The sequence below is a fragment of the Methanocaldococcus sp. FS406-22 genome, from assembly GCF_000025525.1.
GTDB lineage: Archaea > AGJL01 > Methanococci > Methanococcales > Methanocaldococcaceae > Methanocaldococcus.
Window position 1 is genome coordinate 805,286 of the sequence record NC_013887.1, and the last position, 57,671, is coordinate 862,956.

Below are 57,671 nucleotides of genomic sequence, written 5' to 3' on the forward strand. Positions count from 1 at the left end.
GTTCTTTAAGTAAATCATTTTTTAAGTTAGAATCATCACTTATTTCCTTTTCTTCTTTAAATTCTTCAGTAAATGCTTTCTTTTCTTTCTTCAATTCAGTTGAGATAAATTCTTCAAAAACCATAATTATCACCAAGTATGTCCAAGTTAATGGAGAGCTGTATAATCATCATACTCATTAATCTATTATAGGTTATCATTTATATACGTATGTTATAATAAAAATTCTTATATTTAAATTTTGTGTCTAACTACTTAGGTCTTCATATATATTTTTAACACTCTCCGCACATTTTTTCCAAGAAAATTTTTTTGAAAACTCTTTTCCATTTTTCCCCAAAGTTTTTCTTAGTTCTTCATTATTTATTAACTCTAAGATTTTTTCTTTTAAATCATTTGGGTTATTTTTCTCAGCCAATAACCCATTATATCCATCAATAACAATCTCTTCCAATCCTCCAACCTTCGTGGCTATTACTGGCTTAGAGCATGCCATTCCTTCAACAGCCACCATTCCAAAGCCCTCACTAACTGATGGAACTACTAAAAAGCTACATTTTCTCATAAATGAGGCAGTTTCATTAAAACTTTTTCTCCCTAAGAGTTCAATATGGCTTAGATTATTTTTAACAATAAAGTTCTCTATTTTTTTATATAACTTCCCATCCCCTATGAGTTTAAAATTAAAATCTACATCTTTTACTGCTTCTATTAAAATATCAACCCCCTTTTGTGGAACAAAAGCTCCAACAAACAATCCAAAGTTGTAATCTCCTTCATTATATAGAATTTCTTTATTTACTCCGTTGTATATAACAACAGCCCTATTTTTTAAATTTTCGTCTAATTGGTTTTTTATATATCTGCTTACACATATTATCCTATCGGAATTAATTGTGGCATATTTAAAGAAGTATCTTCCTTTTAAAGAGTTTTTTAATATTAAAGCGTCACTTCCGTGGAGTGTTAATACATGTGGAATAGACAGCTTATTTTTCAACAAAGCCCCAACACATCCCTGTGGAAACGCATAATGGGAATGAATCAAATCAATACCCTCTCTTTTAATAATATCTTTTCCTATTTTATAGGCATTTATTAGATAACTAATCCCCCTAAATTTTTTTAGGTGAGGGACGTTATGAATAATTACATTTTTATATTCGTTTTCTTCATAATCATCATAAGTTAGTATATGAAACTCAACATCTTTTAGATGTTTAACCAAATTTTCTACATGTAATGTGATTCCTCCAATATGAGGATGATATATAGTTGGCATTAAAACTTTCATAACTATCACGTGATAGCATGAGATTTGAGGAATTTAAATATCTTAGGAAGGGAGTTATTGTTGGATTGTTAATAATGTTGTTATATATACTTTGGCCATTTATTGATGTTTTAGCTTATTCCTGTGCCTTTGCATATATGGCTTTACCAATATATAATTTATTAAGAAAAAAGTTTAATAAAACTATATCAGCAGGTTTAGCAATTAGCATATACATCGTTCCAATTATGGTAATCACAATATATACCATACTCACGTTCATGGAAATTATACTATCATTTAATACCAAATCTATAGAGCCATATATAAATGAAATTCTCTCCATATATAATTCTTTTATGTTAGAAAGAATTATTGACAATGGACAATTCCTTACGAAGTATATTGATGAATTTGTAAAATATCTGATTAACCAAGTTTCTGGAAAGATTGTTGATATTGGCTATTTAATAATTAAGGCGATTATGGTTTTATTCTTAACATTCTACTTTTTGAGAGATGGGGATAAAGTTAAAAATTTAATAATTTCATTTGTGCCTGATGAATATAAAGAAAAGATGAGAATTTATTTAAGTTATCTTCATGACTCCTATAAAAATTTGTTTATAAGCTGTGTTTCGCTTTCTATAATTATAACCATCCTATCATACATTGGATATCTCATCGTTGCTGTGCCGTATGCAGAGTTATTTGCAATAATAACTGGAATATTTGCCCTGCTACCAATATTAGGGGGATGGATGGTGTATATCTCAATAGCCATATATTTCTTTCTAATGCATGACTATACTAAGGCAGTTTTTATGTTTATTTATGGAGAGCTCTTCCTTTCTATAGCACCGGATTTTGTTATAAGACCTTATTTAGTCAAAAAAGAAGTGGATATTCACCCAGTTCTTGTAGTCATTGCATTTTTAATGGCTCCTCTCTCATTAGGACTTAGTGGATTTGCTATAGGTCCATTGGTTGTTGGAGCTTTAAACGCATTTTATTTAGCAAAATACAGGGATAAAAAAATCTAAAAAGAGGTAGAATATGGAAAAGAAAAAGATAGTAGTAACTGCAGGAACATTTGATATTCTTCACCCCGGACATTATGAGATATTAAAATTTGCTAAGAGTTTGGGAGATGAGTTAATAGTCATTGTTGCAAGAGACGAAACTGTAAAGAAATTAAAAGGCAGAAAACCAATAATCCCTGAAGAACAGAGAAGAGAAATGGTTGAAGCGTTAAAACCAGTTGACAAAGCAGTGTTGGGAAGTTTAAAAAATAAATTAGAGCCAATACTAAAGTTGAAGCCAGACATCATTGTTCTCGGTCCTGACCAAACGACATTTGATGAGGAAACATTAAAACAAGAACTTGCTAAATATAATTTATATCCTGAGATTGTTAGATTTAGAGGATATAAAAAATGCCCATTTCATAGTTCTTTTGATATAGTAAAAGAGATAATTAGGAGATTTTGCAGTAAAGAAATTAAAATTTAAATAACTCTTTTTATATGACCTTTCGCAAGAATGACGGCTCTTCGCCCTAAAGGGCGAAGTTTCGGGAGAGCAGAGCCTAAGCTCACCCTCCCTGGCTCCGCCAAAGCCACTACCCCTATCCCTTACGGGACTTGGGGCTACCCTTTCCCAACATACATCCCCAGCGGTGGGATTTTCGAGACTGAAGTTTCTGCTTCAGGTAGCGAAATCTTTGATTTCGCCTGAATCCCACCCATAATAACGTGGACTGGGGACAATAGTTAGATTCTAATTTCGAATATATAAAAATTATGCTTGCTCCACCACCCTCTAATTCATCACTGCCCTAAAAGGTTGTGCTTTCTTAGCGAAGATTATTAATGGTAAAAATTTTTATTGAATAAAGATGCCCTGTTAATTTCTTATCCTATCACGATTTTCTTATAAGATAAACTATCTTCAAAAAAATAAAAAATTTTATATATTATTCGTTTAAAATTTTCTTATGTTCATAATTTGAGGTGATATAATGAAAAAGGTTTATATGTTAGTGGCTCTGCTGGTCTCATCTTTAGTGCTATTGGCTGGATGTGTCCAAAACGAAACTTCAGAAGTCCCAACTTTGACAGTTGCATATTTGCCAACAGACCACCATGCAGCACTATTTGTTGCATGTGACAACCCAGATTTGTTTAAAGATAAGTATGGAATATACTTAAAAGCAGTTAAAGATAAAGAGGAATATGAGCTGTATAAAGGAGATAAAAAAATAGCAAATGTAAAGCTTGTGTTAATTAGTACTGGTGGAGCAGATATAATGAATTTGATGAGTCAGGGGAAAGTTGATGTAGCTTTAGTTGGAATTCCACCAGTAATATTCTATATTGATAAAGGGACTGACGCCAAGATTATAATGAACTTGCATACAGAGGGGTCTGCAGTAGTTGTTAGAAAGGATATTCCAGCAAACAACTGGAAAGAGTTTATTAATTGGATAAAAGAACAGCATAAAGAAGGAAAACAAGTTAAGATAGGATATCCACTGCCAACTTCAATTCAATATGTTATGATTAGAGATGCTTTAAAAGCTGAGAACATAACATATACTGAAGACTCTAACGATAAGAGTGCTATGGTTCTATTAATAAACTGCAAAGGGCAAAAGACAATGCCTCAAATGTTAGCTCAAAAGCAGTTAGATGCAGTTATTGCATGGGAACCAACACCTGAAATCATAAAGAGTGAAAATATTGGAAAAGTTATTATTTATAGTGGTGATTTACCAAGTGCTACAGGAGGAAAATGGACAGACCACCCATGCTGTTGTTTAGCCGCATCTGAAAATGCTTTAAAGAATAAGAGAGAAGCAGTTATAACATTTGCAAAACTCTTAAAAGATGCAACAGATGAAATCAACAAAAATAAAGAATTGGCTGTTAAATCATCAGTTAAATGGCTTGGAACTGATGAAGCAATTGAGAAAGATTCAATTGAACATATAAAGTTTGATTATAGATTAGAACCAATAATACCTCAAGTTATAAAATTCGTTGAAGCTATGAAACTCCAAGGATTAATAAATGGAAAGTTAAAAGATGTGTCATCAGAAGACGCTAAGAACTTAATATTTGACTTACAAACATATAATGAGATAATAAAGAATTAACTCTTTCTGCTTTTTCTATTTTTTAATTTTGATGATATATTCTTGTTAAAATTAAAATTTAAAATAGAGTTTTTTCTATTTTTGATTATTTTTGTGGTTTCTTATTTTAGTGCAAATATTTATGCACATCATAATATTTTATTGCCCTGGAGTTATAAATATTTTCATAGAAATTTATAAATATGCCTATTTGTTATTTTGATATCAATCTGTATATTAATCTTGGGATGACTTATTTTCAGTCATATAACAAAATATATGAAATTTTAGTTTTAAATGTCTGTTGTATTGATATAATGGGTGTTATTATGCAAGTATGTATTATTGGAGCTGGATTGTCAGGGTCTGTATTGTATAGACTACTTTCAGAACATGGTTTTTACATAAATATTTATGACCATGTATTAGTTAGAGGTTGCAAAAGTATGAATTTTATATTCTCCAGTAAAAATGAGATTTTAACAGTAAAAAAGGTTTTAAGAACGGTGAATATAGATATTAAAGATTATATAATTAAAGAGATGAAGGAGGTAAATATTGGTGGAGATAACTATTACTCCAACAAAAAAATTTATATTATAAATAAATCCAAACTAATTGAAGATTTAGTGCCAAGAACCGTGGTTACGAATAGGGAATTTAATCCTGTTATAAGGAGATATACAACAAAAGTTATTGATACAGGAGTTATAGTGAGAGAATTTGGCACTGAGGCTGAAACTAAATTTTATGATTTGGTTGTCGATGCTTCTGGATGTGCTAAAGTACTTCAATTAGGTAGTGTGTATGATAAATACAAAAATGATATTAAAACATGTCAATTCTTAATAGCCTGTGAAAATGAGGAATCTTCAGAAGAGTTAGATAAATTGTTTATTGATGAAATAAAAATACATAAAGGAAAACCAATGATTGGTTATACTTGGACAACCCCTATAGATAACGGACTATATCATGTTGGATGTGCCTATTATAAAAATGACCATACACTATGGACATACTTAACAAAATACACCAAAAAAATGTTTAATAGTGATTATGTTAGAGTTTGTGGATGTACATCAAAAATAAATGGAAATTTAATTTCTAAGAGTTTTATAGGAGGAGTGTATGAAAAGAGGTGTGTCGCAGGTGTAGGGGAAAGTATAGGCTTAACAACACCCTTAGGTCATGGAAATATTTATGCAATCACATCTGCCTACATCTTATCAAGATTTATAAGTAAATACGACTTAGATGAAGCTGTGTTAAAATATAAAGACTACATACCAAAAAAATTTGCTGAATTAGATAAAGAAAAGAAAGCTGTGAGAAATTTTAATGTGTTAAGGGTTACAAAATTACTAAAGGATTACTATAATATACCAGTTCATGAATCTATTAAAATTATCCTTAAATCTCTCTACTAATTGGGTGATATTATGGCATTAAAGCTATTAAAAGAAGAGAATGGACTTTCTCCAATGCTAAGGGAGTTTAGGTCTTTGGTAGATAAGGATATAGAGAGAGTTGCATTTGTTGGTTCTATTGGAGTTTGTCAGCCTTTTGCTGAATTATTTGGCTATGCGATAAGAGATAAAGAATGTTACTTTATTCCGGATGGAAACTTAGATAAGGTTAAAAAACTTGTTATTAAAGATGTAGGCATGCAGATGGAAGATTTTAAAAGCTTAGATAAAGTAGATGCCGTTGTTTTGTTTGGTGGTTTAGCAATGCCAAAGTATGGAGTTGAGATAGATAAAATCAAAGAATTAATAAAAAAACTATCTCCTAAAAAAGTTATTGGAGTTTGTTTTATGAGCATTTTCCAAAAGGCTGGATGGGATAAAGAAATTGATTTTGACTACCTAATAGATGGCTTTATTAAAATAAATATTTATGGCAGAGATTAAGAAGGTGAAAATTTGACGAAAAAAGTGGGGATTGTAGATACGACATTTGCGAGAGTGGATATGGCCTCTGCAGCTATAAAAAAGTTAAAAGAGCTTTCTCCAAACATTAAAATCATCAGAAGGACTGTCCCTGGAATAAAGGATTTACCTGTAGCGTGTAAAAAGCTATTAGAAGAAGAGGGCTGTGACATAGTTATGGCTTTAGGAATGCCAGGAAAGGCAGAGAAAGATAAGGTTTGTGCTCATGAAGCGTCTCTTGGCTTAATGTTAGCCCAATTAATGACAAATAAGCATATAATTGAAGTATTTGTCCATGAGGACGAGGCAAAGGATGATAAAGAGTTGGATTGGTTGGCTAAAAGAAGGGCTGAAGAACATGCTGAAAATGTCTATTATTTATTATTTAAACCAGAGTATTTAACAAAAATGGCTGGTAAAGGATTGAGACAGGGCTTTGAAGATGCCGGGCCTGCAAGAGAGTAATTAGTTGATTCTCCAATCGATACCTAAGAGTTCAGAATATCTATCCAAAACTCTTCTTATATACTCATTCACATCTCCATTTTCAAGCTTTTTGACCCATTCTTCATTACCAAACTCTTTTGCTAAGGCAATAATTAAATCCCTAACTCTTTCACTTTCAACTTTTGGTGGATATCCAAGCTTTTTATTATAATTGCAGATATCTCTGTAGAGTCTTATTGAATCTTCAACAACATTTTCTATACCTAAAAATTCTTTAGCTAAATCATTTAATACTGGCTTTAACCACTTTCTATGGAATCTACAGATTCCGAGATTTTCTATTGGCAACTCTAACTTTATACTCTCTACAACCAACTCAGCTAACCTCTCTGGCCCATTAAACTCCGGTTTGTAGTAGGTTAAGTACCTCCCCTGAATCACAAACGGCATAAAAAACCCCGGAGTCCAATAGAGATTTGGTCCAATTTCTCCCCAATCACCAAATGGAACATAGACGGCAAGGTCATTAAAATTCTTGCCAATCTTATTAACTCTACTCTTAAATCTCTCATTCAGTATTTTTGATGCCTTCCTTTTACCCAAGGATAAAATTTTATATATCTCATTTGAATTCTCTACCAAGTTATGCATAAATTTTATAGCTTGTTCAGTATTATGCTTGGATATCTCTTTAATCTCTTCATCATCTCCTTCTATAACCCTTTTATAGTCAAATATTGGCTTTTTTATATTTAGCTCCTCCTCTTTCAACAAGCCAACATCTAATAGCTCAAAAACCCAGGCAGTCAAATTACCTATCTCTATTGCATCAAATCCAAGTGCATCTGCTGTTTTAACAACCCTATCTGCCTCATACAAATCAAAAATTCCCAATAAAGTTCCATTTGATGCATACGGTTCATAATCAACTTTGTTTTTATTTCTATACTTTTTGCATAAAACAGGGCATGGCTCTCCACAGTTTACCCATTTTTTTGGCTCTATTGTTTCTTTATTAAAAGTTTCAAGATAAAATTTAAGTATCTTATCTAAAATCTTTTTTCTATCCTCTATATCAATATATGGCATTCTCCAATTAAATATTGGAACTTTCTCTTTATACAAAAGCCAGTTGTTTCCAAACGTTCCTCCAGTTTTTGTATCTTCATCATATCTATACTTTTTTGTGTGTTCTAAAACAACCTTACTCATTGGTTTTTTATAATAATTTTCAATAATTTTCTTAGCTTTCTCTTTTTCCTCTTTATCTTCTTTCTCATCTCCAAAGAATGCTATGCCCATTATATTGTGAGCTCTATAAAGAACAGAACCTCCTCCCCCTCTTGCTGCCCAATCTTCTGAGCCTTCAACAAATTTGCCATTTCTAACTGTTTGAGAGAAAAGTCCCCCCATATTTGTTCTCTTTGCAGCTTCACCAACAACTACACTCCTCAAATTTTTATCTTTGTAGAGTTCAAGGATATAGTTACTAACTTCATATACCGTCTTAAGATTTTCTTTAACTTCAATAAAATCTATTCTTAGCTGTCCTTCATTCTCAATAACCAATATAGATGGCTTCTCACACTTTCCAATGATTGCTACATTATTTAACCCAGTACTTTTGAATTGATAGCCAGCCCCTCCCATGGATGAGAAATAAAAACCATCCCAAAGAGGAGATCTAAAGGAAAATATCAACCTATGCCCCCCTATAACTGGCAAAACTCCTCTACCAAAACAAAAAACGTTTTTTTCATCATAGATGTCATACTTCCAAGTTTCAAATTTATTATGCCAGTAAAGTCCCCAAGTTATTGGTAAAATAGTTTTCTCAATGATTTCAAACTTCTTTGTTGAAGCATTTATTAGAACATTTTTCATAGTATCAAACCCTCGATTTTATGATTTATTTTTATTTTTGGATTCTTAGTATTTTATAGGTTTTGTTAATTAAAAGTGATAAACACAATATTTAAATAAGAAATTAGTTATCTTTACTTTTGGAAAACTATTAAGGAAGGTGAAAAGGCATGATAAAAAAATTAATAGCAATCTCAATATTTTCAATATTAGTAATAGCGGGGACTGCCCTATGTGGATGTATGGAACAGCAAAAGGTTGAAGAAAAAGCTGGAGAAGAAACTAAACCTCAAACTCAATCACAAGAGAAAATAGTTTTAAAGATATTCCATGCTGGAAGTTTATCTGTTCCATTTGCAGAGTATGAAAAGATGTTTGAAAAAGAGCATCCAAACATTGATGTTGAAAGAGAGCCAGCTGGAAGTGTTCTCTGTGTAAGAAAAGTAATAGATTTAGGAGAAAGAGCAGATGTCTTAGCTTTAGCAGATTATTCCCTAATTCCTCAGATGATGATGCCTAAGTATGCTAATTGGTATGTTATGTTTGCAAGGAATGAGATTGTTTTAGCTTATACAAATGAGAGTAAATACAGCAATGAAATAAACTCAAAAAACTGGTATAAGATATTAGAAAGACCTGACGTTAAAATAGGTTTTTCAAATCCTAACGATGATCCATGCGGTTATAGAACCCAAATGGTCCTACAGTTGGCAGAACTCTACTACAAAGACCCAACAATCTATGATGAGCTGGTTTTAAAGCATTCAAACATAAAAGTTGAAGAGAATAATGGGACTTATTTAATATTAGTACCTAAGGATTTAGAAGTAGATACAAATAAATTGTTTGTTAGAAGTAAAGAGACAGACTTATTGGCTCCATTAGAGGCTGGAGCATTTGACTACCTATTTATCTACAAGAGTGTTGCAAATCAACACCACTTAAAGTATATTGAACTTCCAAAGGAAATTAATTTAGGATACTACGAATATGCTGACACTTACAAAAAAGTAGCTTTAAAAATTATAGCAAAGAATAAAACAATAACTGCAAAACCGATTGTTTATGGTATGACAGTTCCAACAAATGCTCCACATAAAAAAGAGGCTATAGAGTTTGTTAAGTTTGTCTTAGAACATCCAGAAGTTTTAGAAAATAACGGACAGCCAGCAATAAGTCCAGCAGTTGCTAAAGGAAATGTTCCAGAAGAGTTAAAGGATTTAGTTAAAATAGAAAACAACTAAATAATGCTCTCTAAGAATTCGATATCTTTTATTATTTCTTCTATTTTCTCTTCTTTTGTTACTGGATTTTTTCCCAATCTCCTATCATCAAGCTCTAAGTTAAACATTCCATCGTATCCATAATCTAAAAGAGCCTTTATATATGGAGTGAAGTCAATTTCTGATTTTCTTAGTGGAAAGTGGTCTTTTCTATTAACAACTCCAGATATATGGGTGTGCTTTATATAATCAATAACCCTCTCAAAAAACTCTTCCATATGTTCTTTAGCATGTGCAAAATCCAAAGTCATATATAACAATCCATCGTATTTTTTTAGAATCCATTCCATCTCTTCTGGATTCCAGCCAATTCTATTAATTCTTTCTGGCATATTTTCCAGACAGATTGTTATATTTTTATTAATAGCTACCTCTAATGTTTTATCCAAATATTTAAAAAATGCCTCATACTCTTCATCTGTTGGCGGCCTATTTGTTGGTCTTTTTCCCGGGTGTATGGTTATTAACTTACATCTATAAAATTTAGCCAGCTCAATGCTCCAAAGCGTCTCTTTTATAACTGCCTCTCTGATATATGGGTTTATTGATGAAGGGTTTAGCTCAATATGGGGATTATGTAAAGCAACATCAAATTTTAAGAATTCTTTTCTTAAATCGGCAATATAATCCAAATCAAACCTATTATCCCAAAAATCAGGATTTTCAGGAAAAAATTCCATGCATTTAATCCCAATATCCCGAAATATATCAAAAATCTCAACCATTGGATACTCCCAAAAAAATAACGTTGAGACTCCTATTTTCATCATGCCACCATTACATTAATTTTTTAAATACTTTATTATCTTTTAAAAAATATTTAATGCTTTGGCTGGTGATGAATTTATGGCAAATATAAAAGATAAAATCTTTGGCTCTGTCTTTGGGGCAGTTATTGGAGATGCCTTAGGTATGCCAACTGAAAATCTAACAAAGGAAGAGATAAAAAAGCTGTATGGATTTGTAGATAACTACGTTGAGCCAAAAAACTACCTATCTGGAAAATTAAACAAAGGAGAATGGACAGATGACACTGAACAAGCTATCTGCCTAATAAAAAGCTTAACAAAAGAAGGCGTTGATATAAAAAAATTTGCAAAGTGCTTAATAGCATGGAGAAACAAAAATCCTCCAGATATTGGTTTAACTTCATTAATGGCTATTGAAAAGCTCATGAAAAATGATTACTCTGGAGTTGATAGCAGTAGTTGTGGAGCGGCGATGAGAATCTATCCATTAGGAATTGTTTTTTACAACAACCTAAACAAACTAAAAGAAGAGGTTATAAAGGCATCAAAAATAACTCACAACAACAAAACAGCAATTGCTGGAGCTTTAGCTATAGCATTCTTTGTTAGTAGAGCATTAAAGGACAAAAAAGACTTCAACTTATTAGATGAATGCTACAACTACATAAAAGACATAGATGAAGAGTTTGCTAAAAAACTATTAGAGATTAAAAACTTTAGAGATATAGATAAAGCACACAACTACTTTGGAACCGGTGTAAAAACCGAAGAAGTAGTTCCTTCAGCTATAGCAACCTATTTATTAACAGACAACTTCAAAGAAGGTATGTTAAAATGCATAAATGCTGGAGGAGATACTGATAGCTTAGCCTCTATGTATGGAGCTATGGCTGGAGCTTATTATGGTTTTAAAAGCATTCCAAAAGAATGGATTGAAGGTTTAAAAAATAAAGAAGTTATTTTTGAACTTGCTGAGAAATTGTATTATCTGATTTCTAAATAATTTTTAATTTTTAGTTTCTATTTTTTAGCTCTTCAACTCTATCCTTGTAATATAATACAACTGCCTTTTTGAAAATACTGCTGTGTAAAATCCAACAAAGGCAGAAACTACTGTTGATATTATTTCAATTATTAGCTGTGAAGAAGAAAGAGTAGGAGAACCCAAAGGTGCTGAATTTAAACATCCGACAAGGTATTTTATTAAAATAAATGGAAGTTGCACAATAAAACTTATTACTATAACAATATTGGTACAATCATAAAGATTATTAAGAGTATAACAACTCCAATCCAATATAAAAAACCTCTTTTAAGTAAATCAGCAACATTGTCCCAGTCAGGGAGGATATCATAATTTTCAACAGTTGTTTTCATTACTCTAACATAGTAGCCATCAACTATAAAACTTATAATTAACGCAATTAAAAATCCAAAACCTCCAATGACTAATAAAGACGATAACGTTAAAGAGTTGGTTACATACTCCTCAAATTTTCCCATTCTAACCCTCAGTTTTTGACAGTATTTATTTTGGAATATTTGGAATATTATTATAATATATTTAATTTTGTAATTATTATATTGTTATTTTAGTTTATTTAAATCTTATGGACACATTATTACATACATATATTTAAATATATCAATAAATATAGTAAATAAAAAATATGTGTGGGGGAGGGGTGTTTAACTGTAAATTTTGTTAATCCACTGGAGCCGGCCCCTTATGGCGCGGGTTATCAGCGGTGAGGTGGGGGGCTCACCACTATCCCACCCGCGCCAACTTGTTATTACAAACTTTACCTATATAAACTTTTCGATACAAAAAACTTTAATTATATTAAAATATTCTTAAATTAAATAGAACTATTAGATTATTTAATAACTTCCATTAGGCAGTTTAAGAATATATATTTTTATAGTTATCTACCTAATTAATTGATTGTGATTTCTATTCTTGGAGGTGAATCTATGTCCCCAAGAGTTGGGGTATTTGTCTGTTACTGTGGAGCGAACATCAACGGTGTTGTTGATTGTGAAGCAGTAAGAGATTTTGCTGAAAAATTAGATGGCGTGGTTGTAGCTAAGACATATCCTTTTATGTGTGCTGACCCAGGACAAAACTTGATTAAAGAGGCAATAAAGGAATACAACCTCGATAGAGTTGTTGTTGCTGCATGTACACCAAAAATTCACGAACCTACTTTTAGAAATTGTATAAAAGAAGCAGGTTTATCTCCATATTACTTGGAGTTTGTTAATATCAGAGAGCATTGTTCATTTGTCCACATGCATGAACCAGAAAAAGCAACTAAAAAAGCAATGGAGTTAGTTGCAGGTGCTGTTGAAAGAGCTAAGAGATTAGAAGATGTTCCACAAAAAGTTGTAGACGTTGATAAATCTTGCCTAATCATTGGAGGAGGTATTGCTGGAATTCAGGCAGCCCTTGACTTAGGAGACCAAGGGTATAAAGTATATTTAGCTGAAAAAGAGCCATCAATTGGAGGTAGGATGGCTCAGCTTGCTAAGACATTCCCAACTGATGACTGTGCGCTGTGAATTTTGGCCCCAAAGATGGTTAGCGTTGCAAACCACCCCAATGTTGAACTCATTACCTATGCTGAAGTTAAAAATGTTGAAGGATACATTGGAAACTTCGAAGTTACAATTGAAAAGAAACCAAGATACGTTGATGAAAATATCTGTACAGGATGTGGGGCTTGTGCCGCAGTATGTCCAATAGAAGTGCCAAACGAGTTTGACTTAGGTTTAGGAACAAGAAAAGCTATCTATGTTCCATTCGCACAGGCAGTTCCTTTAGTATATACAATTGATATGGATCACTGTATAAGATGTGGGTTATGTGAAAAAGCTTGTGGTCCAGGAGCTATAAAGTATGATCAAAAACCAGAGGAGATTAAGTTAAAGGTTGGGACAATCATCTGTGCAGTTGGTTATGACGAATTTGACTGTACACTAAAAGAAGAGTATGGTTACGGAGTCTATGATAACGTCATAACAACCTTAGAATTAGAAAGAATGATTAACCCAGCAGGACCAACAGGAGGACATGAAATAAGGCCAAGTGATGGAAAGCATCCACATAGAGTTGTATTTATCCAGTGTGTTGGTTCAAGGGATGCAAAAGTTGGAAAACCATACTGTTCAAGAATCTGTTGTATGTTTGCTTTAAAGAACGCTCAGCTTATAAAACAACACGACCCAAGTACAGAAGTTTATATCTGTTACATGGATATCAGAGCGTTTGGTAAAGGTTATGAAGAATACTACAGAAGAGCTCAAGAGCAGTTTGGAGTTAAATTCATTAGAGGAAGACCAGCCTGTATAATGGAAGACCCAGAGACAAAGAACTTAATTGTTAGAGTAGAAGATACATTATTAGGAGAAATCGTAGAGATTGAAGCAGATTTAGTTGTATTGTCTGCTGGTTTATCACCAAGACCAGACAATCCAAAATTAGCTAAGATGCTTGGTTTAGAATTAAGTCCAGATGGATTCTTCAAAGAATTACATCCAAAGTTAGCTCCAGTTAATACAAAAGTTGATGGTATAGCAATTGCTGGGGTAGCTCAAGGGCCAAAAGATATCCCAGATACAGTAGCTCAGGCTAAAGGGGCTGCAAGTGCTGTTTCAATACCGATGGCACAGGGACAATTCAAAATTGAGATGATAAGAGCAGTTGTTGATGAGGATGTATGTGGAGGTTGCCAAGTTTGTGCTAAGATGTGCCCATACAACGCTATAACCTATGTAGAGAAAGATGGACATTTAGTAGCTCAAGTTAATGACGTTGCTTGTAAGGGATGTGGAGCATGTGCTGGAGCATGTCCAAGTGGAGCAATGCAGTTAAGATACTACAGAGATGAGCAGATAATCTCATTCATTGATGGAGTATTAGAAGCTCATCAAAAGTTAGAGAGCTAATAAACTATTAAATTATGTCATAAATTACGAATTCAACATTAGGACAGATAAGACCAGATGAGGCATCACCCGAAGGATTATGCCAGGGTGGTGCTGATGTTGCAAGTGCTTCTATCAATTGAATCTAATTCCTATCATCTTATCGTTGTATAATATAACAATAATTGAGGGGTTAGTTATGGATCCAGTAATAATTACATTTTGTTGCTATCAGTGAGGATATGGGGCAGCTGATTTAGCAGGAACCAGTAGAATGCAATACCCTGCAACCGTAAGAATCGTAAGGCTCCCTTGTACCGGTAAATTCGATATCACCTACGCTTTAAGAGCTTTCCAAAAGGGAGCCGACGCGGTTATGGTTGTAGGGTGAAAGAAAGGGGAGTGTGTTTACGAAACAGGTAACTTAAAGGCTGAGGAGAGGGTTAGGTTCGCTAAACAATTGTTGGATGAATTAGGAATCGGCGGAGACAGGATAGAAATGTTCTTCATGTCTGCCGCTGAGGCAGACAAGTTCGTCTCCGCCGTTAATGAAATGACTGCAAGAATTGAAAAACTCGGACCTAACCCTCTCAAAGCTAAGTAAAGCCGGAGATTAAAGGGATGAGTTCTCTCGGGAACCCGTTAAGGGACCGAGAGAACAACCGCCCCTATGTGAGGGGTTCTCCGGCTTGGGGAATTGGATTATAACTTTTTAGGGTGATTACCTTGGCAGTTAAGGTAGGAATGATACAGTTGTGCAGTTGTTCTGGATGTCATATAGCGTTGCTCGACCTACACGAGAAGCTTTTAGATATTCTACCAAATTTAGAGATAGTTTTTGCTCCCCTAATTGCAGACCATAAGGAGATTCCAGAAGGTATAGATGTGTTTTTAGTTGAGGGGGGAATTAGGAACGAGCACGATGAGCATTTAATCCATGAGATAAGAGAAAAGTCAAAGATTGTCATTGCATGGGGAACCTGTGCTGCTTATGGAGGAATTCCAGGTTTAGGTAACTTATACACAAAGGAAGAACTTTTAAATTATGTTTATTCAACTGACTCAACTGATAACAAAGGAGAAATTCCTTCTGAAGATATTCCTCCATTGGAAGATTATGTTAAACCAATAAGTGCAGTTGTTAAAGTAGATTATGTAATCCCAGGATGCCCACCAACACCAGAGATGATAGCTGATGCAATCGTTGCATTGTTAAAAGGAGAAGAGTCAAAATTACCAAAAAAGATTGTATGTGATGAATGCCCAAGAAAGAAAGAGAATGTATTCCCAGAGAAGTTTAAAAGGACTTATGAGGGAAGACCAGACCCTGAGAGATGTTTGTTTGAGCAGGGTTATGTGTGCTTAGGATTTGCTACAAGAGCTGGATGTGGAGCAAGATGTCCAAGGGCAGGAGTGCCTTGTAGAGGATGCTTTGGTAAGACAGATAAATCATTAGACTTGGGAGCTAACGCTGCTAACGTATTAGCTAATGCTGGAGAGGCAGCTTTAGAGATTCCAGATAAAGTAGCGTTATTAAACAGATTTACACTACCAGATGCTTTAATTAATAGAAAAGTAAAATAAGGGTGAATTTATGGGGAAGATAGTAATTGAGCCCCTATCAAGATTGGAAGGGCATGGTAAGGTTACAATAACCTTAGATGAAAATGGAAAGCCTAAAGATGTTAAGTTGCATATAACTGCATTGAGAGGATTTGAGCAGTTTGTTATTGGGAGACCAGCAGAGGAAGTGCCAAGGATAGTACCAAGAATCTGTGGTATTTGTCAAACAGCTCACCACTTAGCGAGTGTTAAAGCAGTTGATGCCGCTTGGGGTGTAGAAATTCCAGAACCAGCTAAAAAATTAAGAGAGTTAATGCATATTGGGAACATGATTCATAGTCATGCATTGCACTTCTACTTCTTAGCAGCACCTGACTTTGTTCTCGGCCCAGAGGCAGACCCGGCAATAAGAAACATTGTTGGAGTTATAGACAAAGCTCCAGAGGTTGCTAAGCAGGCAATTGCCTTAAGAAAGTTTGGTCAAAAGATTGTTGAGGCTGTTGGAGGAAAGGCAATCCACCCAGTTACTGGAATCCCAGGAGGGCAGGCAAAAAGATTAACAGAAGAAGAAAGAGATGAGTTATTGAAAGATGCTGACCAAATGATAGAATATGCAAAAAATGGAGTTGAATTAATAAAACAATTAAATGAGCAATATATGGAACAAATAAAGACATTAGGAGTTATAGACACCTATTACTTGGGTTTAGTTAAAGATGGAAAACACAACTTCTACGATGATACCTTAAGATTCTTATCACCAGATGGAAAGGAGAAGGTTGATTTCAAACCAGCTGAGTATTTGGATTACATAGGAGAACACGTTGTTCCTCACAACTACGTCAAATACCCATACTATAAAAAGGCTGGATATCCAGATGGTATCTACAGAGTTGGGCCTTTAGCTATGTTAAATGTCTGTGATGCTATGGAGACACCAATAGCAGAAGAGTATAGGAAGGAGTTCTTTGATATCTTTGGATTCCCAGCTAATCAGTCACTAGCTTATAATCATGCAAGATTGATAGAGTTAGTTGAAGCATGTGAAAAGGCAAAGATACTGTTAGAGGACAACGATATTACATCAGATGATATAAAAGCAGATGTTGAACCAAAGGCTGGAAACGGTGTTGGAGTAGTTTATGCTCCAAGAGGTGTTTTAATCCACAACTATGAAACTGACGACAATGGAATTGTTGTTAAAGCCAACATGATTGTTGCAACAACTCACAACGTCCCAACAATGGAGAAAGCTATTCAACAGGCAGCTCAAGTAATCTTCAAATAAATTAAATTTTTGATATTATGATTGATATTATGATTATCAAATCATTGTTATTTGGTGATAAACATGGCTGAGAAGAGCACAGTTAAAGTTGATGAAGTGAAGTTAAACCTAATAGAGATGGTTTTAAGAGCTTACGACCCTTGATATTCATGTGCTGCTCACATAATAGTTAAAGATGAAAAAGGAAACAAAATTATTGAGGTTATTAAAGAATAAGCCCACAACCGAACCCAATTTGGGAGGTTGTGGGTATTTTCCCCCTATGCGGGGGGAATTCGCTAAAATCCTTTTTCGGATTTTAGCATATAATTTTTAGGAGGATGGGATTGATGAGCATAACAATTCAGAGGGATGCTTGTTTGGTGTGTTATGCGTGTCAGGCGGAGTGTCCAACCAAAGCAATAGATATAGATAATTTTAACGTTTGTAACTTGTGTATGGAGTGTGTTAAGGCTTGTCCGACTGGGGCTTTGGTTGAGGAAGAAATAGAAATCAACGGAAAGAAGTTGAAGAGGGTTAGTTATTTGGCTCATAAGTGTGAGAAATGCGGTAACTGTGCTGAGGCTTGTCCTATTGGGATAAAGAAGGTTGATGATGACTTCCCTTACTCAAAAGGACATTGTGTCCTTTGCCAAAAATGTATTGAAGTTTGTCCGATTGAAATCATCTCCTTGCCTGGAGTTATTGATAAGCCTAAGAGGGAGGTTAAGGCTCCGAAGGAACCGATTGTAGTTACAGAGGCTTGTGTTGGTTGTGGAATTTGTGTTCCTGAGTGTCCTGTAAGTGCAATAACCTTAGAGGATGGGAAGGCAGTTATTGATAAGAGTAAGTGTATTTACTGTAGTATTTGTGCTCAAACATGTCCATGGAATGCCATATTCGTAGCTGGTAAGATACCTAAGAAGAGGAGGAAGGAGGTTAAGAAGTTCGAAGTCAATGCAGAGAAGTGTATCTACTGTCTAAAGTGTGTCGAAGTCTGTCCAGGGAATATGATTAAGGTTGATAAAGAAAATATGATTGTCATCCCACCAAAATCATGTCCAGCTTGTAAACTCTGTGTAAACACCTGCCCAGTCAATGCATTAGAGTTAGAGGTTAAGTTAAGCTCACCACACCCAATAACCGATGAAGGTTTAGTCATCGTAGAAGAGGACTATGAGGTTTTGAAAAAATGTGCCTCAGTCTGCCCAACTGAGGCAATAGTAGTCGATGAGGATAAAAAAGAAGTCAGAATGTGCATCGTCTGCGGAGCTTGTACTGTAGCCTGCCCAACCGGAGCTTTAAAATTAGGTAAGATAGAACATAACGGTAAAGAGTATAACAGAATCGAATTCAGCCCATACTTATGTGACAAATGCGGAAAATGTGTAGAAGTCTGCCCAATGAAGACTTTAAGACTATCAAGAGGCAAACTACCACTAAAAGGCTACTGCGTAATGTGCTTACTCTGCTTAAGTGTTGCTGAGAAAGAGAAGAAAGGAAAGAAGGTTTTGGAATTAAGATAATTAAAAAAGGGGTGAATCCCTTATGGTAAAGGTTGTTAGAAACGTTGTCTGTCCATTCTGTGGGACTTTATGTGATGACTTAGAGATTTTGGTTGAAGACAACCACATAGTTGGAACAAGACATGCTTGTAGAATTGGTAACGCTAAGTTTATGCACTTTGAAGGGGCTGTGAGATATACAGAGCCATTGATGAGAGAAAATAAAAAGGATGAGTTCAAAAAAGTTGATTATGAAACTGCAATTGAAGAGACTGCAAGACTATTAGTTGAATCCTCATTACCTTTAATTTACGGATGGAGTGCTACTGAATGCCACGCACATATGTACGGGGTTGAGTTAGCTGAATTGGTTGGGGCTGTTATTGATAACACTGCAAGTGTTTGACACGGGCCTTCTGTTCTGGCATTGCAGGATGTAGGATACCCGGTCTGTACCTTAGGAGAGGTTAAGAATAGAGCTGATGTAATTATTTATTGGGGTTCAAATCCAATGCACGCCCACCCAAGGCATATGAGTAGGTATTCAGTATTTGCGAGAGGATTTTTCAGGGAGAGGGGTAGAGAGGATAGGACTTTAATTGTCGTTGACCCAAGAGAGACTGATACTGCAAAGTTGGCAGACGTGCATTTGCAGGTTGAGCCTCATAAGGATTATGAGTTAATTAGTGCAATGAGGGCTGTATTAAAAGGCTTTGAATTGCAAGTAGATAAAGTTGCAGGAGTTCCAGTTGATTTAATCTATGAAGCTATGGAAATATGTAAGAATGCCCAGTTTGGAGAGTTGTTCTTCGCTATGGGAGTAACAATGACAAGAGGTAAGCATAGAAACATTGACAATGCCATCCAATTGGTTATTGATTTAAATGCTTACACAAAATTCGGACTAATGCCAATGAGAGGACACTACAACGTCAATGGATTCAACCAAGTATTAACATGGGTTACTGGTTTCCCATTTGGAGTTGATTTCTCAAGAGGATATCCAAGATACAACCCAGGAGAAACAACAGCTAATGACTTGTTGCAGAGAGGAGAGACTGACATGATGTTAAACATCGCTTCAGACCCTGGGGCACACTTCCCACAAAAGGCAGTGCAACATATGGCAAAGATACCATTAGTTTGTATCGACCCACACGAAACACCAACAACTCAGTTAGCTAACATTATAATTCCTCCAGCAATTGCTGGAGTTGAGGTTGAAGGAACTGCTTATAGAATGGATGGAGTTCCAATTCAGTTGAGAAAGGTTATAGACCCACCAGAGGGTGTTTTACCAGATAGAGAAATATTGAAGATGCTCATTAAGAAAGTTAAAGAGATGCTCTAAAAACACTAATAAGAAAAGTATAAATATTAGATTTGTATTTAATGAGATATTGGGGTGGGCGTGCAACGCTAACCATCTTTGGGGTATCCTACATCCTGCGTTGACACGTCGTATGTTGGAGGGGAACCCGTAAGGGACCCTCCAACACTTTATTATTTTAGACAGTTAAATTTGTTAATTCAAATATATAAATTAAAATTAAAAATAAATAAGGAGAAGAAATTATTTTTCTTTTTTTACCAAGATCTTGTTTATTCCATCTATAACTGCCTCAACTGAAGCTCTAACTATATCCTCACTTGCTGCTTTTGTTGTTATCTCCCTACCATATCCTTCTAAGGTTACGATAACCTCTGCCAATGCATCAGTTCCTCCAGTTATGGCATTTATATGATACTCTTTAAGTTTAATCTTCTCCCCAATTGCTTTTTGTATTGCTTTAACTGCCGCATCTACAGGCCCAACACCAATAGCTGAGCTTTTCTTAATCTCTTCTTCAATCTTTAAAGCAACTGATGCAGTTGGAATAACCCTATTTCCAGTCATAACTGCTATCTGCTCTAATTCAACAACTCTCTCTTCTTTAGCTAACTTACCAACAACATCCTCAACGATTGCCTCAACATCTCTGTCAGTAACTCTCTTCCCCTTATCTCCAAGGGCTTTAATTCTCTTAACTATCTCATCAAACTGCTCTTTATTTATATCTTTACCAACCTCAATTCCCAACTCTTTTAACTTTGCCTCAATTGCATGTGTCCCAGTGTGCTTACCTAATATTATCTTTCTCTTCTGCCCAACTAATTCTGGAGGGATAGGCTCATAGGTTAGTGCATGAGCTAAAACTCCGTGTGCATGTATTCCGCTCTCGTGAGCGAAAGCGTTTTCTCCAACGATTGCCTTGTTTGGTTGAACCTTAATTTCAGTGTATTTTGATACAAGTTGAGATATCTCATATAATTTCTCAGTTTTAATATTAGTTTTAACACCATAAATTGACATTAAGCTCATAACTACCTCTTCTAAGGCAGCATTTCCTCCTCTCTCTCCTAAACCGTTGATTGTGCAATGAACTTGCTCTGCTCCAGCTTCTATAGCAGCTAATGAATTAGCAACAGCCAAACCAAAGTCATTATGGCAATGCACAGATATAGGAACTTTTATCTCCTTCTTTAACTCACTTATTAAATAATACATAGCTCTTGGAATCATAACACCAACTGTATCTGGGACGTTGATTATATCTGCTCCAGCTTCAACTGCCTTTTTATAGACCTCTATTAAATAATCAAGCTCAGTTCTTGTAGCGTCTTCTGCTGAAAACTCTACTCTAATTCCATGTTCTTTTATATACTCTATAGCCTCAACTGCTATGTTAATAATTTCCTCCTTAGATTTTTTTAGTTTGTATTTTCTGTGCAATGGAGAGGTTGCTATAAATGTGTGGATTCTATCAACTCCGCAGTCAATAGCTACATCTATATCTTTCTTAACAGCCCTTGCCAATCCACAGATTTCAGCATCTAAGTTTAGTGAGCAGATTTTTTTAATTGCCTCCTGCTCTCCTAAGGAAGATACCGGAAATCCAGCTTCAATAACATCAACTCCTAAGTCATCTAATTTTATGGCAATTTCTATCTTTTCCTCTGGTGTTAGAGATACTCCAGGAGTTTGCTCACCATCTCTAAGTGTTGTGTCAAAGATATAAACTCTATCTGGAATATTTAGGTTTTCAAGGGCTTTTTTTATAATCTCATTCTCATCCCTATAAATTATCATAATCCCACCAAGAAACTTTTAGCATCTAACTATCTATTTTTGAAGGTATTATAAAAATTTAATTAACAACTAAAAATAAAATTATAAGCCCTAAATAATATCAACAATCCAGTTATTATCATAGAAGCTAATGATATAACCTTTATCTTTCCAACTGATTCTTTAAACACTGCCAAATATAGCAGAAAATAAGCTATTAAAGTAGAGAACATACTCATATCTACCAAAGTCTTTGCATCAAAGATTAACAGCATTATAACCAATAATGTATTTAAGATAACTCCATAATAGGGAATCTCTTTTCTTAGCTTTACAAATACTTTTGGGAATATCTTATCTTTTCCCATTCCATAGGGCATATATGAAAGGGTAAATAAAACACTGAAGGCACAGCTTGATATTATTATCAACATCCCAGCCAACAAAAATAGGTTATCTCCAATCAATATTTTTAATATCTCATCCAAGTTGTTTGTTTTGACATTTATGGATATTACAGTCAATGAAAACAGCAAATATAAAATTCCAATAATAAAAGTTCCTATCAAAAGCCCATAAGCTATAGCTTTTTGATTTTTAAATGCCGATAATGGCATTGTTATGCCTTCCCATCCGGTAGCTGTCCATAATCCAAAGTAAATGGTTAAGATAGCATTTTTTAGATTAAACTCTCCAATGCTATCAATTTTTATCCCATTTGAAAATACCATATATAGAATAATGGTTATTGTTAAAATCCCAAAGATTCTGACAAAGTTGCCTACTATCCTAATCCCAGCTAAGATTAAAGCAGTTAAAATAGCAATTAGAAACAATCCAACATAAGGGATATCAAATTTAGTATTAAACACTATTTCAAAGAATGACACCACTCCAGATAGAGCAAAAACCCCAGAGAGCCATAAAATATAAGCTGAAAAAATCCCTATCTCTCTACCTAAAATTTTCATTACAAACTTATAAACCCCTCCACTTTCACTTATCTTTGTTGATGCATAGGCAAATGGGGAAGCCATAATTAGAGATACAAATATCAACAAAACCCAACCCCATATTGTGGATTTTCCAAATAGCAAATAGGTTAATGGGGAAAGAACAAAAATTCCTCCACCAACAATAGATGTTATTGTTAAAAATACTGCATCTTTGAGTGTTAAATGCCCCATAGCTATAACCCCATACATTACTTAGACACATCAAAGCAAAAATATTTATTTAATATTGTGTTGTTTTATAATTATCTTTATCCAAAATTCGAATGAGGGATAAGATGAGGATGTTATTAATCCACTCTGATTACTTAGAGTTTGAGGCTAAACAAAAAACAAAGATTGCAGAGGAAACAGAAAACTTAAGAGGCAAGTTGGATGAGTGTTTAGCTTGCTTTATAGCCGTTGAGAGAGAGGATGAAAACAATCCAAAAGGGACTGCAATAGGAGCAGTTGAAGAGATTGAGAAGGTTGCCAATCAATTAAAGGTTAATAATATTGTTGTTTATCCTTATGCTCACTTATCAAGTGATTTATCCTCACCAGAAACCGCTGTAAAGGTTTTGAAAGACATTGAAGATATTTTAAAAGAGAAGGGTTATAATGTCTTAAGAGCACCATTTGGATGGTATAAGGCATTTAAAATAAGCTGTAAAGGGCATCCATTAAGTGAGTTATCAAGAAAGATTGTAGCTAAGGAAGAGAAGAAAGAGAAAGGAGAAGAATCCAAGTTTTATCTATTAAATCCAGAAACAGAGGAGATTGTTGAGCTAAGTGAAAACAACATCAACATAATCAAAGATGATGAGTTATTAGCTTTAGCTAAACATGAGTTGGGAATTAGAGAGCATAAAGAGCATGATGAGCCTCCACATGTAAAGTTTATTAAAGAGAAAGATATCTGCAGTTATGAAGAGGCATCAGACCCTGGACACTTTAGATGGTATCCAAAAGGTAAGCTAATTAGAGATTTATTGGCAGACTATGTTTATAACTTAGTTGTTAGTATGGGAGCAATGCCAGTAGAAACACCAATCATGTATGATTTGGGTAATAAGGCAATTAGAGAGCATGCTGACAAATTTGGAGAGAGGCAGTATAGGTTTAGACAGGGAAATAGAGAGTTAATGTTGAGATTTGCAGCATGCTTTGGACAGTTTATGATGAAAAAGGACATGTATCTATTGCCAAGATACCTCCCTTTAAAACTCTATGAATTATCAACATACAGCTTTAGATATGAGCAGAGAGGAGAGTTAGTAGGTTTAAAAAGATTAAGATGCTTCACAATGCCAGATATGCATACCGTTTGTTTAAACTTAGAACAGGCAATGGAAGAATTTGAAAAACAATTCTGGGAGTGTTTAAAGACAGGAGATGATTTAAATCTAAGTTATTCAGTGATATTTAGATTCACAAAGGACTTCTTTGATGAGCATAGGGACTGGTTCTTTAAGATAGCTAAAGAATATAAGAGCAAGTATGGGAAGGATGTTATCTTAGAGATATTGCCAAAAAGAAAACACTACTGGGTTGGTAAGGTAGATATTGCTGTTATAGACAGCTTAGGAAGGCCTATTGAAAACCCAACAGTCCAGATAGACGTTGAGAGTGCTAAGAGATTTGATATAAAAGTGCATACAAACGAAGGAGAGGTTTATCCAATAATATTGCACTGCTCACCAACTGGTTCAATTGAGAGGGTTTTATGTGGTTTATTAGAAAAAGCTGCTATAGAAGCTAAAGAAGGAAACGCTCCAATGCTACCAGTTTGGCTATCACCAATACAGGTTAGGGTTATTCCAGTAGCTGAGAGGCATTACGACTATGCATTAAAAGTTGCTGAGAAGTTGAGAGAAAGCAATATTAGAGCAGATTTTGATGATAGAGAAGAAAGTGTAAGCAAAAAGATTAGAAATGCTGGAAAAGAGTGGATTCCTTATGTTGTGGTTGTTGGAGATGAAGAAATGGAATCTGGCAAATTAACAGTTACCATTAGAGAGAAATCAACCTTAAAGAAACCATATAAAGAGAAGATGACAGTTGATGAGTTAATTGAGAGGGTTAAAAAAGAAACTGCTAACTACCCATATAGACCATTACCATTACCAATAAGATGCTCATTACAACCAAAGTTCCATTAAAAATTTCATAACAATAAATCTATATCTTTTTATTGTTATGCATGAAAAAGTATATAAACACCAATCAATATTTTTTTAAATAATTATCTGTTAGCTATTTTTTATATTACATATTCACAACTTTATAATGATTATAGCCTAACAAGCTTAATAAATTTAAAGCTATGGCTTTTTTACCATTAATTGTCGCTAAGAAAGCACCGCCCTTTAGGGCGGTGATGAATTAGGGGAGGTGGGTGGGACAAGCGTAATTTTTATATATTCGAAGTTAGAATCTAACGATTGTCCCCAGTCCACGTTATTATGGGTGGGATTCAGGCGAAATCAAAGATTTCGCTACCTGAAGCAGAAACTTCAGTCTCGAAAATCCCACCGCTGGGGACGTTAAGTTGGGAAAAGGTAGTCCCGAACCCCGAAAGGGGTAGGGATAGTGGGCTTGGCAACCCATGGAGGGTGAGGGTTTTAAACCCTCTGCTCTCCTAAAGAAACTCCGCCCTTTAGGGCGGAGAGTATGTCATAATTATCTGGGGGAGAGCATGATAGTAAAATGTCCAATTTGTGATGGAACTGGAAAAAAGATAGTTAAATATAAAACATGCCCTGTATGTGAAGGAACTGGATTTATAGATGAATTTTCACCAAAGCAACACATGAAAAGAGTTTCTAAGAGAGCTAATTATGACTTAGATTATGGAGAGATAGAATGTCCAAAGTGTAAAGGAACAGGAAAAGTTCCAGTTTATGCAAAATGTGACTTCTGCGGTGGAAGTGGAAAGGTAGTTAAATGTGATAGATGTGGAGCTATAATTGGAAAATATCCCGACTTTAAAGATAGGACATTGTGTGATAAGTGTTTAAAAGAAGAAGAAGAGAGGAAGAAAGGGCTTAGAAATGTGTATGTATTTGATGAACTTGCCACATTTTACGATGTTGAGCCAGGTAAATTTTACAAAGGGGTTGTTACAAGAATTGAAAAGTATGGAGCTTTCATTAACTTAAATGAGCAAGTTAGAGGGCTTTTAAGACCGAGAGATATGATAAGCTTAAAATTAGAAAATTTAAATATTGGTGATGAAATCATAGTTCAAGCAATAGATGTAAGACCCGAAAAGAGAGAGATTGACTTTAAATATATCCCATTAACAACCTATGATTTAGTTAAGTATGAAAAAGAAGTTCCTCTAACACAGATAAAGGATATATCTCAAAATTTAGTTGAGATGAGAGACCAGGTTGTGCATATTAGAGGAGAGGTTGTTCAGATTGTTCAGACACCAGGACCTACAGTATTTACAATAACAGATGGAACTGACTTTGCTTGGGTAGCTGCTTTAGAAATAGCTGGTTTGAGAGCCCATCCAGATGTTAAAGTTGGGGATATAGTTGATGTTATTGGAAGAGTTACAATAAGGGATGGAAGATTACAGATTGAGAGAATAAAGCTTCAAAAATTGGAAGGAGAAGAGGCAGAGGAGATTAAGAAAAAGATAGAGGAGGAAATTGATAGAAGGGCAGAACCAGCTAAGGATATACCATTCTTAGTTAAGAGTGAGATTTTAGAGAAACTAAGACCAAAAATGGCTGATGTAGCTAAGAGGATTAGAAAGGCAGTTTTAGATGGAAGACCAATAATTATTAGACATCATGCAGATACAGATGGTTATTGTGGAGGGATTGCATTAGAAAAGGCAATATTGCCAATAATTGATAAATTTGCTATAGATGTTGATGCAATATGGCACTTCTTTAAGAGAAGACCATCAAAAGCACCATTCTATGAATTAGAGGATGTAACAAAGGATTTAGTATTCTCTATAGAAGATGCTTTGAAATTTGGACAGAAACTTCCTTTGATTGTATTGATTGATAATGGAAGTACCGATGAGGACATCCCAGCCATATCCAAGGCAAAGGCCTATGGTATAGAGGTTATTGTTATAGACCACCACTTCCCTGGAGAGGTTGTTGATGGTAGAGTAGAGGTTGATGACTACGTAGATGCCCATGTAAACCCTTACTTAGTTGGAGGAGACAGCAACTTAACTGCTGGTGTCTTAGGAACTGAGATAGCGAGAATGATTAATCCTGATGTTGAAGATGAAATAAAGCATATTCCAGGAATAGCAGTTGTTGGAGACCATGCTAAAGGAGAAGAGGCAGAACAGTATGTAAAAATTGCCTTAGATAGATTAAATGAACTGAGTAAAAAATATGGTAAAGGAAGAACTTATGATAGGGAGTATTTAGAGAAAATAGCTTTGTGTATGGATTTTGAGGCATTCTACTTGAGATTTATGGATGGTAAGGGAATTGTTGATGATATATTAGCAACAAACATAAGAGAGTTTGGAAGGCATGAAGAATTAATAGATATATTGTATGAGCAGGCAATGAAGATGGTTGAAAGGCAGATGAAAGCTGTAATTCCAGCTTTAAAAACAGAGTTCTTAGAGAATGGCATTATATTGAACACCTTAGATGTTGAGAAATATGCCCACAAATTTACCTTCCCAGCTCCAGGAAAAACCACTGGATTTGCTCATGATTATATAGTCCAAAAATATGGTGAGGATAAGCCAATTATAACTCTCTCCTATGGTCCTGACTTTGGAGTTGTTAGGGCTACAGATGCAGTTCATGAGAAATATAACTTTAACTTAAACTTGATAGTTGAGCAGTTAATGGAAGAGATTCCAGAGGCATCTTTGGATGGAGGAGGGCATGAGTGTGCAGGTAGCTTAAAATTTGTTGAGGGGCTGAGAGATAAAGTAATTGGTAGATTTATTGAAATCATCAAAAGTATGAAACCAAAAGAGTGATTAGGTGAAAATAAAAATAATAAAATAATTTTTTAGATTTTTTTGCTCATTTCATATAAGAAGATAGCTAAATTACCCAAAGCTCCAATCTCATTTTCAACTATATATCTTCCTAAACCTTTCTCTAACTCTAATTTTGTGAATCCAGTTGATGCCCCACAGAAAACAACCAAATCATTTTCTCCAACTTCATTAAAATCTAATTTTTCATCACAGATGCTTTTATTTCCAATTAAAAATACCTTTTCAGGTCTTAAAACTTCTATGGCATCATCCAACTCTTCAAAGAATAAAACATTCTTTCCTAATTTGTATGCCATTTTATGTAGTGTTGGAATTCCACTCTGAGCAGCTGATGCTGTTGCCTTTGTTACAACTATTGTATTGATGTCAAATCCATAGGCAATTCTTCCAAACTCTTCTACCTGTTTAGCACTGTATGTGTTGTGTAAGCAAATGAACATTTTTCTCACCTTTTTAATTTTTTGTAATTTTTATTTTTATAGTTTTTATTTCCATTATTTCTTTATTTTAAGTTTTCTTTAACTACTTTAGCAATAGCTCTACTTAAAGCTACAGGAACACTCTCCGCCGAAACTTTTAGTAAAAGTTTCCTCGAACAACCTTTTAGGAAAAGGTTGATCAAAACTTTTTGGGGTATCCCAATAGGGGCGAAGCCCCTATGGTGCGTTCATCAAAACGGATGCATTGCCTCGCTACGCTCGGCAATGCCTCATCTTAGATTTTCCTTAACTACCTTAGCTATAGCCCTACTTAAAGCCACGGGGACACTTTCCCCAATCTGATTATAACAGCTTCTTATACCTCCAGCGAATAGATGATAATCAGGATAACTCATCAACCTTGCCTGTTCTCTTGGTGTTAGCAACCTATCTTCATAAGGGTGGATAAAGAATCTCTTACCCATAACGGTCTCAGCCAATTTTAGTGGATGCAATCTTATATAGTTCCCCAACCTTCTATTAGCTCCTTTGAAATAGATAAATGCATCTCCCCATCCTAATCTATGAACTCTTCTTCTAAACCTTGCAGGTAGAGCGGCAAATTCATGATTTGGGACATCTCTACCTTTATACATTAAATCTCCTATTGCCTCAATAACAGTTTTTGGCTGAGTTTTTTCTGGGTTTATTTCTATGTTTGAAACAAAAACTCTTCTCCTGACAGATGGATTTCCATAATCCTCTGCTCTCAATGTGTTAAAATAAACGTCCTCATAACCAATTTCTCTAAACTCTTTTATTATCTCCCCCCTAACCTCTTTAATGCCAGGAACATTTTCCATAACAAATATCTTTGGCTGCAAATCCCCAACAATCCTTATATATTCTAAAACTAATCTTCCAGTTTCATCTTTATACAATCTATCATATGGGTTTTTCTCTCTTTTTGGATTAGCTCCTGTATATCCTTCACAAGGAGGGCCTCCAATAATAACATCTACCTTTTTATTTTTGCAGAACTTTTCTATTTCGAGTGCATGAATTTCTCTAATGTCATCATTAATAACAACAGGACTTAGTTTTTCAGTTTTTTCATTTAGTGTTCCCAAGTTTTTTAACCACTTTATATCTTCCTCTTCAAAAGGAAATTTAAATGAGTAGATTCCAACATAACCCTTTAATTCTCTCAATTTGAATTCTCCTGGTCTTATTTTTTCATATATTTTTCCATTAAAGTTTAATGCATAAGAAAAAGCAGCATCCTCATTTAGCTCTATAGCTACTAACGGCTCAAAACCCTCTTCCACGAACCCTCTTGAAAATCCCCCACATCCACAAAATAAATCAATAAATTTCAACATTATCACCAAAATAAAAGGTTATTTTAAAAAATAAGGTAAATTTAAAAATTTAAATTAAATATCAAAAAAGCCAAATAACTTATTGTGATTCTTGAGCTTTCTTTAACTCTGCCTTCATATCTTGATAAACTTTAGTCCATTTTAATTTTCTTGGGTTTCTTCCCATTCTGTAGCTTTTCTCACATTTTGATGAGCAGAAATATAATACAGTTCCATCTTTTTCTACTACCATTTTTCCTTTTCCAGGTTCAATTTCATAACCACAAAAGCTGCATGTTCTCCATTCTGGCATAGCTATCCCCCTTTAATAGTGTTTCAGTGATTTTAAAATAAATTAGGGTTAAATTATTTTTATATTTATCTTCTTCTGTCTAATGGTCTTGCTTCTCTCTCTGTCTCTCTTAACATAATGATATCTCCTACTTTAACTGGGCCTTTAACGTTTCTAACTAAAACTCTTCCAGTGTCTTTTCCACCTAAGATTTTACATCTAACTTGTATAATTCCTCCAGTAACTCCTGTTCTACCAATAACTTCAATAACTTCAGCAGCTACTGCTTCCTTATAAACAAATTCGTCTTCCATCCTCATCACCTAATAATAATGAAGGGTTTAAAAATTTATAAAAAAGTTAGTAATGGTGTTTCATAATCCCCTATATAATAACATTATAGTCAATAGCTTCTAATAATTTACTGCTTCAAAGCATTTACTTTTTCAATTAATGCCTTTAACTCTTCAGCATTTCCTTCGTTGATGATAGCAACTGATGATGCAGCAACTTCTAATCCAGCAGCTTTACCTAAGTCCTGTTTTGAAGCTACGTAAGCATAAGGAATTCCTTTCTCTTCACATAAGTATGGGAGATGAGCAACAACTTCTTCTGGTTTAACATCTTCAGCAATGATAACTAATTTTGCGATACCTCTTTCAACTGCCTTTGTAACTTCGTTAGCTCCTTTTTTGATTTTTTGTGCTTTTGCAACTGCATCTAATAACTCTTTTTGAATTTCTTCTGGAACTTTAAATTTTACATAAACTGCCATATCTTTCAACCTCCTTCATCTTTTAAAAATGGGCAATCCGGAGGGAATTGCCCACTCGTATCATCGTGGATTGTAGCCAATCACCAAACTTTATTACTTAATAAAGGCATTTATAAGCCCAAAAGGGCTTATATACTTTACCATGCAAAATACTATTTTATTTGGTGATTGGCTACAAGAATAGGTATAACAACTTATTGACTTTTAGTATATAAAACTTTTGGACAGCTTTATAAAATCCTCTCAATAGGCACTATCAATATATCTCTTGCCCCCAAAGCATGAAGCTTAGGAACTAAGGTAAATATCTCATCCTCATTAACAACTGCATGAATAGCTACCATATTATCGTCAGATAAAACCTTAGAAACTGTTGGACCAGCCATTCCTGGAATTAACTTTCTAATTTCCTCAACCTTATCTTTTGGGGCATTCATCATAATTAATCTTTTTGTTTCAGCAAATAAAACACTTTTTATTGCAATAACTATTTGATTTATTTTCTCTCTCTTCTCTTTATCTTTTAAGCTATTTTTATTGGCTATTAATCTTGTAGTTGATGAAATAATTTCATCTACAACTTTTAACCTATTTAACCTTAAAGTTGTTCCTGTAGATGTCAAATCGCTAATTAAATCAGCTATTCCTATAAATGGAGCTATCTCTGTAGCTCCACTGAGTTCAATAATTTCAACTTTCTTATTTAATTTTTCAAAGTATTTTTTTGTTAGATTTGGGAATTCTGTTGCTACCCTCATCCCCTCTTTGATATCATCAACACTATTTATATTTGAATTTTCTGGAGCGGCTAAAACCAACTTTGCAAATCCAAATCCAAAATCTAATAGAAAATCAACTTTATCTTCAACATTCCTCTCTAAAACTAAGTCATAGCCAGTTACTCCTATATCTGCTACTCCATCAGCTACAAATTCTGGAATGTCTCTTGCCCTTGCAAACATTACTTTGATGTTGTCATCTACAGTATTGGCAAATAAGCTTCTTCCCTTAACTGTAATCTTTAACCCTGCTTTCTCTAAGACTTTCATTACTGGCTCTGAAATCCTCCCTTTATTTGGTAGAGCGAACATTATCATTCTCTCACTTAATTATGTATTTATATTTTTTATTTTACATCTCTTTCTCTGAATTTCCTTTTTTATTTTTTCTCCACTAACTCTTAATAAGTTTGAGACACTTCTTGGGATTTTTCCATTGTCAGATAAAATTTTTGCTATAATGCTTGAAAGTAAAAAGATTGCATATATATGCTCTGCTTTTGTTCTATGAATATGATGGGGGTAGATATTTAGTTCATCATACTCTTTAAATTCGTTATTATCGCAATGATATTTTTTTTCAATATATTTTCTTAAATAGATAAGGAGTTGGTGTAATTGAATCAGCTCATCCTTATGCATTTAAATCACCAAAAGTAACAACTGTCAAATTAACTGGCTTTTTTATGATTTTTGCATCCTTACAGAAAATTAAGTTTGTTTTTTCATATAAGATATCGATAAGTTTTTGAGTAACTGTCCCATTAATTATAATGGTATCAACAGTTTTATAGCTATCTGTATTATTAATTAACTCCTCAATACTAACAACTTCCTCTTCATCGCCATTGATAATCAACGCCTTAGAATCTTCTAATCTAATAAGTTTTTCATAAAACTTTCGGTATTTATTATATTTTGGAGGAAGCTTTTCTTCACCATTAGAAGAGTTACAGCAGAAAGTTGAAACCTCTGCTTCATTAGGATTTATACCTACTTCAGGTTTTATTTCAGGTATTGCTTGAATGTCCATATTTTTAATTTCATCTTTACATACTTTTTCTTCAATTTTTTGTTTATCTTTTAATATTTGAGCTAATATATGCTCAGCAGGAACTTTACTTCTTAAACATTTCATAATCTCTTTTTTAGATAGCTCTTCAACTTCTTTTCCTGGCGGAGCTCTTGCTACAAAATCAACATCACAAACTTGTAGTAGTTCTTTTAAAATCAGCTCTCCTCCCCTATCTCCATCCGTAAAAACAGTTACTATCTTTTTCTTACTAAGCTCTATGATAGTTTTAGGGACAGAGGTTCCTTCAACAGCTATCACATTCTTTATTCCACATCTTAATAAATTAAGGACATCAGCTCTTCCCTCAACAACTATAATGTCATCTGAGCTATCAACTGCAGGGCCTGCTGGCAGTCTTTCAGAACCATATTCAATAATTTCTCCCATCCTTACACTTTCTTTAACCTCTTCAACAATTGTATTCACATCTATATTACTCATCAACTGCTTTAAAATCTCTTTAGCTCTTTCAACTATATATTCTCTCTTCTTCTTTCTAATATCTTCAATGTCTATTACTTTAACTGTTGCAACACATGGCCCTACTCTGTCTATTGTCTCTAAGGTAGCAGCCAATATTGATGTCTCAATCCTGTCCAAACTTGATGGAACTATTATTTTAGCTATTGACTTTCCATTGATATTGGTTAGTTCAACATCTATCCTCCCAACTCTTCCTGTCTTTTGTAGCTCTCTCAAATCTAACTCATCCCCTAACAGCCCTTCCGTCTGCCCAAATATTGCTCCAATAACATCATGTTTTTCAACATAACCGTCAGCGATGAGTTCTGCATAAATGATATATTTGGTAGTCCCTAAATCCATGATAATCACCAGTAATAATTGCTACCTGTCTCATGAGTGAGAGTAATCTCACTAATATTTTAATAGAATAAATCAAAGTATAAAAAATTATTTTGATACCCCTCTTTTAAGTTTTTAAGTTAATCAAATATTCAAAACTACAAAACCAAAAAGTATTTATAGGAGTTCCGCGTATGTTATTGTTGCTTACGTGGAGCGGCCTTGGTGTAGCCTGGTAACACACGGGCCTGCCACGCCCGGACCCCGGGTTCAAATCCCGGAGGCCGCACCACTGGCTTTAACAGCCTGGTTTGGATATGCGCCGGTGGTGTAGCCTGGTATCACTCTGGCCTTCCAAGCCAGCGACCCGGGTTCAAATCCCGGCCGGCGCACCATTTTTTATTTTATCTCTATATATTCATAAAATTAAATTAATAAATTTAAATCGTTTCTGTGATATTATGAAGGTTTATTTGACCTTACACCTAAATATTCCAAAAGAGGTTTGTAGAAGCTTGGAGGTTGATAACTACAGTAAAGAGGATATTGAAATTACAGTAAAATGTGAGAAAAAGCCAACATTATATGTTAAAACTCACTCAATTGGTTCTTTAAAATCAATATTGGATGATTTTTTTAGATGTCAAAATGCAGCTATGGAAGTTTATAACTTAATAAAAACCTATACAATAAGGAATGTAACCAAAGATGATTTAGATGACTTCCTTGAGCTCTATTTTAAGGCATATAGAGGTTTTGATAAATACTATTACAAAAAGAAAAAATGGGCGAGATGGTATTTTAAATGGTTGATGAAGAGAGATGAAGATGGATTTTTTGTATGTGAAGTTAATGGAAAGCCAGTTGGTTTTATAGCCTGTGATTGTAATTGGATTAGCAATATAGAGAAGAGAGAGGTTGCTGAAATCCATGAGATATTTGTTGACCCAGATTTTAGGGGGAGAGGGATTGGAACAGCTTTAATAAACAAAGCCATTGAATATGCTAAGAAAAATGGGAGAAATATTGTTGAGTTGTGGGTCGGGGTTGAGAATAAGGGAGCTATTGAATTCTATAAAAAATTGGGATTTGAGGAAAAAGAAGTTGTCAAAGAGTGGTTGAGGATGGTAAAGAGGATTTAAATAGAATATTTCTTCTAATTTAACTATTTTTTAGCTCTCTATTTTATAAGAGGATTAACTTTAAATATAAAAAATTTATTTTATCATTAGGTAATGAGAATTATTAGGATATGGTGATATAGATGAGAAACATAATTGTAAAAAAGTTAGATGTTGAGCCAATTGAAGAAAGACCTGTAGAGATTGTCGAGAGAAAGGGTTTGGGGCATCCAGATTCAATTTGTGATGGTATAGCTGAGAGTGTTAGTAGGGCTTTGTGTAGGATGTATATGGAGAAGTTTGGAACTATTTTGCACCACAACACAGACCAGGTTGAATTGGTTGGAGGGCACGCATATCCTAAATTTGGTGGAGGAGTGATGGTAAGCCCTATTTATATTTTGTTATCTGGAAGAGCTACCATGGAAATTTTAGATAAGGAGAAAAATGAAGTTATAAAACTCCCAGTTGGAACAACTGCAGTTAAGGCAGCTAAAGAATATTTAAAAAAGGTTTTAAGAAACGTTGATGTTGATAAGGATGTAATCATTGATTGCAGAATTGGGCAAGGAAGTATGGACTTAGTTGATGTCTTTGAAAGGCAGAAGAATGAAGTTCCATTAGCTAACGACACTTCCTTTGGAGTTGGATATGCTCCATTATCAACAACAGAGAGATTGGTTTTAGAAACTGAGAGATTTTTAAATAGTGATGAGTTAAAGAAAGAAATTCCTGCTGTAGGAGAGGATATAAAGGTTATGGGATTGAGAGAAGGGAAGAAGATAACTTTAACCATTGCTATGGCTGTTATTGATAAGTATGTTAAAAATATTGAAGAGTATAAAGAGGTTATTGAAAAAGTGAGGAAGAAGGTTGAAGAATTAGCTAAGAAGATAGCTGACGGTTATGAAGTTGAGATTCATATAAACACTGCAGACGATTATGAGAGGGAGAGTGTCTATTTAACAGTTACTGGAACTTCTGCAGAGATGGGAGATGACGGTTCAGTTGGGAGAGGAAATAGGGTTAATGGGTTAATAACTCCATTCAGACCTATGAGTATGGAGGCGGCAAGTGGTAAAAACCCAGTTAATCACGTTGGAAAGATTTATAACATCTTAGCTAACTTAATAGCAAACGATATTGCTAAGTTGGAAGGAGTTAAAGAGTGCTATGTAAGAATATTAAGCCAAATAGGTAAGCCAATAAATGAGCCAAAGGCTTTGGATATAGAGATTATAACTGAAAATGGTTATGATATAAAGGATATTGAGCCTAAAGCAAAAGAGATAGCTAATAAATGGTTAGATAACATTATGGAAGTTCAAAAGATGATTGTTGAGGGTAAGGTAAATACATTCTAAACTAAAAAAATAAAAAATTATTTTTTATTTATCCAATGTATCTTAAATCCTCTTCACTTGGTGGTTTTGCTTGGGCAGCTTTTAACATCTCTTCTTCAAACTTCTTAATCTTTTCAATGAACTGCTCCATGCCCTTAGCTCTCTTCTCTAACTCTTCCATATTAATTTCTATATTTTCAAGCTTGCAGAATTTTTCCAAAACTGCCTTGGCAGCATTTGGATCTATTAGATAGCCCGGAGTTTCTCCCATTAAACATATCCCAGGAATGCCGTTTAAGTCAGCAAACATTAGCATTAAGCCAGCAGCTCCAACAATCCCCCCACCATCAGTTCTGAATAAAATATCATGCTCTTTTAGCTTTTCAGCAAGCTCTTTTGATGTTGTAGCTCCATAGACCTTAACTTCTTCACACAACTTTCCAACTCCAAAACCACCCAAAGTATAGACAAAGTTAGCTCCATATTCTATACCTATTTTAACAATCTCTTCAGCTAAATGGTATTGCCCAATTGGAGATAGAGCTTGGGTGTTACCTAAAACAACAATCATTGGTTTTGGTTCTCTTATTGCATAAAATTCAGCACACATATACTCTATAGTTCCATCATCCTTAACTAAAACTTGTGGTGGAAAGTCATAGCAAAACAGCTCTAAAAACTTCTCTCCTTTAAATTCATGAACTAAATGTTCAGCCGCTAACCTTCCAACGTGTCCAATGCCCGGTAATCCTTCAATTAATAATGCATCTTTTAGAGGTTCGATGTCTTTTATCTTTCTTGTGATAATTTTAACCATAAGCATCACCTTAATAATTTATTATCATTAGAGCTTTTTATATGTTTTTGCAAACTCCCTTATAAATTTTATTTCATCAATTCCAATATTTAGTTTTTCTCTGATTGTTTTTGCTATCCTCCCCTCTCCAAATAGTAAAGCTACTGCCCCAGTGAAGTTTTTTGTAGTTTTCTTTTCTTTAGCTTTGTCAAAATCAATGATGTAGGTTTTTTTATCGGTTATTAAGAAATGCCTTCCTCCTTGTATCTCTTTATGTTCAATTCCTAAGATGTCAAGTTTTAGAGTTATTTTTAAGATGTCTTCAACTACTTTTAACAATCTCTCTTTGTCTAATTTATCTACAGCAGATTTTAGCTCCTCTCCATCTATAAACTCCATAATTAAATAATCTTCTTCAAACTCATAAACCTTTGGAGCTATGTCATACTTTTCTAAGAGTTTTAAGATTTTTGCTTCGTTTTCTATGGTGTTTTTTGGACTGTCTGTTCTTGGAATTTTTATGGCAACCTCTTTATTGTTGTAGATGCCCTTTAACACGACTCCCCTATGTCCTTTACCTAAAACATCTACAATCTCTACTCCTTTATTTTCTAACTTATTTATAGCTTCTTTATTTAAAATATTCTCTGGGATTTTTTTGAGGATTTCTTTTTTAATTGGTAATCACCTCTTAAAGTATTTGATTATCCCATAAATGGCATAGATTAAGCATAGCAACAAAGCAAAGTGTGGAATCCCAGCTATAGCCAATCCTAAAGAGACAGCAAATAGGTAGATGAATATCTTCTTAGGATACTTTGGATACTTTATATCACTAATCATCAAAAGCCCTATCAATATAGCCAGTATTGAGTTAATTAAATAGCTATCAATTAATTGGCAGAATCCAGATAACAACAAAGCTCCAGCTGGAATTGGCAATCCAATAAAGCCCTTAACATTTAAGATACCAAACCTTGCCAACCTTAAAGCTCCACAGAGGCAGAATATTATTGCTGACAATAAAGCTAAGTTAGATTCAAAGTTGTGATATAGCAGATAAGCTGGAGCTACTCCAAAGCTAACAACGTCTGATATGCTATCAAGCTCAGCCCCAAAGTCAGAAACTGTATTTGTTTTTCTCGCTACATAACCATCTAAGGAATCAAAGATTATTGAAAGGTAGATTAATGAGAAGCTATTTAATAGGATGGCTAAAAGCCCAGTGACGATATTTAGCATTGTTACATAGTCCGATATTGTTATTATCTTCCTTATGCTGAACATTCTCTCACTTTACTTTCTTTCTAATCTTCTTTTGATTGCTATAAAAATATTACCCAATAGGATTAATGAGATGATTCTTATAAGCCATTCATAGCTTGCTAATGTTTGTAATTCTGGATTATTATTAATTGTATTTTTATCTATTCCTAATTGGAAAAATGCTCTTAGTGTTTGTTCAAGTAATATTTTATCACTAAAAGGATTCCAACTATGTGTTATAATACAAGGAATTATTAATATCACGAGGATTGTGATTATTATCGGTTTTACTAAGGATTCTCCATAGTTTGAAATTATTTTGTATATATCGAATGCAATCCCTTCTAAAAACTCCCTTAAATATCTAATTTTCAATATTTTCAGTAAATATTCTATAATTCCCAAGTATCTAATTATATACAAAATCACCCACACTAAAATTATTAGTAGTGCTGGTATTATCACAAAATATAAACCAAATAATACTCCAAATATAATTACTAATAAAATACTAAAAATTGGAATCTTATATTTATCATAATTTGGTATGATTATTTTTCTTAACAAATCCATTTCATAAATAAACAATTCTGACGCTTCAACATAAGTTCTATTATTTTCAAAGGATTTTCTTATATCTCTATATTCCTTCAAAACTGTTTCTGGTCTTAAATATGGTGATATGCCATATACATATGCCTCTGTAAATAAGATGTATAAATCATCATTTTCAAAGTTTATTTTCTGTTTTATTTTGTTAATTAGATTTTTCCAAGCTTCATTTAGTTGCTTTTTATAATCTCCTAACCTCTTATTTAACTTGTTTTTTTCGTCTTCTGGAAGAATGTCCCAATATGGTTCTATTTTCTGTTTTATTTTTACTATTTTTTCTTCTATATCAAGTATTTTTTTAGCATCATCTACAAATTCCAATAACAGCTCATCGAAAATTCTTTCTGCTTCTGCAATTATTGCTATATTCTTTACATCGGTTAATAAAAATGAAGTTCTTGACAATGGAAAATTAACAAATGTTATATTATTTGGACTTTTAAAATTAACAAAATTAAAAAGTGCTACTCCTCTGTTTTTGTCTTTATTATTTTTCTTTTTAAATTTTTTGAGGTATTCAATTTTTAATAAGTCAAATAACGTTATCTGGTTCGGGTTATTATTTTCATTTTCCATAAAATACGCAACTCCTTCGAAGATAGCACCAGTGAATTTTATTAAATCAAAAAACACTCTTGAAAATAATAACAACTTTTCAAATACACATCCAGTAAAATCAGCATATTTAAATCTAACATCTACAAAATTCACTTCATTAAATACTGCAGTAGCAAAATCTGCTTTTTCAGTGAATTCTACATTCGAAAAAACTGCTCTTCCTTTAAAGAATGATTCTGAAAAATTAACTTCTCTATTAAATTTTAAGCCAGTGAAACTAACGTCCCTTACAAATGTTGATTTCCAAAAACTAACTACTCCTAAAAATTCTGAATACTCAAAATTAATCTCCCCATTATCGAATACTATCATAGAAAAATTAGTTTCTCCAAGAAATCTTGAACCAATAAAATTAACACTAACTCCTTCTTTAAATTCTGATTTATAGAAACTAATTTCTGTATCAAATTTTGAGTATCTAAAATTTATGTCTCCTTTAAATGTTGATTCACTGAAATCTACCATCCACCTAAATACTGAGTAGTCAAAATTAACTTTTTTCTCAAATGTTGAACCATTAAAATAGACACTCCCGTTAAACTTTGATTTTTCAAAATTTATGTCTCCTTCAAAAGTTGAATTTCCAAAATCAATATCTTTTTTAAATATTAATGTATCAAAGTATATATTTCTTTTAAGTGTTGATTTCCAAAAATCAACTTTCCCATTAAATAATGTTGAATTTCTAAAATATATATCATTTTCAAATGTCGAACTTTTAAAAACGATATCTCCTTCAAATGTCGATTTTTCAAAATAAACTATCTTTTTAAACTCTGATTTCCAAAAAATAACATTTTCCATAAATGTTGAATCTATAATATTCACTTCTCCTTGAACCACTGAATAACTAAAATCAACGTTTCCTTTAAATGAAGAGTTTATAAAATTTATATTCCCTAGTATTACCCTAATGAGTATTTTCCTAATTGATTCTACAATTTCTATTTTATTCCTGAACATTTGAAAGTTGCCTTTGAATTCAACATCATGGAAACTAAGGTTTATATCTACATTTATAGTTGTTATGTTATCATCTTTATGTTCAATAATTAGCTTTCTTAATTCTTTATTATCTCTAATTCTATTATAAATCTTTAAAATATCAACATTTCCATCAACAATACAATTTTCTAACTTAAAAACCTTCTTTTCACTCTTCAAAGCATCAATAAACATTTCATAAAAATCTCCAATAACCTTTACAGTTTCTTTATCAATAACTCTAACCTCCCCCACACTCCCCACCTATTCTTAAGGAATATTTATATCTTCCATAAAACATATTCCTACCTAACTTTACCTCTTAACTAATATTTATCACCATATATTAATTTCTCATAAGTGGTGAGAGAATGAGATACATGAAAATCATCATCCCAAAGAAATTCCTAAATACAGTTGAAGAAATCCTAAAAAACAATAACGCCTACTCAATATCAATAATTGAACCATTAAAAACATCAATTGAAGATGGAATTATTATAACATGCAATGCAGAAGCAAAGGATGCAGAAAAAATTGTCTTAGAATTAAAAAAACTTGGTTTAGGAGAAAAAGGACATGGAAGTGTAACAATAATGCCAGCAAATATAACATTCTCATGTAGAGATGAAGGAATGGCATCAACAAGCTTATCTCCTTTAGAACTCTACTATAAAGCAAAAACTATGGTTAAAATTACAAAAAATGTTATAATCAAAGTTATCTTAGCAAGTATCATGGGAGTTATTGGATTGATAGAGCATAACATCCCAACATTAATTGGGGCAATGATTATAGCCCCCTTAGTTGATACAGTTATGGGAAGTGCTATAGGAACTGTCTTAGGAAATAGAGAGCTATTCATCCAAGGAATGAAAAAAGAACTCCTCTGCTCTGGAATTGTTATTGTTTGTGCATTCATTCCAAGCTTATTCTTTGTTTCAAAAGAGTTGGTTTTGCAGTATCTATCAGAGACATCAATAATATTGAGTGCTATTGTAGCTATTATAGCTGGTATCTCTGGGGGCATGAGTATTGCAAGTGGAAAGGAGTATGAAATCATTGGAGTTACAATAGATGTCTCAATATTAATCCCAGCCCTATTAATGGGCATGGCTTTGGCTACTATGGACTTAAATCTAATCTATATAACCTTCATTCTGCTAATTATAAACATAATCCTATTGGATGTTGGTGGATACATTGGCTTAAAATACAAAGTTGGAAAGGTAGATAAAACCACATTTAAAAAATCTTCTGCATAATCAACTTAAATAAAATTTTAAATCCAGTTATGACATTTGTTCCCCTACTCATTGAATACTCAGTATAGATAGTTTTTATTGGCACCTCTTTAAGTTTTAATCCATGCTTTTTAGCTAAGATTATAAATTCAGAAGAAACCTCATACCTATCACTCTTCAAATCTCCAATTATTTTCTTAGCCGCTTCATAAGAGAAAGCTCTCAACCCACTCTGGCTGTCTGTTACGAAATACCCTCCCATTATATAAGTTATAAAATTCAACCCAAAATTCCCTACTCTTTTAACTAAAGGCATGTTCTTTAGCTCATTCTTATCCATCATCCTACTACCAATAGCCATATCATAGCCTTCGAATAACACTGGTTTAACTACCTTTTCAACATCCTTTGGATGATGCTGCCCATCTGCATCAAACGTAACAATAACCTTTGGTTTATACAGCAGAGCACACTTAATCCCAGTTCCTAAAGCTCCCCCTAATCCCCTATTCAATATATGCCTACAGACTATAACGCCCTCATCCTTAGCTATCTCTGATGTTTTATCCATTGAACCATCATCAACTACAACTATATTCCTATATCCCTCATTTTTTAAACCTCTTAATGTCTCTCTAATCATCTTCTCCTCATTAAATGCGGGCATTACAATAAATATATCATCCTTATTAATTTGGTTGCTTTGCTTTCTCATTATTTCCACCTATAACCTTACAGAAGGCAAATGCCCCAACAACACCACATATGAACATAGCTAAAGCTATTGTATTGGCAAACGCTATATTGTATTTTTGAGAAATAACAACTATCAACGTCCCAGCAACAACGGTAATTATAGATTCTCCAACTAAAACATTGGCAGTTCCTTTTTTAAAAGATAACCTTAACCCTACCAATGCTGAAAAGCTTAGAGCTATAATTGCAAACATCCAAACAAAAGTATTCATTCTACCACCCAAGTTATAAATACCATTAAGCAGTAAATATTAACTTAGATAAGTTAAAGTTAATAATCTTTTTGGTTACAAAAAGAGGTTGGAAGTATGCAGTTAGATACCTTTGCTATAATGGTTCTAATGCTACTTGGATTCATGGCATTGTTCGTTACAATATTGGGAATATGGTATTGGAAAGTCGGAAGGAAGTTGATACAGTAGGTTTATAGTTTTAATAATAGTTTTAATAGCAATTTCTCTTTTCATTTAGCTTTTTATCATCCAAAATTTCACCAATAATACTTTATCATCAAAATTATAAAAATAATCGCCCCTAAAAATACCATCAACCAAACCCATATATTCAAGATAAACAAAAATTTAAAAATCTTCTCTCTCTTTTCTGGGTCATTTAAAAGCTTTTTTATTGGGTCTTTTCCATAATACTTTTTTGTCTTCATAATTTCCCTCAATCAAACAATGATAGTTTAAATATAAGCTGTGTTGTTGTTGGCAATTCCCTTCTAACAATCCTTAGCTCTGGTTTGTATATATACATTACATCCTTCTCTGAGAAGATATCAATCTCTCTCCCCAAAATCTTTGATATAACCCTAACCTCCTCCTTTCCACTAACCTTTATAGCCCCTCCTAAGGAGGAATCTACCTCCAAAACAATAGGGATTTTTAAGTCCTCACTTGCTATCTCTTTTAATAGTTCAAGCTCTCTCCTCTTTATTCTATGTCTCTTACCGTTTATTATTATGTGAGGTTTTTCCTCATTTAAAAGCTCTCTCAATGTTTTCCTTTTAAAACTTGGGTTCATATCTTTTATTATTCCTTTTATAATCTTTTCAACATCTCTCATACTCATCACAAGGATAATCATTTTATAGGCGTTATGAAGATATAATATTATTATGTAATTTCAAATTTAAATTTAAACCATTGAAAATTTCCTGTGAGGGATGTTCGTGAAAGTGATGAAAATTGCCCAAAATAAAGAGATTATAACTGTTTATCCTACAACTACAATAAGAAAAGCCCTTATAACTATGAATGAGAATAGATACAGAAGATTGCCAGTTGTAAATGCGGGAAATAACAAAGTTGTTGGTATCATTACAAGTATGGATATTGTAAATTTCATGGGTGGGGGTTCAAAGTACAACCTAATTAGAGAGAAGCATGGTAGAAATTTCTTAGCTGCTATAAATGAACCAGTTAGAGAGATAATGGAAGAAAATGTCGTAACTTTAAAAGAGAGTGCAGATATAGATGATGCAATTGAAACGTTCTTAACAAAAAATGTTGGGGGAGCTCCAATAGTTAATGATGACAATCAGCTAATCTCATTAATTACAGAGAGAGATGTAATAAGGGCTTTATTGGACAAAATAGATGAAAGTGAGACAATTGATGGTTATATAACAAGAAAGGTTATTGTTGCCACGCCGGGGGAGAGGTTAAAGGATGTCGCGAGAACAATGGTTAGAAATGGATTTAGAAGATTGCCAGTTGTTAGTGAGGAAAGATTGGTGGGGATTATAACTTCAACCGACTTTATAAAACTCTTAGGCAGTGATTGGGCTTTCAACCACATGCAAACTGGAAATGTTAGAGAGATAACAAATGTCAGAATGGAAGAAATTATGAAGAGGGATGTTATTACTGCAAAGGAGGGGGATAAATTAAAGGATATAGCTGAAATAATGGTAACAAACGATATAGGGGCTTTGCCAGTGGTTGATGACGATTTGAGAATTAAAGGAATCATTACAGAGAAGGATGTTTTAAGTTATTTTGCTAAATAATTACTTTATTTTTTTATTTTATTTAATTAATTATTTTCACTCATATGGGGATATTTATGGACATTAAAAAAATTGAGGAAGAGTTTAAAACATCTATAGAAACTGGATTATCTACAGAAGAAGCAGGGAAAAGATTAAAAATCTATGGTTATAATGAGATTCCAGAGAAGAAAGTTCATCCAATCATCAAGTTTTTATCTTACTTCTGGAACCCCATTGCATGGATGATTGAGATAGCCGCTATTTTGTCAGCAATAATTAAACACTGGATAGATTTTGTTATAATTTTGATATTATTAATTGTTAATGGAGTAGTTGGTTTTTGGGAAGAGCATAAAGCAGAAAATGTTATAGAATTTTTAAAACAAAAGATGGCTTTAAATGCAAGAGTTTTGAGAGATGGTAAATGGCAGACAATATTGGCTAAAGAGTTAGTTCCTGGAGATGTTGTTAGAATCAGAATTGGGGATATTGTCCCAGCTGATATTTTATTGGTTGATGGGGATTACTTAGTTGTTGATGAATCCGCCTTAACCGGAGAAAGCTTACCAGTAGAAAAGAAAGTTGGAGATATCGCCTATTCTGGTTCTATTGTTAAGAAAGGAGAGATGACCGGAATTGTTAAAGCTACTGGACTAAACACCTACTTTGGAAAAACTGTCAAATTAGTTGAGAAGGCAGAGAGTGTTAGCTCATATCAAAAGATGATTATTAAGATTGGAAACTATTTGATAGTTTTAGCGGTAATTTTAATAGCAATAATGGTTGCTGTTGAGTTGTTTAGGGGAAAGAGTTTAATAGAAACTGCCCAATTTGCTTTAGTTTTAGCTGTTTCAGCAATTCCAGCAGCTATGCCTGCTGTATTATCAATAACAATGGCTATTGGAGCATTAAATTTAGCAAGGAAGGATGCTATTGTTAAAAAGCTTGTAGCTATTGAGGAATTAGCTGGAGTTGATATCCTCTGCTCAGATAAAACTGGAACTTTAACAAAGAATCAACTTGTATGTGGAGATATAATTGCCTTAAATAACTTTAGTAAAGAGGATGTTATTTTATTTGCTGCCCTTGCTTCAAGAGAAGAGGATGCTGACGCAATAGATATGGCAATCTTAAATGAAGCAAAGAAATTGGGTTTAACTGAGAAGATAAAAAACTATAATATAAAGAAGTTTATTCCATTTGACCCAGTTATTAAAAGGACAGAGGCAGAGATAACAAATGGAGAGACATTTAAAGTTTCAAAAGGAGCTCCTCAAGTAATATTAGACTTATGTAATGCAGATGAAAGACTTAGAGAGGAGGTAAATAAAATCGTTGATAAACTTGCTGAAAATGGGTATAGAGCTTTGGGAGTTGCGGTTTATAGAGATGGAAGATGGATTTTTGTTGGAATAATTCCGTTGTATGACCCTCCAAGAGAAGATGCTCCTTTGGCAGTTAAGAAGATTAAAGAGCTTGGAGTTAAGATAAAGATGGTTACTGGAGACCACGTCGCTATAGCTAAGAATATAGCAAAAATGTTAGGTATTGGAGATAATATAATATCAATTAGTGAGTTGCTAAAAAAACTAAAAAGAGGAGAGATTAAAGAAGAAAAGTTTGATGAGACTGTTGAAGAAGCAGATGGGTTTGCTGAGGTATTTCCAGAGCATAAGTATAAGATTGTTGATTCACTGCAAAAAAGAGGACATCTTGTAGCTATGACTGGAGATGGTGTCAATGACGCTCCAGCGTTAAAAAAAGCCAACTGTGGAATTGCAGTTTCCAATGCAACTGATGCGGCAAGGGCTGCAGCTGATATCATCTTACTATCTCCAGGAATATCTGTTATTGTTGATGCAATCCAAGAGGCAAGGAGAATATTCCAAAGAATGGAGAGCTATGTTATTTATAGAATTACTGAAACAATAAGGGTTTTGTTCTTTGTTGAGCTATGCATATTGATCTTGGGTATTTATCCAATAACTGCATTGATGATTGTACTGTTAGCTATATTGAATGACATTCCTATATTGGCTATTGCCTACGATAACGTTGTTGAGCCAAAATCTCCAGTAAGATGGAGGATGAGAGAGATTTTAATACTTTCAACAGCTTTAGGATTATCTGGAGTTGTTAGCTCATTCATAATCTTCTATATATCTGATGTCTTCTTACATTTAACAATTGCAGAGTTGCAGAGCTTTGTATTTTTAAAATTAATTTTAGCTGGACATGCAACTATATTTGTTACAAGGATTAGAGATAGGTTGTGGAAAAAGCCATATCCAAGCAAATTGTTGTTTTGGGGAGTTATGGGAACAAATATTATTGGAACAATTGTAGCCGCTGAGGGTATATTTATGGCCCCAATTGGTTGGGATTTGGCCCTATTTATGTGGCTCTATGCCCATGTTTGGATGTTGATTAACGATGAGATTAAAATACTTCTATTAAAAAGATTAAAAATTGATTAATTAGGTGATAGAGTGAAGGTTTTAGTTTCTGGAATCGTGGATTTATCAACAATAGATTATCCAAAAAAGGCATCTGCAGTTATATTTTTACATGGATGCAATATGAGATGCCCTTATTGCCATAATCTAAGGTTTATGTTGGAGCATAAGAGAGAGATGACAGTTGAGGAGATTTTTAATGATATAGATTTTTTATTTGCAGATGCCATTGTTATTAGTGGTGGAGAACCAACTCTGCAAAAAGATGCTGTAATAGAGATAGCAAGATATGCTAAAGAAAAGGGCTTTCCAGTAAAAATTGATACAAATGGGACACATCCAGAGGTTATTGAGGAGTTAATTAAAAATAATCTCATTGATTATGTGGCAATTGATGTAAAATGCAGATTTGATAGATATAAAGAATTTGTAAAATGCAGAGAAGACGGAAATGAGATTAAAGAAAAAATATTGAAAATAATTAGTTTGTGTAAAAAGAATGGTGTTTTTGTTGAGTGTAGAACAACCTTTGTCCCAAAGGTTATGGATAAGGATGATATTGAAGATATAGCAAAAACAGTTAAAGATTGTGATTTATATGCGATTCAGCAGTTTGAGCCAAAGGATGCCTACGATGAGGAGTTTAAAAAACTCCCTATGCCAAAGGAAAGTGAGTTGAGAGAGTTAGGAAAAATAGCAAAAAAATATATTGATAATGTTGTAATAAGAACTATAAATGGAAGTTTTGAGATTTGAATAATATTATGAGAGGTTATTTTCCTCCAATTACTCTTGTTATTTTGTACTGACCAACTGCCTCTATATATTCAACCTCTCCTCCTGGTTCCAAACCTTCAATGCCTTCTGGTATTGGTAACTCTAATGTTTCATAGGTTTGCAAGTCCATAATTTGAACCATATCTCCCATTAAAGCTAAGACCTGTCCTTTTCTTCTGTCAATTATTGGAACTTCTACCTTGCTTGATGTTGGTGCAACAAACTCCTTCTTAACTTTTTCAAATATCCCAATTCCTACAACTCTTGCCTTAGCTCCTCCGTGTTTTCCTGGCTTTGAAACGCTAATATCTACAATCTCACATGGAACTCCATCAATCATAACATACTGTCCAACTTTTAATGAACCAACGTTAACCTGTTTAGTTCCTGGCATTATTATCACCTTTTATTCAATTTCATTAAAAAGGAAGCTTTTAATAACTATTGCCTTATATTATATAAATATTACTGTTATACTGTTTATAAAGATTTTTACTGCCCTTTTTTATTTTTTTCATTTTCTTTCATAATTTGGGAGATATACATTGTTAGACCGCCAATGGCTGCGGCTATTTTTTTATTCTTTTCAAATACCTTTTCTGATACAACACTGTATAAATCCCTTGATTCTAATGTGTATTTAACCATTTTCTCTCTTAATTTATGCATATTCTGCTCTACATAGTGGGTTGAGATGTTTCCCTTTAAAAAGTTCTCCTCCTCTAAAACTGCCCTGTGGAATGGAATGTTTGTTGTAACTCCAACAATAACATACTCTTTTAAAGCCCTCTTCATTCTTGCTATTGCCTCCTCTCTGCTGTTACCATAAGTGATAAGTTTTGCTATCATTGAGTCGTAGTAAGGAGGAATCTCTGCTCCACCATAAACACCACTATCTATCCTAACTCCTGGTCCTCCAGGAGACCTGTATAGCTTTATCTTTCCAGGACATGGAACGAAGTCGTTTAATGGGTCTTCTGCATTTATTCTACATTCAATTGCATGCCCTCTTATCTTAACATCTTCCTGCTTTAAGGTTAATTCTTCTCCAGCGGCTATTTTAATCATCGCTTTAACTAAATCTATTCCAGTAACTTGTTCTGTAACTGTATGCTCTACTTGAATCCTTGTGTTCATCTCTAAGAAGTAAAAGTTACCGTTTTCATACAAAAACTCAACAGTTCCTGCACTATCATAATTTATTGCCTTTCCTGCTTTAATTGCCGCTTCTCCCATTCTCTCTCTTAACTCTTCAGTCATTATTGGAGAAGGAGCTTCTTCAATCAACTTTTGATGCCTTCTTTGAATAGAACACTCCCTATCTCCTAAATGGATGATATTTCCATGTCTATCTCCCAATAGTTGGATTTCAATATGTCTTGGATTTTCTAAGTATTTCTCAATAAAGACAGTTGGGTCTCCAAAAGCACTTTTTGCAATGTTTCTTGCTGATTCGATAACCTCTTTTAACTCTTCCTTGCTATAGGCAACACTCATTCCCATTCCTCCACCGCCAGCAGAAGCCTTAACAACAACTGGAAAACCAATAGCTTCAGCTATTTCTACTGCTTCGTCAATATCTTCAATAGCCCCCTCACTCCCAGGGATTAAAGGAACCCCTGCCTTTTTCATAATTTTTTTAGCGTTAATTTTGCTCCCCATTGCTTCTATAGCATCAGGATTTGGCCCTATAAACTCAAAACCTGCCTTTTTAACAGCTCTTGCAAATTCAGCATTTTCAGCTAAAAATCCATATCCAGGATGGATAGCATCAACTTTAGCTTTTTCAGCCACATTTAATATGGCATCAATGTTTAAATAACTCTTTGCCGCTGGAGCTGGACCTATACAGTAAGCTTCATCAGCCAAAGTAGCATGCAAAGACCTCTTATCTGCCTCGGAATAAACTGCTACTGTCTTAATTCCTAACTCCCAACATGCCCTTATAATTCTAATCGCTATCTCTCCCCTATTAGCAATTAAAACCTTGTTAAACATGTTTTCACCATAAAAATAAGTTTATTATTAAAAATCTTGACAAAAACAAAAAAGTTTTAGTTCAATCTTATTTTATAATCATAATTACATCTCCCACATTCACAGCATCTCCTTCATCAATTAATATCTTCTTAACAGTTCCCTCAACTGGGCTTTCTATTGGATGCTCCATCTTCATTGCTTCTAATACAACAATAACATCTCCCTTTTTAACTTTATCCCCTTCTTTAACCTTAATCTTGGTTACCATTCCTCTAAATGGTGAAGTAACAGCCCCCTCCATTTCTGCAGTTACAATCTCTTTCTTTCTCTTTAACTCTGTTCCAATCTTTGGTTCTATCTTAACTTCAAACTTCTCTCCATCAACTTCTACAATATACTCTGTTGGAATCTCTAAAATCTTTCCTATGTCTTTCTCTTTTGGTATTGGCTCAGCTTTCAACTCTCCCCTTAAGAACTTAACAGCTATTTGCGGATATAATGCATAAGTTAATATATCCTCTTCCTTCTTTACAATTCCCTTCTCTTCTGCTTCCTTCTTAACCTTCTCCCATTCTGGTTCTAATAAATCAGCTGGTCTGCATGTAATTGGCTTCTCTCCTTCATCTAAAACTCTCTTCAATAACTCTGGGTTGATTGGAGCTGGTGGCTTTCCATAAAACCCTTTTACATAGTTAACTACTTCATTTGTTATAATCTTGTATCTCTCTTCAGTTAAAACATTCAAAACAGCCTGAGTTCCAACAATTTGAGATGTTGGTGTAACTAATGGTGGATAGCCCAAATCCTTTCTAACTCTTGGAATCTCCTTCAAAACATCTTCAAACTTATCCAAAGCTCCCTGTTCTTTAAGTTGTGAGACTAAGTTAGATAACATACCACCAGGAACTTGATATACCAAAACTCTCGCATCAACAATTTGAGATATTGGAGAGAATAGCATTTTATATTTCTCTCTAACCTTCATGAAGTAGTCCCTAATTTCATTCAAAAGCTTTAAATCCAAGCCAGTGTCATATTTTGTTCCTTTTAACGCCACAACAATACTCTCTGTTGGTGGTTGGGATGTCCCCATAGCAAATGGTGAGATAGCACAATCTACCATATCTGCTCCAGCTTCTATAACCTTCAAATAAGTCATAGGGGCTAAACCACTTGTGCAATGGCTATGGACATCAATTGGAATTGAAATTTCTTCTTTTAATCTCTTAACAAGCTCATACCCCTCATAAGGTGTTAAAAGTCCGGCCATGTCTTTTATACAGATAGAATCACATCCCATCTCTTCCAATTTTTTAGCTAATTCAACATACTGGTCTATTGTATGAACTGGGCTTATTGTATAACATATAGCCCCTTGAACTTCAGCCCCTACTTTTTTAGCTGTTTTTATAGCAGTTTCCATGTTTCTTACATCATTTAAAGCATCAAAAATTCTAAAAATGTCTATTCCATTCTCATAAGCTTTTATGACAAACTTCTCAACAATATCATCTGGATAATGCCTATAACCAACTAAATTCTGCCCTCTCAAAAGCATCTGCAGGGGAGTGTTTTGAATCCTCTTCTTTAACTCCCTCAACCTCTCCCATGGGTCTTCATTCAAATATCTTATACATGCATCAAAAGTAGCTCCACCCCAAACTTCCATAGAATAGAAACCAACCTCATCCATCTTTTCCGCTATTGGTAGCATATCTTCAGTTCTCATTCTTGTAGCAATTAATGATTGCTGGGCATCTCTAAAAGTAGTATCTACTATCTTAACCATGGTTATCCCTCATTAAAATTTTGATTATTTAGTTACATACAACCATCTCATCTAAATAAGAATTCGCATTGCAAAAATTAGTGTTATAAGTTTTATCAATGTTTTATGTTTCCTATCAAAAATTGGTGATAAAAGTTATAAGCTTCATCACTACAAAATTCTAAAATCACAAATATATATTTTTCTAACTGAAAATTGCTCATCTATATACCGCAAAATTTTTAAGTTTTAATAGTTGGCTTTAAAATTTTCAGGGAATTTTCCACTGATAATCTTTAAAATGTCTGTCCTTGTTATTATACCAACAATTTTATTGTTATCATCGACTATAACCAATCTTCCTACATTATTTTTGTTCATAATTTTTAATGCATCGTATATCTTTTCATCTTTATGTATTGTTAAAACATCCTTCCTCATAACATCCTTAACACTTTTATTAATATTTTCTATATTCTTAGCAATATCATGTAAGCTAATTATACCAACTAAACTACCATTATCAACAACTGGAGCTCCGCTGATATATTTTTCAGCAAATAATTTAGCAGTTTCTTTTAAAGTACTGTTTGGATTTATTGTATAAACCTCCTTAATCCCCACATCTCCAACTTTCACATTTGGAATGCTTGAAACCCCTAAAACATCTATCAGTAAAATCCTGTGAATATCATCCCTACCAATAACTTTTCCATTGATGATAATTTTGTTGTGATATGTTGGCCCAACCCTAATGATATCTCCAATATTGAAGTGCTTTGTGTCTCCTTCAATGTGTATCTTTGAAGAGCAGTATTTCTCATGAGAGACAGTATCAAACTCTATTTTTACAACCTTGACGCCTTCAACTTTTTTTCCTTCTTTGTAAATTGGAACTATTATCTCCCCTTCATCCCCCAATCCTAAAGCTCTATATGCCTTACTTGTTGGAACATACCCTCCCTTAGGTCCAGGAACTCCGTCAACTAAATCTAATGCCCTTAAAGCTTGCATTTGGTTTCTTATAGTTCCAGGATTTCTATTCAATCTTAAAGCGATTTCAGTTCCTTTTATAGGTCTATTTTTTTCCCTATACAGGTTTATAAGCTCTTGCAGTATCTCCCTTTGAACAACAGTTAGCTCCATAAAAATCCCCCTATTAAGAAAAGTAATGATTATAAATTATGATAGATTATTGACATCTATGATAAATATTTATGGCAATAAAATAAATATATACTTATCGATTTAAATCAGAATAAACAGTTGATTTTGGTGCTGGTTATGAACTATCTAACATCAAAAATAGCTAAGGAAATTTTAAATTCACAATCTGAAGAGATTTTTTTAAATTTGGATTTGAATAAAACAGAAAAGAAAGAGAAAATAGTAATAGATAGAGAAAGAAAAATTGCTAAATTTCCAGAGGGAGAGATTAGCTTTGACATTTTAAAAAAGATTGCTAAGGATGAAGGACATATTTATTTTATAAAAGATGGGGAAGTTTTTAAAGCTGCGATATCAAATAACGGCTATTATAAGTTAGTTCCAACAATTCCCCCAACTATTGAGATTAATGGAATAAGAATGCATAGAACTAAAGAGATAAACCCTTATGAAGATACACTAAATAAGATAAATGCCGTAAAAATAAAAAAAGGAGAGAAGGTTTTAGACACTTGCATGGGTTTAGGATACACTGCTATAGAGGCATATAAAAGAGGAGCTGAGGTTATAACAATAGAAAAAAATCCAAATGTTTTGGAGTTAGCTAAAATAAACCCTTATAGTGAAGAGTTGTTTAAAGGAAATATTAAGATTATTTTAGGAGATGCGTTTGATGTTATAAAGAGATTTAAAGATGAGGAGTTTGATGTTGTTATCCATGACCCTCCAAGGTTTAGCTTAGCTGGGCATCTATACAGTGAGGAATTTTATAGAGAGATTTTTAGAGTCTTAAAGCCTGGAGGAAGGTTGTTTCATTATGTTGGTAATCCAGGAAAAAAGTATAGAGGAAAGGATTTACAAAAAGGAGTAATGGAGAGATTGAGGAAAGTTGGATTTATAAATGTTAAAAGAGTTGAAGAAGCATTGGGAGTTGTTGCTGTAAAGCCAAAAAATTAAGTTAAGAAATATATTATATTAATTATTTCCAATACTCTAAAGCCTTTTTTAGCTCTGCAACTTCTTCTGCTTTTTCTTCTAATGATTTTCCTTCTATAATTGCCTCAATAGCAGCTCTCATTGCCTTAGCTCCAGCCCTTGTTCCATCTGGATGTCCATGAACCCCTCCCCCTGCTTGAATAATTAAATCTCTACCCAAAATCTCAACTATTTTTGGGACTAATCTTGGATGAACACCTCCAGAAGAAACAGGGAATACTGGTTTAATATCAAACCATTCTTGATTGAAAAATTTATTTTCATCATCTGCCTCAACCTTATCACAAACAATCTCATCTCTAATTGATTTAACCTCTTTCTCTCCTCCTTCCATCTTTCCAACAACTGTTCCTATATGCAATTGGTCAACTCCCAATAACCTATAAATCTTAGCCAATACAAGCATTGATATTCCAAAATCTCTGCTTCTCGTCATTGCTGCATGCATAGCTCTGTGGGCGTGGATTATAAATTTAAATTCCTCTTCTCTAAATGATTGCACTGCAGAGAATCCACAAACAACAACATCTATCATCACATACTCACTTCCAGCATCTTCTGCAATCTCCACCCTCCTAATCATCTCTCTATATGGAGCTGTAATGTTTGGCATATAAGCTTTTCTTTCTCCAGTCTCTTCTTCTGCTTTATCCCTCATCTCTAAGGTTTTATAAATTCTATCCTCAAACTTATTAAATTCTTGAGAAGTTAGATTCTCATCATCCTTAACTAAATCAACCCCTCCAACCCACGCTTCATAAGCTACCTTTGCATGCTCTTCAGTTTTTAAACCAACCTTTGGTTTAACTATAGTTCCTAATAGAGGTCTTTCTTTAATCTTCAAAGTTTCTCTAACTCCTTCAATTCCAAATCTCGGACCTTTATAAGCTTTAACAAATTCTTCTGGGAATCTAAAGTCCAATATCCTTAAACCCTTGGCTATCTTCATTCCAAATATATTTCCTGCAATCCCTGCCAAAACCCCTGGCATGTTGTTTATTTCAAAATCATACAATGGATATGCAATTTTTATTAATCCAACTTTGTATTTCCCATCATTTCCAATCTCTTTAATTTCATATACTTTTGGTCTTAATTTTTCATAAATATCGCTTTTCATTGTTTGAACTTTTGTCCATGTCCCTATAGAACTTTCCCCAGCAATTTCATTTGCCAATTTTTCTAAATTTTCACCTTTGATTATCATACAAGATAACAAATCGTTTTCATTTGGAGTGTAGTTTAAGTTTATATAGTCCATAATATACCCTCCCCCATATTATTATCAACTATTACTATTTTTATTGACACTATATAAATACATTTGCTGGAAACATTTAAAATGAAAAACATACAAAACTATAAGTTAAATTATCTGATTCTATTTATTTGGTGAAATTATGTTCATAGATGGGAAGTGGATAAATAGGGAAGATATGGATGTTATTAATCCATATTCATTAGAAGTTATTAAAAAAATCCCTGCTTTAAGTAGAGATGAGGTTAAAGAGGCTATAGATACAGCTGAGAAGTATAAGGAAGTTATGAAAAACCTCTCTGTAACTAAAAGATATAATATCCTAATGAAAATAGCTAAAGAAATTAAAGAAAAGAAAGAAGAACTCGCTAAAATATTGGCTATTGATGCAGGAAAACCAATAAAACAGGCAAGAGTAGAGGTTGAAAGAAGTATTGGAACATTCAAATTAGCCGCTTTTTACGTTAAAGAGTTTAGAGATGAAGTAATTCCATCTGATGATAGATTGATTTTTACAAAGAGAGAGCCAGTTGGAATCATTGGAGCTATAACACCTTTTAACTTCCCTCTAAATCTATCAGCTCATAAAATAGCTCCAGCCATAGCTACTGGGAATGTTATAGTTCATCATCCATCATCAAAAGCCCCTCTTGTTTGTATAGAATTAGCTAAAATTATAGAAAAGGTTTTAAAAAAATACAATGTTCCATTGGGAGCTTATAACTTACTTACTGGAGCTGGGGAGGTTGTTGGAGATGAGATAGTTGTTAATGAGAAAGTTAATATGATATCTTTTACTGGAAGTAGCAAAGTTGGAGAGATGATAACCAAAAAAGCTGGCTTTAAAAAGATTGCCTTAGAGTTGGGGGGAGTTAATCCAAATATTGTGTTAAAAGATGCTGATTTAAATAAGGCAGTTAATTCATTAATAAAAGGTAGTTTTATATATGCTGGGCAGGTTTGTATCTCTGTAGGGATGATTTTAGTTGATGAGAGTATAGCAGATAAGTTTATAGAGATGTTTGTAAATAAAGCTAAAGAACTTAATGTAGGAAATCCATTAGATGAGAAAACTGATGTTGGGCCGTTAATAAGCGTTGAACATGCAGAATGGGTTGAAAAAATTGTTGAAAAAGCTATTGATGAAGGAGGAAAATTGCTTTTAGGAGGGAAGAGAGAAAAAGCTCTCTTTTATCCAACAATATTGGAAGTTGATAGAGATAACATTTTATGTAAAACTGAGACATTTGCCCCAGTAGTTCCAATAATTAGAACTACTGAAGAGGAGATGATTGATATAGCCAATAGCACAGAGTATGGATTGCATTCAGCTATATTTACAAATGATATAAATAAAGCTTTAAAATTTGCAGAGAATTTGGAGTTTGGGGGGGGTAGTTATAAATGATTCATCATTATTTAGACAGGATAATATGCCATTTGGAGGAGTTAAGAAAAGTGGTTTAGGTAGGGAAGGAATTAAATATGCAATAGAAGAGATGAGTGAAATAAAGACAATAATAATCTCAAAATAATAATTTGGTGAAACTATGGCAAAGGTAATTGTAAATGGAAAGGAAAAGGTTGGAGAAACTTTAAGAGATGTTATAAAGGATGAATACTACAAAGAAGGAGCAAACATTGTTATCATAAAAGGAATTAAAAGAGAAGCTGAAAAAATCCCAAAGAAATTTTTAATTAAAACAACTAAAGGGAATGTAACAATAGCAATAACTGAAGATAATGAAACAGCCAAATTTTTCATAAACAACTATAAAAATTTCGTAAAAAAACTTAGATGGGTTAGTGGGATTGATGTTGCCTTTGGTTCAACAACAATTGATTTGGAGATATCAACAGAACCAAAAGAATTTAAAAAATGGGACGTAGTTTTAAGTATATCAGGTTTGGATAAGGATGAGGGGCATATTGTATTTATTAAGAGAAGAGTAGAGACAGTTTATGGATTAAAAGAGCCAAAGATTGGAATTGTTGTTGGAGGTAAGTGGGTTATCGATAGATTAGAAGTTGGGGATAAAATTATTGATATAGAGCCAATTAGAGAAGAAAAAGAGGCTGTTGATTACTTAGTAACAACTGACTTAGATACAAAATTAGAAGATGGTTGGAAAATTTTTACCTATTTTGTAGCTGAGTTTGATGGAACTCCTTCAGCAGTAGAGCATTGTTTAGCTCTAATGGAAGATGGAATATTTGAGATAACTGAAAATACAAACACTTATGTGGCCGATTGCAGATTGCAAACACTAAAAATTGAGGAAGGGAATTTAATTGATAGGGAGAGAGGGTTTATAACAGTAAGAAATTATGGAGTTGGAGAGGGTAAAGTTTATATCTATAGGGAAAGTAGAAGCTCTTCTCTATCTCACACAGTCGTTGGAAGAGTTAAGGAGGGAATAGAGCTTATTGATTTCTCTGACTCTGGAATTTTGTCTGTAAAAACAGTTCCTGAAAGGTTGTGTGCTATTGGTTTAACTATAGAAGAAGCTGAAGAGATGTTTAAAAAGTATGGTATAGAGGTAGAAAAAGAAGGGGATTTAGAAAATGCTATTGTAGTTGAGCAAGAGCCTGAATATACCTTAGATGTATTAAAGGAAAAGAAAGTTAAAATTAGGGGATTGGATAAGAGTAAAATAATAGTCATAGAGTTATATGAAGATAAAGCACCAATAACAACATGGTATTTTAGAAAAACTACTGGTTTAACTACAAAGAGAGTTGGAAAATTACATGTATATTTCAAACATAAAGATATTGTGATGTTTAAAGGAAATCCAGAGTATGCTAAGGGATTACTCCCAGAAAACATACCTACAGATAAAGTTGAGCCATGTAGTATTGGAGTAACAAACATGGTTAGTAGATATAAAGGAATGATTGGTGTTAGATTGGGAGAAAGTGAGAAATTCGGTCCTACAGGAGAGAGCTTTGAAAAAACAAACATTGTTGGGAGAATA

At 33.7% G+C, this 57,671-nt stretch carries 54 protein-coding genes, 2 tRNA genes and 1 pseudogene (2 of these 57 running past the window's edge); 28 read left to right on the forward strand and 29 right to left on the reverse strand.

From position 1 onward, the window contains the following. Together MFS40622_RS04020 and MFS40622_RS04025 are read right to left on the reverse strand one after the other, a co-directional pair. Positions 1 to 124, reverse strand: partial view of a proteasome-activating nucleotidase gene (locus MFS40622_RS04020; protein WP_012980401.1) — the start only. The gene continues 1,169 nt to the left of window position 1, outside the view; the window shows 124 of its 1,293 coding nt (coding positions 1-124); the start codon lies at positions 122 to 124; its stop codon lies off the left edge, out of view. A gap of 123 nt (positions 125 to 247) precedes the next feature. Further along, a complete protein-coding gene (locus MFS40622_RS04025; protein WP_012980402.1) occupies positions 248 to 1,294 on the reverse strand; it encodes a glycosyltransferase family 4 protein in 1,047 nt (348 codons plus the stop codon). 17 nt (positions 1,295 to 1,311) lie between these two features. Here MFS40622_RS04025 and MFS40622_RS04030 point away from each other — a divergent pair, with 17 nt between their 5' ends. From MFS40622_RS04030 to ribC, 6 genes are all read left to right on the forward strand, one after another. Continuing rightward, positions 1,312 to 2,316, forward strand: coding sequence for an AI-2E family transporter (locus MFS40622_RS04030; protein WP_012980403.1), 1,005 nt, complete (start codon positions 1,312 to 1,314; stop codon positions 2,314 to 2,316). A 13-nt stretch (positions 2,317 to 2,329) separates the two neighbouring features. Then, positions 2,330 to 2,785, forward strand: coding sequence for an FAD synthase (gene ribL / locus MFS40622_RS04035; RefSeq protein WP_012980404.1), 456 nt, complete (start codon positions 2,330 to 2,332; stop codon positions 2,783 to 2,785). Between the two features lie 508 nt (positions 2,786 to 3,293). Continuing rightward, a complete protein-coding gene (locus MFS40622_RS04040; protein ID WP_012980405.1) occupies positions 3,294 to 4,430 on the forward strand; it encodes an ABC transporter substrate-binding protein in 1,137 nt (378 codons plus the stop codon). Positions 4,431 to 4,738: 308 nt separating this feature from the next. Continuing rightward, a complete protein-coding gene (locus MFS40622_RS04045; RefSeq protein ID WP_048197461.1) occupies positions 4,739 to 5,839 on the forward strand; it encodes an FAD/NAD(P)-binding protein in 1,101 nt (366 codons plus the stop codon). Positions 5,840 to 5,851: 12 nt separating this feature from the next. Further along, the gene (locus MFS40622_RS04050; protein WP_012980407.1) at positions 5,852 to 6,322 is read left to right on the forward strand and encodes a DUF2124 family protein; all 471 of its coding nucleotides are present in this window, start codon (positions 5,852 to 5,854) and stop codon (positions 6,320 to 6,322) included. Between the two features lie 12 nt (positions 6,323 to 6,334). Beyond that, on the forward strand, positions 6,335 to 6,805 hold the full coding sequence (gene ribC / locus MFS40622_RS04055; protein ID WP_012980408.1) for a riboflavin synthase: 471 nt from the start codon (positions 6,335 to 6,337) through the stop codon (positions 6,803 to 6,805). On the opposite strand, the gene MFS40622_RS04060 is transcribed toward ribC, so the two are convergent. Next, positions 6,806 to 8,671: an aldehyde ferredoxin oxidoreductase N-terminal domain-containing protein gene (locus tag MFS40622_RS04060; RefSeq protein ID WP_012980409.1), complete on the reverse strand. Its 1,866-nt coding sequence runs from the start codon at positions 8,669 to 8,671 to the stop codon at positions 6,806 to 6,808. Positions 8,672 to 8,820: 149 nt separating this feature from the next. On the opposite strand from MFS40622_RS04060, the gene wtpA reads away from it, so the two are divergent. Beyond that, entirely contained in the window at positions 8,821 to 9,894 is a 1,074-nt protein-coding gene (gene wtpA, locus MFS40622_RS04065; protein WP_012980410.1) for a tungstate ABC transporter substrate-binding protein WtpA, read from the forward strand. On the opposite strand, the gene MFS40622_RS04070 is transcribed toward wtpA, so the two are convergent. Then, positions 9,891 to 10,700, reverse strand: a complete 810-nt coding sequence (locus tag MFS40622_RS04070) for a sugar phosphate isomerase/epimerase (protein WP_012980411.1) — start codon at positions 10,698 to 10,700, stop codon at positions 9,891 to 9,893. The genes wtpA and MFS40622_RS04070 overlap by 4 nt on opposite strands. A gap of 79 nt (positions 10,701 to 10,779) precedes the next feature. On the opposite strand from MFS40622_RS04070, the gene MFS40622_RS04075 reads away from it, so the two are divergent. Beyond that, positions 10,780 to 11,685 (forward strand): ADP-ribosylglycohydrolase family protein, encoded by a 906-nt coding sequence (locus MFS40622_RS04075; protein WP_012980412.1) that lies wholly within the window; start codon positions 10,780 to 10,782, stop codon positions 11,683 to 11,685. 24 nt (positions 11,686 to 11,709) lie between these two features. Here the strand turns inward: MFS40622_RS04075 and MFS40622_RS09700 are convergent, their stop codons facing one another. Both MFS40622_RS09700 and MFS40622_RS09705 read right to left on the reverse strand, forming a co-directional pair. Beyond that, on the reverse strand, positions 11,710 to 11,907 hold the full coding sequence (locus tag MFS40622_RS09700) for a hypothetical protein (protein ID WP_232217828.1): 198 nt from the start codon (positions 11,905 to 11,907) through the stop codon (positions 11,710 to 11,712). A 14-nt stretch (positions 11,908 to 11,921) separates the two neighbouring features. Further along, on the reverse strand, positions 11,922 to 12,185 hold the full coding sequence (locus MFS40622_RS09705; protein WP_048197462.1) for a DUF4013 domain-containing protein: 264 nt from the start codon (positions 12,183 to 12,185) through the stop codon (positions 11,922 to 11,924). 471 nt (positions 12,186 to 12,656) lie between these two features. Between MFS40622_RS09705 and MFS40622_RS04085 the strand changes: the two genes are divergently transcribed. From MFS40622_RS04085 to MFS40622_RS04115, 7 genes are all read left to right on the forward strand, one after another. Continuing rightward, positions 12,657 to 14,630 carry a CoB--CoM heterodisulfide reductase iron-sulfur subunit A family protein gene (locus MFS40622_RS04085; RefSeq protein WP_012980413.1) on the forward strand — a complete coding sequence of 658 codons (1,974 nt, stop codon included), beginning with the start codon at positions 12,657 to 12,659 and terminating at the stop codon, positions 14,628 to 14,630. Positions 14,631 to 14,808: 178 nt separating this feature from the next. Beyond that, the gene (gene vhuD, locus MFS40622_RS04090) at positions 14,809 to 15,213 is read left to right on the forward strand and encodes a F420-non-reducing hydrogenase iron-sulfur subunit VhuD (RefSeq protein WP_012980414.1); all 405 of its coding nucleotides are present in this window, start codon (positions 14,809 to 14,811) and stop codon (positions 15,211 to 15,213) included. A 113-nt stretch (positions 15,214 to 15,326) separates the two neighbouring features. Beyond that, positions 15,327 to 16,193 (forward strand): F420-non-reducing hydrogenase subunit VhuG, encoded by an 867-nt coding sequence (vhuG, locus tag MFS40622_RS04095; RefSeq protein ID WP_369750817.1) that lies wholly within the window; start codon positions 15,327 to 15,329, stop codon positions 16,191 to 16,193. Between the two features lie 10 nt (positions 16,194 to 16,203). Then, positions 16,204 to 17,460, forward strand: coding sequence for a F420-non-reducing hydrogenase Vhu subunit A (gene vhuA / locus MFS40622_RS04100; protein ID WP_012980416.1), 1,257 nt, complete (start codon positions 16,204 to 16,206; stop codon positions 17,458 to 17,460). A gap of 63 nt (positions 17,461 to 17,523) precedes the next feature. Continuing rightward, positions 17,524 to 17,676, forward strand: a complete 153-nt coding sequence (gene vhuU / locus MFS40622_RS04105; protein ID WP_012980417.1) for a F420-non-reducing hydrogenase selenoprotein subunit VhuU — start codon at positions 17,524 to 17,526, stop codon at positions 17,674 to 17,676. A gap of 113 nt (positions 17,677 to 17,789) precedes the next feature. Beyond that, complete coding sequence (gene vhuB / locus MFS40622_RS04110) at positions 17,790 to 18,965, forward strand: F420-non-reducing hydrogenase associated-polyferredoxin VhuB (protein WP_012980418.1); 1,176 nt, start codon at positions 17,790 to 17,792, stop codon at positions 18,963 to 18,965. Positions 18,966 to 18,987: 22 nt separating this feature from the next. After that, the gene (locus MFS40622_RS04115; RefSeq protein WP_012980419.1) at positions 18,988 to 20,295 is read left to right on the forward strand and encodes a formylmethanofuran dehydrogenase subunit B; all 1,308 of its coding nucleotides are present in this window, start codon (positions 18,988 to 18,990) and stop codon (positions 20,293 to 20,295) included. A 222-nt stretch (positions 20,296 to 20,517) separates the two neighbouring features. Here MFS40622_RS04115 and MFS40622_RS04120 read toward each other — a convergent pair whose 3' ends face one another. Together MFS40622_RS04120 and MFS40622_RS04125 are read right to left on the reverse strand one after the other, a co-directional pair. After that, positions 20,518 to 22,074: a 2-isopropylmalate synthase gene (locus MFS40622_RS04120; RefSeq protein ID WP_012980420.1), complete on the reverse strand. Its 1,557-nt coding sequence runs from the start codon at positions 22,072 to 22,074 to the stop codon at positions 20,518 to 20,520. A gap of 62 nt (positions 22,075 to 22,136) precedes the next feature. Continuing rightward, entirely contained in the window at positions 22,137 to 23,240 is a 1,104-nt protein-coding gene (locus MFS40622_RS04125) for an APC family permease (RefSeq protein ID WP_048197463.1), read from the reverse strand. A gap of 104 nt (positions 23,241 to 23,344) precedes the next feature. Between MFS40622_RS04125 and MFS40622_RS04130 the strand changes: the two genes are divergently transcribed. Both MFS40622_RS04130 and MFS40622_RS04135 read left to right on the forward strand, forming a co-directional pair. Further along, on the forward strand, positions 23,345 to 25,207 hold the full coding sequence (locus MFS40622_RS04130; RefSeq protein WP_012980422.1) for a threonine--tRNA ligase: 1,863 nt from the start codon (positions 23,345 to 23,347) through the stop codon (positions 25,205 to 25,207). Positions 25,208 to 25,743: 536 nt separating this feature from the next. After that, complete coding sequence (locus MFS40622_RS04135) at positions 25,744 to 28,026, forward strand: DHH family phosphoesterase (RefSeq protein WP_012980423.1); 2,283 nt, start codon at positions 25,744 to 25,746, stop codon at positions 28,024 to 28,026. Between the two features lie 32 nt (positions 28,027 to 28,058). On the opposite strand, the gene MFS40622_RS04140 is transcribed toward MFS40622_RS04135, so the two are convergent. From MFS40622_RS04140 to dnaG, 8 genes are all read right to left on the reverse strand, one after another. Beyond that, the gene (locus tag MFS40622_RS04140; RefSeq protein WP_012980424.1) at positions 28,059 to 28,490 is read right to left on the reverse strand and encodes a RecB-family nuclease; all 432 of its coding nucleotides are present in this window, start codon (positions 28,488 to 28,490) and stop codon (positions 28,059 to 28,061) included. A gap of 269 nt (positions 28,491 to 28,759) precedes the next feature. Then, the gene (locus MFS40622_RS04145) at positions 28,760 to 29,851 is read right to left on the reverse strand and encodes a DNA cytosine methyltransferase (RefSeq protein ID WP_012980425.1); all 1,092 of its coding nucleotides are present in this window, start codon (positions 29,849 to 29,851) and stop codon (positions 28,760 to 28,762) included. 79 nt (positions 29,852 to 29,930) lie between these two features. Further along, a complete protein-coding gene (locus tag MFS40622_RS04150; protein WP_010870713.1) occupies positions 29,931 to 30,143 on the reverse strand; it encodes a 50S ribosomal protein L24e in 213 nt (70 codons plus the stop codon). Between the two features lie 65 nt (positions 30,144 to 30,208). Further along, positions 30,209 to 30,436 carry a 30S ribosomal protein S28e gene (locus tag MFS40622_RS04155; protein WP_012980426.1) on the reverse strand — a complete coding sequence of 76 codons (228 nt, stop codon included), beginning with the start codon at positions 30,434 to 30,436 and terminating at the stop codon, positions 30,209 to 30,211. Positions 30,437 to 30,543: 107 nt separating this feature from the next. After that, entirely contained in the window at positions 30,544 to 30,897 is a 354-nt protein-coding gene (gene rpl7ae, locus MFS40622_RS04160; protein ID WP_012980427.1) for a 50S ribosomal protein L7Ae, read from the reverse strand. 230 nt (positions 30,898 to 31,127) lie between these two features. After that, the gene (gene hisG, locus MFS40622_RS04165) at positions 31,128 to 31,994 is read right to left on the reverse strand and encodes an ATP phosphoribosyltransferase (protein ID WP_048197465.1); all 867 of its coding nucleotides are present in this window, start codon (positions 31,992 to 31,994) and stop codon (positions 31,128 to 31,130) included. A gap of 12 nt (positions 31,995 to 32,006) precedes the next feature. Further along, positions 32,007 to 32,318: a UPF0058 family protein gene (locus tag MFS40622_RS04170; protein WP_012980429.1), complete on the reverse strand. Its 312-nt coding sequence runs from the start codon at positions 32,316 to 32,318 to the stop codon at positions 32,007 to 32,009. Continuing rightward, positions 32,311 to 33,576: a DNA primase DnaG gene (gene dnaG / locus MFS40622_RS04175; RefSeq protein ID WP_012980430.1), complete on the reverse strand. Its 1,266-nt coding sequence runs from the start codon at positions 33,574 to 33,576 to the stop codon at positions 32,311 to 32,313. The genes MFS40622_RS04170 and dnaG overlap by 8 nt, the downstream gene beginning before the upstream one ends. Before the next feature lie 195 nt (positions 33,577 to 33,771). On the opposite strand from dnaG, the gene MFS40622_RS04180 reads away from it, so the two are divergent. From MFS40622_RS04180 to MFS40622_RS04195, 4 genes are all read left to right on the forward strand, one after another. Then, positions 33,772 to 33,847, forward strand: a tRNA-Gly gene (locus MFS40622_RS04180). Between the two features lie 27 nt (positions 33,848 to 33,874). Further along, positions 33,875 to 33,950, forward strand: a tRNA-Gly gene (locus tag MFS40622_RS04185). 66 nt (positions 33,951 to 34,016) lie between these two features. Continuing rightward, positions 34,017 to 34,697: a KEOPS complex subunit Pcc1 gene (locus MFS40622_RS04190; RefSeq protein ID WP_012980431.1), complete on the forward strand. Its 681-nt coding sequence runs from the start codon at positions 34,017 to 34,019 to the stop codon at positions 34,695 to 34,697. Positions 34,698 to 34,819: 122 nt separating this feature from the next. Beyond that, a complete protein-coding gene (locus tag MFS40622_RS04195) occupies positions 34,820 to 36,040 on the forward strand; it encodes a methionine adenosyltransferase (RefSeq protein ID WP_012980432.1) in 1,221 nt (406 codons plus the stop codon). Positions 36,041 to 36,068: 28 nt separating this feature from the next. Here MFS40622_RS04195 and MFS40622_RS04200 read toward each other — a convergent pair whose 3' ends face one another. From MFS40622_RS04200 to MFS40622_RS09335, 4 genes are read right to left on the reverse strand one after another with little or no spacing between them, the layout of a single operon-like run. Next, positions 36,069 to 36,836 carry a proteasome assembly chaperone family protein gene (locus MFS40622_RS04200; protein WP_012980433.1) on the reverse strand — a complete coding sequence of 256 codons (768 nt, stop codon included), beginning with the start codon at positions 36,834 to 36,836 and terminating at the stop codon, positions 36,069 to 36,071. Between the two features lie 27 nt (positions 36,837 to 36,863). After that, entirely contained in the window at positions 36,864 to 37,493 is a 630-nt protein-coding gene (locus tag MFS40622_RS04205) for an RIO1 family regulatory kinase/ATPase (protein ID WP_012980434.1), read from the reverse strand. Between the two features lie 6 nt (positions 37,494 to 37,499). After that, positions 37,500 to 38,102 (reverse strand): CDP-diacylglycerol--serine O-phosphatidyltransferase, encoded by a 603-nt coding sequence (gene pssA / locus MFS40622_RS04210; RefSeq protein ID WP_012980435.1) that lies wholly within the window; start codon positions 38,100 to 38,102, stop codon positions 37,500 to 37,502. A gap of 9 nt (positions 38,103 to 38,111) precedes the next feature. Further along, positions 38,112 to 40,550, reverse strand: coding sequence for a pentapeptide repeat-containing protein (locus MFS40622_RS09335; RefSeq protein ID WP_012980436.1), 2,439 nt, complete (start codon positions 40,548 to 40,550; stop codon positions 38,112 to 38,114). A 116-nt stretch (positions 40,551 to 40,666) separates the two neighbouring features. Between MFS40622_RS09335 and MFS40622_RS04220 the strand changes: the two genes are divergently transcribed. After that, positions 40,667 to 41,560, forward strand: a complete 894-nt coding sequence (locus MFS40622_RS04220) for a TIGR00341 family protein (RefSeq protein ID WP_048197466.1) — start codon at positions 40,667 to 40,669, stop codon at positions 41,558 to 41,560. Here MFS40622_RS04220 and MFS40622_RS04225 read toward each other — a convergent pair. From MFS40622_RS04225 to MFS40622_RS04235, 4 genes are all read right to left on the reverse strand, one after another. Further along, positions 41,541 to 42,254: a glycosyltransferase family 2 protein gene (locus MFS40622_RS04225; protein ID WP_012980438.1), complete on the reverse strand. Its 714-nt coding sequence runs from the start codon at positions 42,252 to 42,254 to the stop codon at positions 41,541 to 41,543. The two genes, MFS40622_RS04220 and MFS40622_RS04225, sit on opposite strands and share 20 nt — an antisense overlap. Then, entirely contained in the window at positions 42,229 to 42,507 is a 279-nt protein-coding gene (locus MFS40622_RS04230; RefSeq protein ID WP_012980439.1) for a hypothetical protein, read from the reverse strand. The genes MFS40622_RS04225 and MFS40622_RS04230 overlap by 26 nt, the downstream gene beginning before the upstream one ends. A 278-nt stretch (positions 42,508 to 42,785) precedes the next feature. Further along, positions 42,786 to 42,956: a hypothetical protein gene (locus MFS40622_RS09580; protein WP_012980441.1), complete on the reverse strand. Its 171-nt coding sequence runs from the start codon at positions 42,954 to 42,956 to the stop codon at positions 42,786 to 42,788. Positions 42,957 to 42,964: 8 nt separating this feature from the next. Next, positions 42,965 to 43,384, reverse strand: coding sequence for a DUF61 family protein (locus MFS40622_RS04235; RefSeq protein WP_012980442.1), 420 nt, complete (start codon positions 43,382 to 43,384; stop codon positions 42,965 to 42,967). Positions 43,385 to 43,469: 85 nt separating this feature from the next. On the opposite strand from MFS40622_RS04235, the gene MFS40622_RS04240 reads away from it, so the two are divergent. Genes MFS40622_RS04240 through MFS40622_RS04250 form a run of 3 tightly spaced genes read left to right on the forward strand, consistent with a single transcriptional unit; the run spans position 43,470 to position 47,503 of the window. Then, complete coding sequence (locus tag MFS40622_RS04240; protein WP_012980443.1) at positions 43,470 to 44,309, forward strand: CBS domain-containing protein; 840 nt, start codon at positions 43,470 to 43,472, stop codon at positions 44,307 to 44,309. Positions 44,310 to 44,365: 56 nt separating this feature from the next. Beyond that, on the forward strand, positions 44,366 to 46,768 hold the full coding sequence (locus tag MFS40622_RS04245; RefSeq protein WP_012980444.1) for a plasma-membrane proton-efflux P-type ATPase: 2,403 nt from the start codon (positions 44,366 to 44,368) through the stop codon (positions 46,766 to 46,768). A 12-nt stretch (positions 46,769 to 46,780) separates the two neighbouring features. Beyond that, on the forward strand, positions 46,781 to 47,503 hold the full coding sequence (locus MFS40622_RS04250) for an anaerobic ribonucleoside-triphosphate reductase activating protein (protein WP_012980445.1): 723 nt from the start codon (positions 46,781 to 46,783) through the stop codon (positions 47,501 to 47,503). 16 nt (positions 47,504 to 47,519) lie between these two features. On the opposite strand, the gene eif5A is transcribed toward MFS40622_RS04250, so the two are convergent. The 4 genes from eif5A to MFS40622_RS04270 form a co-directional block, all read right to left on the reverse strand. Further along, a complete protein-coding gene (gene eif5A, locus MFS40622_RS04255; protein WP_012980446.1) occupies positions 47,520 to 47,918 on the reverse strand; it encodes a translation initiation factor IF-5A in 399 nt (132 codons plus the stop codon). A gap of 98 nt (positions 47,919 to 48,016) precedes the next feature. Then, positions 48,017 to 49,522: an acetyl-CoA carboxylase biotin carboxylase subunit gene (locus MFS40622_RS04260; protein ID WP_012980447.1), complete on the reverse strand. Its 1,506-nt coding sequence runs from the start codon at positions 49,520 to 49,522 to the stop codon at positions 48,017 to 48,019. 67 nt (positions 49,523 to 49,589) lie between these two features. Further along, a complete protein-coding gene (oadA, locus tag MFS40622_RS04265) occupies positions 49,590 to 51,293 on the reverse strand; it encodes a sodium-extruding oxaloacetate decarboxylase subunit alpha (RefSeq protein WP_012980448.1) in 1,704 nt (567 codons plus the stop codon). 228 nt (positions 51,294 to 51,521) lie between these two features. Continuing rightward, positions 51,522 to 52,418 carry a CBS domain-containing protein gene (locus tag MFS40622_RS04270; RefSeq protein ID WP_012980449.1) on the reverse strand — a complete coding sequence of 299 codons (897 nt, stop codon included), beginning with the start codon at positions 52,416 to 52,418 and terminating at the stop codon, positions 51,522 to 51,524. 138 nt (positions 52,419 to 52,556) lie between these two features. On the opposite strand from MFS40622_RS04270, the gene MFS40622_RS04275 reads away from it, so the two are divergent. Further along, entirely contained in the window at positions 52,557 to 53,396 is an 840-nt protein-coding gene (locus MFS40622_RS04275; RefSeq protein WP_012980450.1) for a methyltransferase domain-containing protein, read from the forward strand. Positions 53,397 to 53,418: 22 nt separating this feature from the next. On the opposite strand, the gene rbcL is transcribed toward MFS40622_RS04275, so the two are convergent. After that, positions 53,419 to 54,696 (reverse strand): type III ribulose-bisphosphate carboxylase, encoded by a 1,278-nt coding sequence (gene rbcL / locus MFS40622_RS04280; RefSeq protein WP_012980451.1) that lies wholly within the window; start codon positions 54,694 to 54,696, stop codon positions 53,419 to 53,421. Between the two features lie 139 nt (positions 54,697 to 54,835). Between rbcL and MFS40622_RS04285 the strand changes: the two are divergent. Continuing rightward, a pseudogene (locus tag MFS40622_RS04285) lies at positions 54,836 to 56,228 on the forward strand (lactaldehyde dehydrogenase). A 15-nt stretch (positions 56,229 to 56,243) separates the two neighbouring features. Next, positions 56,244 to 57,671, forward strand: partial view of a methanogenesis marker 3 protein gene (locus MFS40622_RS04290; protein WP_012980452.1) — the 5' portion only. Its footprint extends 69 nt past the window's final position; 1,428 of the gene's 1,497 nt are visible here — the first part of the coding sequence; the start codon lies at positions 56,244 to 56,246; the stop codon falls past the right edge of the window.

What these genes read in the sequence shown, in the direction of transcription:
- MFS40622_RS04145 (WP_012980425.1), bottom strand. Translation starts at nt 29,851, where the DNA reads ATGTTGAAATTTATTGATTTATTTTGTGGATGTGGGGGATTTTCAAGA.
- vhuB (WP_012980418.1), top strand. Translation starts at nt 17,790, where the DNA reads ATGAGCATAACAATTCAGAGGGATGCTTGTTTGGTGTGTTATGCGTGT.
- MFS40622_RS04195 (WP_012980432.1), top strand. Translation starts at nt 34,820, where the DNA reads ATGAGAAACATAATTGTAAAAAAGTTAGATGTTGAGCCAATTGAAGAA.
- pssA (WP_012980435.1), bottom strand. Translation starts at nt 38,102, where the DNA reads ATGTTCAGCATAAGGAAGATAATAACAATATCGGACTATGTAACAATG.
- eif5A (WP_012980446.1), bottom strand. Translation starts at nt 47,918, where the DNA reads ATGCCAGGAACTAAACAGGTTAACGTTGGTTCATTAAAAGTTGGACAG.
- MFS40622_RS04060 (WP_012980409.1), bottom strand. Translation starts at nt 8,671, where the DNA reads ATGAAAAATGTTCTAATAAATGCTTCAACAAAGAAGTTTGAAATCATT.
- MFS40622_RS04130 (WP_012980422.1), top strand. Translation starts at nt 23,345, where the DNA reads ATGAGGATGTTATTAATCCACTCTGATTACTTAGAGTTTGAGGCTAAA.
- oadA (WP_012980448.1), bottom strand. Translation starts at nt 51,293, where the DNA reads ATGGTTAAGATAGTAGATACTACTTTTAGAGATGCCCAGCAATCATTA.
- vhuA (WP_012980416.1), top strand. Translation starts at nt 16,204, where the DNA reads ATGGGGAAGATAGTAATTGAGCCCCTATCAAGATTGGAAGGGCATGGT.
- MFS40622_RS04225 (WP_012980438.1), bottom strand. Translation starts at nt 42,254, where the DNA reads ATGAGAAAGCAAAGCAACCAAATTAATAAGGATGATATATTTATTGTA.
- MFS40622_RS04260 (WP_012980447.1), bottom strand. Translation starts at nt 49,522, where the DNA reads ATGTTTAACAAGGTTTTAATTGCTAATAGGGGAGAGATAGCGATTAGA.
- MFS40622_RS04040 (WP_012980405.1), top strand. Translation starts at nt 3,294, where the DNA reads ATGAAAAAGGTTTATATGTTAGTGGCTCTGCTGGTCTCATCTTTAGTG.
- MFS40622_RS04155 (WP_012980426.1), bottom strand. Translation starts at nt 30,436, where the DNA reads ATGGAAGACGAATTTGTTTATAAGGAAGCAGTAGCTGCTGAAGTTATT.
- dnaG (WP_012980430.1), bottom strand. Translation starts at nt 33,576, where the DNA reads ATGGATTTAGGGACTACCAAATATATCATTTATGCAGAACTCATCGCT.
- MFS40622_RS04135 (WP_012980423.1), top strand. Translation starts at nt 25,744, where the DNA reads ATGATAGTAAAATGTCCAATTTGTGATGGAACTGGAAAAAAGATAGTT.
- MFS40622_RS04170 (WP_012980429.1), bottom strand. Translation starts at nt 32,318, where the DNA reads ATGCATAAGGATGAGCTGATTCAATTACACCAACTCCTTATCTATTTA.
- MFS40622_RS04025 (WP_012980402.1), bottom strand. Translation starts at nt 1,294, where the DNA reads ATGAAAGTTTTAATGCCAACTATATATCATCCTCATATTGGAGGAATC.
- MFS40622_RS04070 (WP_012980411.1), bottom strand. Translation starts at nt 10,700, where the DNA reads ATGAAAATAGGAGTCTCAACGTTATTTTTTTGGGAGTATCCAATGGTT.
- MFS40622_RS04190 (WP_012980431.1), top strand. Translation starts at nt 34,017, where the DNA reads ATGAAGGTTTATTTGACCTTACACCTAAATATTCCAAAAGAGGTTTGT.
- hisG (WP_048197465.1), bottom strand. Translation starts at nt 31,994, where the DNA reads ATGATAATGTTCGCTCTACCAAATAAAGGGAGGATTTCAGAGCCAGTA.
- MFS40622_RS04275 (WP_012980450.1), top strand. Translation starts at nt 52,557, where the DNA reads ATGAACTATCTAACATCAAAAATAGCTAAGGAAATTTTAAATTCACAA.
- MFS40622_RS04125 (WP_048197463.1), bottom strand. Translation starts at nt 23,240, where the DNA reads ATGGGGCATTTAACACTCAAAGATGCAGTATTTTTAACAATAACATCT.
- MFS40622_RS04200 (WP_012980433.1), bottom strand. Translation starts at nt 36,836, where the DNA reads ATGGTTAAAATTATCACAAGAAAGATAAAAGACATCGAACCTCTAAAA.
- wtpA (WP_012980410.1), top strand. Translation starts at nt 8,821, where the DNA reads ATGATAAAAAAATTAATAGCAATCTCAATATTTTCAATATTAGTAATA.
- MFS40622_RS04030 (WP_012980403.1), top strand. Translation starts at nt 1,312, where the DNA reads ATGAGATTTGAGGAATTTAAATATCTTAGGAAGGGAGTTATTGTTGGA.
- MFS40622_RS04120 (WP_012980420.1), bottom strand. Translation starts at nt 22,074, where the DNA reads ATGATAATTTATAGGGATGAGAATGAGATTATAAAAAAAGCCCTTGAA.
- rpl7ae (WP_012980427.1), bottom strand. Translation starts at nt 30,897, where the DNA reads ATGGCAGTTTATGTAAAATTTAAAGTTCCAGAAGAAATTCAAAAAGAG.
- MFS40622_RS04245 (WP_012980444.1), top strand. Translation starts at nt 44,366, where the DNA reads ATGGACATTAAAAAAATTGAGGAAGAGTTTAAAACATCTATAGAAACT.
- MFS40622_RS04230 (WP_012980439.1), bottom strand. Translation starts at nt 42,507, where the DNA reads ATGAATACTTTTGTTTGGATGTTTGCAATTATAGCTCTAAGCTTTTCA.
- rbcL (WP_012980451.1), bottom strand. Translation starts at nt 54,696, where the DNA reads ATGGACTATATAAACTTAAACTACACTCCAAATGAAAACGATTTGTTA.
- ribL (WP_012980404.1), top strand. Translation starts at nt 2,330, where the DNA reads ATGGAAAAGAAAAAGATAGTAGTAACTGCAGGAACATTTGATATTCTT.
- MFS40622_RS04140 (WP_012980424.1), bottom strand. Translation starts at nt 28,490, where the DNA reads ATGTTCATTTGCTTACACAACACATACAGTGCTAAACAGGTAGAAGAG.
- MFS40622_RS04270 (WP_012980449.1), bottom strand. Translation starts at nt 52,418, where the DNA reads ATGGAGCTAACTGTTGTTCAAAGGGAGATACTGCAAGAGCTTATAAAC.
- MFS40622_RS04075 (WP_012980412.1), top strand. Translation starts at nt 10,780, where the DNA reads ATGGCAAATATAAAAGATAAAATCTTTGGCTCTGTCTTTGGGGCAGTT.
- MFS40622_RS09705 (WP_048197462.1), bottom strand. Translation starts at nt 12,185, where the DNA reads ATGGGAAAATTTGAGGAGTATGTAACCAACTCTTTAACGTTATCGTCT.
- MFS40622_RS04220 (WP_048197466.1), top strand. Translation starts at nt 40,667, where the DNA reads ATGAGATACATGAAAATCATCATCCCAAAGAAATTCCTAAATACAGTT.
- MFS40622_RS04150 (WP_010870713.1), bottom strand. Translation starts at nt 30,143, where the DNA reads ATGCCAGAATGGAGAACATGCAGCTTTTGTGGTTATGAAATTGAACCT.
- MFS40622_RS04050 (WP_012980407.1), top strand. Translation starts at nt 5,852, where the DNA reads ATGGCATTAAAGCTATTAAAAGAAGAGAATGGACTTTCTCCAATGCTA.
- MFS40622_RS09580 (WP_012980441.1), bottom strand. Translation starts at nt 42,956, where the DNA reads ATGAAGACAAAAAAGTATTATGGAAAAGACCCAATAAAAAAGCTTTTA.
- MFS40622_RS04045 (WP_048197461.1), top strand. Translation starts at nt 4,739, where the DNA reads ATGCAAGTATGTATTATTGGAGCTGGATTGTCAGGGTCTGTATTGTAT.
- MFS40622_RS04235 (WP_012980442.1), bottom strand. Translation starts at nt 43,384, where the DNA reads ATGATTATCCTTGTGATGAGTATGAGAGATGTTGAAAAGATTATAAAA.